50 protein-coding genes, 1 tRNA gene and 1 riboswitch (2 of these 52 cut by a window edge) are annotated in these 56,281 nt (G+C 70.9%); of the genes, 33 read left to right on the top strand and 18 right to left on the bottom strand.

Features of this window, described 5'->3' with window-relative positions:
* From ACPOLA_RS08250 to ACPOLA_RS08235, 4 genes are all read left to right on the top strand, one after another.
* Positions 1 to 1,272 carry the 3' portion of an HNH endonuclease gene (locus ACPOLA_RS08250; RefSeq protein ID WP_435769934.1) on the top strand. It extends 84 nt beyond the left edge of the window, so the window shows 1,272 of its 1,356 coding nt (coding positions 85-1,356); the start codon falls outside the window, past its left edge; the stop codon is at positions 1,270 to 1,272.
* Between the two features lie 9 nt (positions 1,273 to 1,281).
* On the top strand, positions 1,282 to 4,590 hold the full coding sequence (locus tag ACPOLA_RS08245; RefSeq protein WP_435769933.1) for an error-prone DNA polymerase: 3,309 nt from the start codon (positions 1,282 to 1,284) through the stop codon (positions 4,588 to 4,590).
* An 87-nt stretch (positions 4,591 to 4,677) separates the two neighbouring features.
* Positions 4,678 to 4,751 (top strand) — tRNA-Pro (locus ACPOLA_RS08240).
* An 86-nt stretch (positions 4,752 to 4,837) separates the two neighbouring features.
* Complete coding sequence (locus ACPOLA_RS08235; RefSeq protein WP_435769932.1) at positions 4,838 to 6,037, top strand: cation:proton antiporter; 1,200 nt, start codon at positions 4,838 to 4,840, stop codon at positions 6,035 to 6,037.
* Between the two features lie 17 nt (positions 6,038 to 6,054).
* Here ACPOLA_RS08235 and ACPOLA_RS08230 read toward each other — a convergent pair whose 3' ends face one another.
* Complete coding sequence (locus ACPOLA_RS08230; RefSeq protein ID WP_435769931.1) at positions 6,055 to 6,537, bottom strand: hypothetical protein; 483 nt, start codon at positions 6,535 to 6,537, stop codon at positions 6,055 to 6,057.
* Positions 6,538 to 6,695: 158 nt separating this feature from the next.
* Between ACPOLA_RS08230 and ACPOLA_RS08225 the strand changes: the two genes are divergently transcribed.
* Positions 6,696 to 7,961: an oxidoreductase gene (locus ACPOLA_RS08225; protein WP_435769930.1), complete on the top strand. Its 1,266-nt coding sequence runs from the start codon at positions 6,696 to 6,698 to the stop codon at positions 7,959 to 7,961.
* A 16-nt stretch (positions 7,962 to 7,977) separates the two neighbouring features.
* On the opposite strand, the gene ACPOLA_RS08220 is transcribed toward ACPOLA_RS08225, so the two are convergent.
* On the bottom strand, positions 7,978 to 8,118 hold the full coding sequence (locus ACPOLA_RS08220; protein ID WP_435769929.1) for a hypothetical protein: 141 nt from the start codon (positions 8,116 to 8,118) through the stop codon (positions 7,978 to 7,980).
* A 72-nt stretch (positions 8,119 to 8,190) separates the two neighbouring features.
* On the opposite strand from ACPOLA_RS08220, the gene ACPOLA_RS08215 reads away from it, so the two are divergent.
* Positions 8,191 to 9,162 carry a GlxA family transcriptional regulator gene (locus ACPOLA_RS08215; protein WP_435769928.1) on the top strand — a complete coding sequence of 324 codons (972 nt, stop codon included), beginning with the start codon at positions 8,191 to 8,193 and terminating at the stop codon, positions 9,160 to 9,162.
* Positions 9,159 to 9,821, top strand: coding sequence for a type 1 glutamine amidotransferase family protein (locus ACPOLA_RS08210; protein WP_435769927.1), 663 nt, complete (start codon positions 9,159 to 9,161; stop codon positions 9,819 to 9,821). Before ACPOLA_RS08215 ends, ACPOLA_RS08210 begins: the two co-directional genes overlap by 4 nt.
* A gap of 6 nt (positions 9,822 to 9,827) precedes the next feature.
* Here the strand turns inward: ACPOLA_RS08210 and ACPOLA_RS08205 are convergent, their stop codons facing one another.
* The gene (locus tag ACPOLA_RS08205; RefSeq protein WP_435769926.1) at positions 9,828 to 11,141 is read right to left on the bottom strand and encodes a TIGR04338 family metallohydrolase; all 1,314 of its coding nucleotides are present in this window, start codon (positions 11,139 to 11,141) and stop codon (positions 9,828 to 9,830) included.
* A gap of 12 nt (positions 11,142 to 11,153) precedes the next feature.
* On the bottom strand, positions 11,154 to 12,293 hold the full coding sequence (locus tag ACPOLA_RS08200; protein ID WP_435769925.1) for a CDP-glycerol glycerophosphotransferase family protein: 1,140 nt from the start codon (positions 12,291 to 12,293) through the stop codon (positions 11,154 to 11,156).
* Positions 12,294 to 12,373: 80 nt separating this feature from the next.
* On the opposite strand from ACPOLA_RS08200, the gene ACPOLA_RS08195 reads away from it, so the two are divergent.
* On the top strand, positions 12,374 to 13,003 hold the full coding sequence (locus tag ACPOLA_RS08195) for an acyltransferase (RefSeq protein ID WP_435769924.1): 630 nt from the start codon (positions 12,374 to 12,376) through the stop codon (positions 13,001 to 13,003).
* On the opposite strand, the gene ACPOLA_RS08190 is transcribed toward ACPOLA_RS08195, so the two are convergent.
* Positions 12,987 to 14,606: an AMP-binding protein gene (locus ACPOLA_RS08190; protein WP_435769923.1), complete on the bottom strand. Its 1,620-nt coding sequence runs from the start codon at positions 14,604 to 14,606 to the stop codon at positions 12,987 to 12,989. The genes ACPOLA_RS08195 and ACPOLA_RS08190 overlap by 17 nt on opposite strands.
* Before the next feature lie 44 nt (positions 14,607 to 14,650).
* Here ACPOLA_RS08190 and ACPOLA_RS08185 point away from each other — a divergent pair, with 44 nt between their 5' ends.
* The 18 genes from ACPOLA_RS08185 (at position 14,651) to ACPOLA_RS08100 (ending at position 32,767) form a co-directional block, all read left to right on the top strand.
* Entirely contained in the window at positions 14,651 to 16,600 is a 1,950-nt protein-coding gene (locus tag ACPOLA_RS08185; protein ID WP_435769922.1) for an acetoacetate--CoA ligase, read from the top strand.
* Between the two features lie 52 nt (positions 16,601 to 16,652).
* Entirely contained in the window at positions 16,653 to 18,002 is a 1,350-nt protein-coding gene (locus ACPOLA_RS08180) for a hemolysin family protein (RefSeq protein WP_435769921.1), read from the top strand.
* On the top strand, positions 17,995 to 19,050 hold the full coding sequence (locus ACPOLA_RS08175; RefSeq protein ID WP_435769920.1) for a hemolysin family protein: 1,056 nt from the start codon (positions 17,995 to 17,997) through the stop codon (positions 19,048 to 19,050). The genes ACPOLA_RS08180 and ACPOLA_RS08175 overlap by 8 nt, the downstream gene beginning before the upstream one ends.
* 36 nt (positions 19,051 to 19,086) lie before the next feature.
* Positions 19,087 to 19,710, top strand: a complete 624-nt coding sequence (gene clsA, locus ACPOLA_RS08170; protein WP_435769919.1) for a cardiolipin synthase ClsA — start codon at positions 19,087 to 19,089, stop codon at positions 19,708 to 19,710.
* Positions 19,703 to 20,584 carry a DUF881 domain-containing protein gene (locus ACPOLA_RS08165; RefSeq protein ID WP_435769918.1) on the top strand — a complete coding sequence of 294 codons (882 nt, stop codon included), beginning with the start codon at positions 19,703 to 19,705 and terminating at the stop codon, positions 20,582 to 20,584. Before clsA ends, ACPOLA_RS08165 begins: the two co-directional genes overlap by 8 nt.
* Positions 20,581 to 20,913: a small basic family protein gene (locus ACPOLA_RS08160; RefSeq protein ID WP_435769917.1), complete on the top strand. Its 333-nt coding sequence runs from the start codon at positions 20,581 to 20,583 to the stop codon at positions 20,911 to 20,913. Before ACPOLA_RS08165 ends, ACPOLA_RS08160 begins: the two co-directional genes overlap by 4 nt.
* Positions 20,906 to 21,649 carry a DUF881 domain-containing protein gene (locus ACPOLA_RS08155; protein WP_435769916.1) on the top strand — a complete coding sequence of 248 codons (744 nt, stop codon included), beginning with the start codon at positions 20,906 to 20,908 and terminating at the stop codon, positions 21,647 to 21,649. The genes ACPOLA_RS08160 and ACPOLA_RS08155 overlap by 8 nt, the downstream gene beginning before the upstream one ends.
* A gap of 64 nt (positions 21,650 to 21,713) precedes the next feature.
* Positions 21,714 to 22,103, top strand: coding sequence for a glycine cleavage system protein GcvH (gene gcvH / locus ACPOLA_RS08150; RefSeq protein ID WP_435769915.1), 390 nt, complete (start codon positions 21,714 to 21,716; stop codon positions 22,101 to 22,103).
* A gap of 47 nt (positions 22,104 to 22,150) precedes the next feature.
* The gene (locus tag ACPOLA_RS08145; RefSeq protein WP_435769914.1) at positions 22,151 to 22,660 is read left to right on the top strand and encodes a zinc-ribbon and FHA domain-containing protein; all 510 of its coding nucleotides are present in this window, start codon (positions 22,151 to 22,153) and stop codon (positions 22,658 to 22,660) included.
* 2 nt (positions 22,661 to 22,662) lie between these two features.
* A complete protein-coding gene (ftsR, locus tag ACPOLA_RS08140) occupies positions 22,663 to 23,409 on the top strand; it encodes a transcriptional regulator FtsR (protein WP_435769913.1) in 747 nt (248 codons plus the stop codon).
* Between the two features lie 29 nt (positions 23,410 to 23,438).
* Complete coding sequence (locus ACPOLA_RS08135) at positions 23,439 to 23,912, top strand: bifunctional nuclease family protein (protein WP_435769912.1); 474 nt, start codon at positions 23,439 to 23,441, stop codon at positions 23,910 to 23,912.
* A gap of 156 nt (positions 23,913 to 24,068) precedes the next feature.
* Positions 24,069 to 24,668 carry a MerR family transcriptional regulator gene (locus ACPOLA_RS08130; RefSeq protein WP_435769911.1) on the top strand — a complete coding sequence of 200 codons (600 nt, stop codon included), beginning with the start codon at positions 24,069 to 24,071 and terminating at the stop codon, positions 24,666 to 24,668.
* Between the two features lie 36 nt (positions 24,669 to 24,704).
* Positions 24,705 to 24,802: riboswitch (glycine riboswitch) on the top strand.
* Positions 24,803 to 24,881: 79 nt separating this feature from the next.
* On the top strand, positions 24,882 to 27,704 hold the full coding sequence (gene gcvP / locus ACPOLA_RS08125; RefSeq protein WP_435769910.1) for an aminomethyl-transferring glycine dehydrogenase: 2,823 nt from the start codon (positions 24,882 to 24,884) through the stop codon (positions 27,702 to 27,704).
* Complete coding sequence (locus ACPOLA_RS08120; protein ID WP_435769909.1) at positions 27,701 to 28,990, top strand: serine hydrolase domain-containing protein; 1,290 nt, start codon at positions 27,701 to 27,703, stop codon at positions 28,988 to 28,990. The genes gcvP and ACPOLA_RS08120 overlap by 4 nt, the downstream gene beginning before the upstream one ends.
* A gap of 17 nt (positions 28,991 to 29,007) precedes the next feature.
* On the top strand, positions 29,008 to 29,859 hold the full coding sequence (locus ACPOLA_RS08115) for an acyl-CoA thioesterase domain-containing protein (RefSeq protein ID WP_435769908.1): 852 nt from the start codon (positions 29,008 to 29,010) through the stop codon (positions 29,857 to 29,859).
* Between the two features lie 175 nt (positions 29,860 to 30,034).
* Positions 30,035 to 31,237, top strand: coding sequence for an SHOCT domain-containing protein (locus ACPOLA_RS08110; protein ID WP_435769907.1), 1,203 nt, complete (start codon positions 30,035 to 30,037; stop codon positions 31,235 to 31,237).
* A gap of 1 nt (position 31,238) precedes the next feature.
* On the top strand, positions 31,239 to 32,495 hold the full coding sequence (locus ACPOLA_RS08105) for a hypothetical protein (RefSeq protein WP_435769906.1): 1,257 nt from the start codon (positions 31,239 to 31,241) through the stop codon (positions 32,493 to 32,495).
* A complete protein-coding gene (locus ACPOLA_RS08100) occupies positions 32,492 to 32,767 on the top strand; it encodes a hypothetical protein (RefSeq protein WP_435769905.1) in 276 nt (91 codons plus the stop codon). Before ACPOLA_RS08105 ends, ACPOLA_RS08100 begins: the two co-directional genes overlap by 4 nt.
* 12 nt (positions 32,768 to 32,779) lie before the next feature.
* Here ACPOLA_RS08100 and ACPOLA_RS08095 read toward each other — a convergent pair whose 3' ends face one another.
* The 6 genes from ACPOLA_RS08095 to ACPOLA_RS08070 form a co-directional block, all read right to left on the bottom strand.
* Complete coding sequence (locus ACPOLA_RS08095) at positions 32,780 to 33,226, bottom strand: HNH endonuclease (RefSeq protein WP_435769904.1); 447 nt, start codon at positions 33,224 to 33,226, stop codon at positions 32,780 to 32,782.
* 299 nt (positions 33,227 to 33,525) lie between these two features.
* Entirely contained in the window at positions 33,526 to 34,188 is a 663-nt protein-coding gene (locus tag ACPOLA_RS08090) for an endonuclease/exonuclease/phosphatase family protein (RefSeq protein WP_435769903.1), read from the bottom strand.
* Positions 34,189 to 34,242: 54 nt separating this feature from the next.
* The gene (locus ACPOLA_RS08085) at positions 34,243 to 35,229 is read right to left on the bottom strand and encodes an NAD-dependent epimerase/dehydratase family protein (RefSeq protein WP_435769902.1); all 987 of its coding nucleotides are present in this window, start codon (positions 35,227 to 35,229) and stop codon (positions 34,243 to 34,245) included.
* A 185-nt stretch (positions 35,230 to 35,414) separates the two neighbouring features.
* Positions 35,415 to 36,902 (bottom strand): serine/threonine-protein kinase, encoded by a 1,488-nt coding sequence (locus ACPOLA_RS08080; RefSeq protein WP_435769901.1) that lies wholly within the window; start codon positions 36,900 to 36,902, stop codon positions 35,415 to 35,417.
* A 194-nt stretch (positions 36,903 to 37,096) separates the two neighbouring features.
* Positions 37,097 to 38,008 (bottom strand): tyrosine-type recombinase/integrase, encoded by a 912-nt coding sequence (locus ACPOLA_RS08075; RefSeq protein ID WP_435769900.1) that lies wholly within the window; start codon positions 38,006 to 38,008, stop codon positions 37,097 to 37,099.
* A 136-nt stretch (positions 38,009 to 38,144) separates the two neighbouring features.
* Complete coding sequence (locus tag ACPOLA_RS08070) at positions 38,145 to 39,437, bottom strand: PIN-like domain-containing protein (RefSeq protein ID WP_435769899.1); 1,293 nt, start codon at positions 39,435 to 39,437, stop codon at positions 38,145 to 38,147.
* Positions 39,438 to 40,267: 830 nt separating this feature from the next.
* Between ACPOLA_RS08070 and ACPOLA_RS08065 the strand changes: the two genes are divergently transcribed.
* The 4 genes from ACPOLA_RS08065 (at position 40,268) to ACPOLA_RS08050 (ending at position 45,794) form a co-directional block, all read left to right on the top strand.
* Entirely contained in the window at positions 40,268 to 41,059 is a 792-nt protein-coding gene (locus ACPOLA_RS08065) for a hypothetical protein (RefSeq protein WP_435769898.1), read from the top strand.
* Between the two features lie 600 nt (positions 41,060 to 41,659).
* Complete coding sequence (locus ACPOLA_RS08060; protein ID WP_435769897.1) at positions 41,660 to 43,507, top strand: AAA family ATPase; 1,848 nt, start codon at positions 41,660 to 41,662, stop codon at positions 43,505 to 43,507.
* A 2-nt stretch (positions 43,508 to 43,509) separates the two neighbouring features.
* Positions 43,510 to 44,403: a sensor histidine kinase gene (locus ACPOLA_RS08055; protein ID WP_435769896.1), complete on the top strand. Its 894-nt coding sequence runs from the start codon at positions 43,510 to 43,512 to the stop codon at positions 44,401 to 44,403.
* Positions 44,400 to 45,794: a response regulator gene (locus ACPOLA_RS08050; RefSeq protein ID WP_435769895.1), complete on the top strand. Its 1,395-nt coding sequence runs from the start codon at positions 44,400 to 44,402 to the stop codon at positions 45,792 to 45,794. Before ACPOLA_RS08055 ends, ACPOLA_RS08050 begins: the two co-directional genes overlap by 4 nt.
* 81 nt (positions 45,795 to 45,875) lie before the next feature.
* On the opposite strand, the gene ACPOLA_RS08045 is transcribed toward ACPOLA_RS08050, so the two are convergent.
* From ACPOLA_RS08045 to ACPOLA_RS08035, 3 genes are read right to left on the bottom strand one after another with little or no spacing between them, the layout of a single operon-like run.
* On the bottom strand, positions 45,876 to 47,264 hold the full coding sequence (locus ACPOLA_RS08045; protein WP_435769894.1) for a metallopeptidase TldD-related protein: 1,389 nt from the start codon (positions 47,262 to 47,264) through the stop codon (positions 45,876 to 45,878).
* A complete protein-coding gene (locus tag ACPOLA_RS08040; protein WP_435769893.1) occupies positions 47,261 to 48,790 on the bottom strand; it encodes a TldD/PmbA family protein in 1,530 nt (509 codons plus the stop codon). Before ACPOLA_RS08040 ends, ACPOLA_RS08045 begins: the two co-directional genes overlap by 4 nt.
* A 20-nt stretch (positions 48,791 to 48,810) precedes the next feature.
* On the bottom strand, positions 48,811 to 50,265 hold the full coding sequence (locus ACPOLA_RS08035) for a DNA recombination protein RmuC (protein ID WP_435769892.1): 1,455 nt from the start codon (positions 50,263 to 50,265) through the stop codon (positions 48,811 to 48,813).
* Between the two features lie 230 nt (positions 50,266 to 50,495).
* Here ACPOLA_RS08035 and ACPOLA_RS08030 point away from each other — a divergent pair, with 230 nt between their 5' ends.
* The 3 genes from ACPOLA_RS08030 to ACPOLA_RS08020 all read left to right on the top strand — a co-directional run bounded on the left by ACPOLA_RS08030 (position 50,496) and on the right by ACPOLA_RS08020 (position 52,496).
* Complete coding sequence (locus tag ACPOLA_RS08030; protein WP_435769891.1) at positions 50,496 to 51,431, top strand: hypothetical protein; 936 nt, start codon at positions 50,496 to 50,498, stop codon at positions 51,429 to 51,431.
* Positions 51,432 to 51,730: 299 nt separating this feature from the next.
* Positions 51,731 to 52,075, top strand: coding sequence for a hypothetical protein (locus ACPOLA_RS08025; protein ID WP_435769890.1), 345 nt, complete (start codon positions 51,731 to 51,733; stop codon positions 52,073 to 52,075).
* Between the two features lie 112 nt (positions 52,076 to 52,187).
* Positions 52,188 to 52,496 carry a hypothetical protein gene (locus tag ACPOLA_RS08020; RefSeq protein WP_435769889.1) on the top strand — a complete coding sequence of 103 codons (309 nt, stop codon included), beginning with the start codon at positions 52,188 to 52,190 and terminating at the stop codon, positions 52,494 to 52,496.
* A gap of 21 nt (positions 52,497 to 52,517) precedes the next feature.
* Here the strand turns inward: ACPOLA_RS08020 and ACPOLA_RS08015 are convergent, their stop codons facing one another.
* The 4 genes from ACPOLA_RS08015 to pepN all read right to left on the bottom strand — a co-directional run.
* The gene (locus ACPOLA_RS08015) at positions 52,518 to 52,688 is read right to left on the bottom strand and encodes a hypothetical protein (RefSeq protein ID WP_435769888.1); all 171 of its coding nucleotides are present in this window, start codon (positions 52,686 to 52,688) and stop codon (positions 52,518 to 52,520) included.
* Positions 52,689 to 52,751: 63 nt separating this feature from the next.
* Positions 52,752 to 54,656 (bottom strand): M48 family metalloprotease, encoded by a 1,905-nt coding sequence (locus ACPOLA_RS08010; protein WP_435769887.1) that lies wholly within the window; start codon positions 54,654 to 54,656, stop codon positions 52,752 to 52,754.
* Positions 54,657 to 54,884: 228 nt separating this feature from the next.
* Positions 54,885 to 55,700, bottom strand: a complete 816-nt coding sequence (locus ACPOLA_RS08005) for a formate dehydrogenase accessory sulfurtransferase FdhD (protein WP_435769886.1) — start codon at positions 55,698 to 55,700, stop codon at positions 54,885 to 54,887.
* Positions 55,697 to 56,281, bottom strand: the 3' portion of a protein-coding gene (pepN, locus tag ACPOLA_RS08000) for an aminopeptidase N (RefSeq protein WP_435769885.1). Its footprint extends 1,872 nt past the window's final position; the window shows 585 of its 2,457 coding nt (coding positions 1,873-2,457); its start codon lies beyond the right edge, outside the window; the stop codon is at positions 55,697 to 55,699. Before pepN ends, ACPOLA_RS08005 begins: the two co-directional genes overlap by 4 nt.

Below are 56,281 nucleotides of genomic sequence, written 5' to 3'. Positions count from 1 at the left end.
CTGGTCGATGTCATCGCCGCGCTCGAGGAGCTCAAGTCTGCCATCGGCGCGGTGCAGGCCGAGGCGACGGTGGCGTTCGACGCGGTCCGTCGGTCCGAGCAGGCCGCGGCCGGGGTTCCGGCCGCCCGGCAGGGCCGCGGCATCGCGGCGGAGGTCGCCCTGGCGCGGCGGGAGTCGCCCCACCGAGGTCAGGTCCACCTCGGCCTGGCCAAGGTGCTCCACGCCGAGATGCCGCACGCCCTGGCCCGGCTGAAGGACGGCGGCCTCGACGAGTTCCGGGCCCTGCTCGTCGCCCGGGAGACGGGATGCCTGAGCGCCGAGCAGCGGCTCTTCGTGGACGAGGAGCTCTTCGCTGACCCGGCCGTCCTGGCAGGCGAGGGTGCCCGGCGCCTCCTGACGCGGGTGAGGCGGATGGTGGCCGAGCTGGACCCGGCGGCGGTCGCGCGCCGCGCGCGCCGCGCCGAGGCTGACCGGCACGTCTCGATCCGGCCGGCGCCCGACACGATGACCTACGTGACGGGGCTCCTCCCGGTCGCGCAGGGTGTCGCGGTCATCGCCGCCCTCACCAAGGAGGCGGCGGCGATGCGCGCCGCGGGGGACCCGCGGTCGAAGGGTCAGCTCATGTCCGACCTCATGGTCGCCCGGATCACCGGCCTGCCGCTGTCGGGAGCCGGCAGCTCCGGCGGGGAGCAGGTCCCGCCGCCGCCCGTCCCGGTCTGCGTCAACATCACGGTCGCCGACACCGCGCTCGCCGGCGGTCACGCGCCGGCGGAGGTCTCGGCTGACGGTGTCCCGCCGGAGGTGGTTCCGGCGGAGGTGGCCCGGCTGCTCGTCAGCCGCGGCCTCGACGCAGGGGTCGGTGCCTGGTTCCGCAAGCTCTACGTCAACCCGCTGGGCCGGCTGGTCGCGATGACCAGCAGGCAGCGCTCCTTCCCCGAAGGTCTCGCCACCTTCCTGGCCCAGCGCGGCCTCGGCATCTGCAGCACCCCCTGGTGCGATGCGCCGGTCCGCCACTGTGACCACGTCGTCCCGGTCGACGAGGGCGGGAGGACGACCGAGGCGAACGGTCAAGGGCTGTGCGAGGCCTGCAACCACGCCAAGCAGGCCACCGGGTGGAGCCAGCAGGTCGCCACCCGACCAGGGGAGCGACATCGGGTCGAGACGATCACCCCGAGCGGACACCGCTACCTGTCCACCGTCCCGCCGCCGGTGGGATGGCGCGAGCCACGCTTCGTCCGCACCCGTCCCGGCGTGTTCACCCTCATCGCCTGAGGCTGCGCCATGGGCTGGAACAACCCACCCGTCCCGTGGAGCGAGCTGGAGCGCCGCCTGTCCGGGCGCGCCCCGGCCGCCCTCGAGGCCCCGGTCTCGCGGCGCAAGCGGCCGCGCGGCGAGCCGGTGGAGATCACCCGGCCCGAGCAGGCCACGCCGTACGCCGAGCTGCACTGCCACAGCCACTTCAGCTTCCTCGACGGGGCGAGCTCCCCGGCCGACCTCGTCAAGGAGGCCACCCGGCTCGGGCTGAGTGCCGTCGCGCTCACCGACCACGACGGCTTCGCCGGCGCGCCGCTGTTCGCCGAGGCCGGCACCGACTACCGGATGCCGACGGTCTACGGCGCAGAGCTCTCCCTCGGCCTCGACGGTGCGCAGAACGGCGTGCCCGACCCCGGCGGGAGCCACCTGCTGGTCCTCGCGCGCGGTGTCGAGGGCTACCACCGGCTCTCGGGGGCGATCACCGAGGCGGGGCTCCGCGCGTCCGAGAAGGGCAGCCCGGTCTACGACCTCGACGAGCTGGCCGACTGCGGCCGCGACCACTGGATGGTCCTCACCGGCTGCCGCAAGGGTGCCGTGCGGCAGACCCTCCATCGCGACGGCCCGCTCGCGGCCGCCGGCGAGCTCGACCGCCTCGTCGACCGGTTCGGGCGTGACAACGTCGTGGTCGAGCTGATCGCCGGCGACCACCCCGGGGCCGACGAGGTCAACGACCTGCTGGCGCGGATCGCCGACGACCGGCGGCTCCCCGTCGTCGCGACCGGCAACGTCCACCACGCCACGCCCGACGGCCGCAGGCTCGCCGCCGCGATGGCCGCCGTCCGGGCTCGCCGCAGCATCGCCGAGCTCGACGGCTGGCTCGACCTCTCCGGCGGCGCCCACCTGCGCAGCGGCGAGGAGATGCTGCGCAGGTTCGCCCACCGCCCGGACGCGGTGCACCGGTCCGTGGAGCTCGCCGGCGAGCTGGCGTTCGACCTCCGCAAGGCGTCCCCCAAGCTGCCCAAGCAGGGGATCCCGCGGGGCCACACCCCGAGCACCTGGCTGCGCGAGCTGACCGAGCGCGGCTTCGCCGAGCGCTACGCCGGGCGTGACCTCGAGCAGCGTGCCCGCGAGCGGGTGGAGAAGGAGCTCGAGGTCATCTGCCGCAAGGACTTCGCGGGCTACTTCGTCATCGTCCACGACATCGTCGCGTTCGCCCGCGGTCGCGGCATCCTCTGCCAGGGCCGCGGCTCGGCCGCCAGCTCGGCCGTCTGCTACGCGCTCGGGATCACTGCGGTCGACTCCGTCCTCTACGACCTGCCGTTCGAGCGGTTCATCTCCGAGCACCGTGAGGAGGAGCCCGACATCGACGTCGACTTCGACTCCGACCGCCGCGAGGAGGTCATCCAGTGGGTCTATGACACCTACGGCCGCCGCAACGCCGCCCAGGTCTGCAACGTGATCAGCTACCGGCCCCGGATGGCGGTGCGCGACGCGGCGAAGGCGCTCGGCTTCTCGCCGGGACAGCAGGACGCCTGGTCCAAGCAGATCGACGGCTGGGGCAAGGAGGTCGAACGCGGCCTCGGCATCCCCGAGCAGGTCGTCGACCTCGCCGAGGAGCTGATGGGCGCCCCGCGCCACCTCGGCATCCACTCCGGCGGGATGGTGCTGACCGAGCGCCCGATCGGGGAGGTGTGCCCGATCGAGAAGGCCCGGATGCCGGGACGCACGGTGCTGCAGTGGGACAAGGACGGCTGCGAGTCGATGGGGCTGGTCAAGTTCGACCTGCTCGGTCTCGGCATGCTCGGCGCGCTCGACCACATGATGCGCCTGATCGACGAGCACACCGGCCGCCGCTGGACCCTCGAGTCGATCCCCAAGGAGGAGCCCGAGGTCTACGACATGCTGTGCCGCGCCGACTCGATCGGCGTCTTCCAGGTCGAGTCGCGGGCCCAGATCGGCACCCTGCCGCGGCTCAAGCCGCGCTGCTTCTACGACCTGGCGATCGAGATCGCGCTGATCCGTCCGGGCCCCATCCAGGGCGGCGCCGTGCACCCCTACATCCGCCGGGCCACCGGCAAGGAGCCGGTCACCTACGACCATCCCTCGCTGCGGCCCGTGCTCGAGCGCACCCTCGGCGTCCCGCTCTTCCAGGAGCAGCTGATGGCGATGGCGGTGACCCTCGGCGACTGCACCAGCGACGACGCCGACCTGCTCCGCCGGGCGATGGGCTCCAAGCGCGGCATCGAGCGGATCGAGCGGATCAAGGAGAAGCTGTACGCCGGCATGGCCCGCAAGGGCATCACCGGCGACCACGCCGACGCGATCTACGTGAAGATCCTGTCGTTCGCCGGGTTCGGCTTCGCCGAGTCGCACTCGCTCAGCTTCGCGCTGCTCGTCTACGCCTCCTCGTGGTTCAAGCTCCACTACCCGGCGGCCTTCCTCGCCGGCCTGCTGCGCAACCAGCCGATGGGCTTCTACTCGCCGCAGTCGCTGGTCGCCGACGCCCGCCGCCACGGCGTCGAGGTACGCCGCCCCGACCTCGCCCTCTCCGGCGCCCAGGCCGGCCTCGAGCCCTGCGAGCCCCGCGCCACCGACCGGCATCGGTACGACGCCGGGCTGGCCGTGCGGCTCGGGCTCGACGAGGTGAAGGGGATCGGCAGCGAGCTCGCCCGGCGCATCGTCGCGATGCGCGCGGAGGCGCCGTACTCCGATCTCCGCGACCTGTCTCGGCGCGCCGGCCTCACCGCCGCCCAGATGGAGGCGCTGGCGACCGCGGGCGCGTTCGACGGGTTCGGCATGGACCGGCGGCAGGCGCTGTGGATGGCGGGCTACTCCGAGCGCGAGGGCCAGCTGCCGGGGAGCACGCCGGCGCCGCCGCCTCCGACGCTGCCGGGGATGAGTGCGATGGAGGTGACCATGGCCGACCTCTGGTCCACCCGGATCTCCACCGACGTCCACCCGATCCAGCACTTCCGCGAGCCGCTGGCCGCGGCGGGGGTGCGGGCGGTGGCCGACCTCGCCCAGGTCGAGTCCGGACGCCGGGTGCACGTCGCCGGCCTGGTCACCCACCGGCAGCGGCCAGGGACGGCCGGGGGAGTCACCTTCCTCAACCTGGAGGACGAGACGGGGATGCTCAACGTCGTCTGCTCCCAGGGCGTGATGCGGGCCCATCGGCAGGCGGCGCGCAACCGGGTCGCGGTCGTGATCCGCGGCAAGGTCGAGAGCGAGGACGGCGTCACCAACCTCGTCGCCGACCGGGTCGAGCCCCTCGACACGGTGCTCCCCGGAGCGGGGGCCGCCCTGCAGGCCCGGCAGTCCTCGCGCGACTTCCGCTGACACGCGGCCACCGGAGCCGATTCGGGCTCGGTCTGTCCGCTGCGGTAGTGTTCCGTCCGCCCCGAACGGTGATCCGGGACGGGGCTTCGGGCTGTGGCGCAGCTTGGTAGCGCACTTGACTGGGGGTCAAGGGGTCGCAGGTTCAAATCCTGTCAGCCCGACCGAAGGACCGGCTTCGACCTGCGCAGAGACGACAGGTCGAAGCCGGTTCGCGTGGCGGTGGCGACCGCGACAGACAGGGCATGTGATGGACATTCCGATCCTCGTGGTGTCCTTCTCCGCTCTGCTCGTGGCGGCCGTGCTGCTCTCCGAGCTCGCCAACCGGACGGTGCTGTCGACAGCGGTGCTGTTCCTGGTCGCGGGGTTCCTGCTCGGTCCCGGCGTGTTCGGCGTGCTCGACGTGCAGTCCGGCGACCCTGCCGTGTCGGTGCTCGCCGAGCTCGCGCTGTTCTCGGTGCTGTACAGCGACGGGATGCGGGCCGGGCTGAAGGATCTCCGGCGCGCCTGGCGGCTGCCCGGCCGCGCCCTGGTGCTCGGCCTGCCGCTCACGCTGATGATCACCGCGGCCCTGGCGCACTGGGTGGTCGGCCTGCCCTGGCTGGAGTCCCTCCTGCTCGGGGCGGTGCTCTCGCCCACGGACCCGGTGTTCGCTGCGGCCATCGTCGGGCGTCGTGAGGTGCCGCCACGGTTGCGCCGCCTGCTGAACGTCGAGTCCGGTGTGAACGACGGCCTGGCGTTGCCCGTCGTGCTGGTGGTCATCGCTGCCGCGAGCGGTGCGGAGGCGGGCGGCTGGACGCTGGTGACGGAGCTGGCCCTGGGCGTCGTGATCGGCGTCGCGGTGCCGTGGCTGGTGCTGCGGCTGGAGCGGCTGCGGTTCTTCTCCGCCGTCAAGCACCTCCAGCCCCTGCTGCCGGCGGCCGTCGGGCTCCTGGTCCTCGGCCTGTGCCTGACGACGCACGCCAACCTCTTCCTCGGCGCCTTCGCCGCCGGCACCACGGTCGCGACGATGTCCGAGGAGTTCCGGCACGAGTTCGAACAGCTCGGTGAGCTGATCGCCGAGCAGCTGAAGCTGCTCGCGATCCTGGTCTTCGCCGCCCTGATGACTCCCACGTTCCTGGTCGAGGAGATCGCCTGGACGGGCTGGGCCTTCGCCGTCCTCGCCCTGGTCGTCGCCCGTCCGGCCGCGCTCGGACTGTCGTTCCTCGGCTCGGGACTGGGGCTGCGGGAGCAGGCGGCCGCCATGTGGTTCGGTCCGAAGGGGTTCGCCTCGGTCGTCTACGGGCTGCTCGTGCTGGAGTCCGGCATCGACCTCGCCGACGAGCTGTTCCACCTGACCGCGCTCACCGTCAGCCTGTCCATCCTCGCCCACTCCTCCACCGACGTCGTGGTGGCTCGCCAGTTCGTGGAGAAGGACATCCGGCCGCAGAGCTCACCAGGGCCGACCTGACCGCTGGCGACGCGGTCTCACGAGTCCTGGTTCGTCGTGGCCTCGGCGTCCCCGTCGCCCGATGCGACCAGCACCCGCTCGGCCGCCGCCTCCTCGAGGCTCTCCAGCAGCAGGTAGGCGGTCCCGGCGACCAGCGGCGCGCCCGCCCAGGCCAGAAGACCGCTGGTGGCCTCCGCGAAGGCCCAGGCCAGGGCGAGGGCGCCGACCACCGAAACCACGTTGAGGCTGGTGCCGAGGGTGAGCGTCTGGGTGGCGTGCTGCGGCATCGGCAGCCGGAAGCCGTGGGACAGCAGTCCCTCGAGGATCGTGAACGACATCACCGCGCCCACGGCGTACCCGAAGACCCGCAGCGTGCTCGGTGGGCCGTGCGTGGACGTCAGCATCCCGAAGGTCACCGTGGCGAGGATGGAGAAGCCGAACGTCGTGCTCTCCCTGCCGACCGTGCTCCGCAGCGACCTCACCAACGGCTCGGCCGTCTCCTTGCTGGGCCCGTCCTCCATGCGTCCTCCTGCTGTCCCGGGATGCCATGGCGGTGCCCATCGCTGCTCCGGGCACACCCGTCGGCACCGCCGCGCGGCGCGGAGGCGGGGTACGCCATCATGGCCGGGGGCTCCGGACGTCCGGGGCCCGTCGTCTCCGTCCCGCGCCAGGAGGAACCGTGGCCCGCATCGAGGATCCGCTGACCCTGCCGAGCGGACTGGTGCTCCCGCACCGGATCGTGAAGGCGGCGATGACGGAGAACCTCGCCGACGCCGACAACCAGCCGACGGCCGCCCACGAGCGGCTCTACCGGCGCTGGGCCGCGGGCGCGGCCGGTGGTCTGCTCGTCACCGGCAACCTGATGGTGGATCGCCGGTACCTCGAGCGCACCCGCAACATCGTCGCCGACCGCCACCTCGACGTCGCCCGGTTGGCGCGGATCCGCCAGGCGGCCGCCGGCTCACCCGTGCTGGCGCAGCTCAACCATCCGGGCCGGCAGACGAACCGGTTCGTCGCCTCGCGGCCCGTGGCACCGAGCGCCGACGCCGGCGCGGTCCGGATGGCAGGCCTCTTCGCGCGGCCGCGCGCGCTGGACGACGCGGAGATCCGGGCCGTGATCGACGGCTTCGCAACCGCGGCCCGGATGTGCGCCGACGCGGGACTCGACGGCGTCCAGGTGCACGCGGCCCACGGCTACCTGCTCGCCCAGTTCCTCTCGCCGCGGGTCAACCGGCGCACCGACCGGTGGGGTGGTGACCTGGGTGGCCGGGCGACGGCGCTGCTGGAGGCGGTCCGCGCGGTGCGGGCGGCCGGCGGCGACCGCTTCACCGTCTCGGTGAAGCTGAACTCCTCCGACTTCCGGCACGGTGGCTTCACCGAGGACGACGCCGAGCAGGTGGTCCGCCGCCTGGTCGACGAGGGCGTCGACCTGCTGGAGATCTCGGGCGGCACCTACGAGAACCCCGCCCTGTTCGGGGAGGTGTCGGAGCTCGCCGGCGCCCGCGCCGGCAACGGGACGGTCAAGGAGGCGTACTTCGCCGGCTTCGCCCGGCGGGCGCGCTCCGCGGCCCGGGACGTGCCGGTGATGCTGACCGGCGGCATTCGGACGAGGGCGGCGATGGCGGCCCTGCTCGAGGACGGCGGGGTGGACCTGGTCGGCCTCGGTCGCCCGCTCGCGATCGACCCCGGGCTGACCGCCCGGCTCGTCGGCGGCGAGGACGGCGGTCCGCTGCCCCGCTACAAGCTGCCCACCGTCGCCGGCCTGGCCGGGGAGTCGGAGTGGTACGAGGCGCAGATCGGCCGGATGGGCGCCGGCCGGGACCCCGACCCGGCGCTTAGCGCCGTGGCCGCCGCCACCCGGTTCGTCGTCGGCGAGGCCGCCCGCGGTCTCGGTGGTCGGCGGCGGCGGCAGGCGCTGTCCCGCAACACCGGCCAGCCGGGCTAGGCCGGACCCCCGCCGCTCACACCGGTCCGGTGCACCGTCGCGCCGGGTGGTCGCGCGGCACCGAGCGCCCGTGCCGGATCGCCGAGCCGGCGTCGATCCCGGCGGCGAAGCGGCGCGCGATCGATGCCGCGGAGCTGAGCAGTCGTCGGAGGTCCATGGCTCCACCGTGGCACCGCCGACGCCCGTGAAGGAGTGGCAAGATCGCCATACTTCGCTATCATCTTGCCACATGGTCACCGCTCGACCGACGGTCGCGATCCCGCTCGTGGACGGCATGACGCTGTTCGAGATCGGCATGCCGCTGGAGACCCTCGGCTATCCCTGGGACCGCGCCGACGGTCCGCTCTACGACGTCACCCTCTGCGGTGACCGTCGGGGCGTCCGGACCAGCACCGGCGCCCGGCTCACGCCGGACCGCCCGCTCTCCGCCGTCGCCGAGAGCGACACCGTGCTGGTGCCGGCCGTGCCGCCGGCGGAGCCGGTCGGCGCGCCCCTCGTCGCCGCCCTGCAGGAGGCCTCGGCGCGGGGCGCCCGGATCGCGTCGCTGTGCACCGGCAGCTTCGCCCTCGCCGAGACCGGCCTCCTCGACGGCCGGCGTGCCACCACGCACTGGCGGCACGCCGACCTGCTGCAGCGGAGGTACCCGGCGGTCCGGGTCGACGCCCGCGCTCTCTACGTCGACGACGGCGTGCTGACGAGCGCCGGGTCGGCGGCCGGGCTCGACCTCTGCCTCCACCTCATCCGACAGGACCACGGCGAGCAGGCGGCCAACGCCATCGCCCGCTTCATGGTCATCGCCTCGCACCGCGACGGCGACCAGGCGCAGTACGTCGCCGCGGAGCCGATGGACGACGCGGCGGGCTGGCTCGACCAGCTCCGCGCGTGGCTGCGGGAGCGGATCGACCGCCCGGTGACGCTGGCCGAGCTGGGTGCGGCGGCGGGGATGTCCGCGCGCACGCTGGCTCGCCGCTTCGAGCACGACGTCCGCACCACCCCGATGCGCTGGGTGACGGGGGAGCGCGTCGCGGTGGCCAGGGAGCTGCTCGAGTCGACGGACCTCCCGATCGACCGGATCGGCTACCGGGTGGGCTACGGCTCGCCGGCGAGCTTCCGGACCGCCTTCGTGCAGGCGACCGGCGTCTCGCCGCGCCGCTACCGCGCTTCGTTCGCCGCGACCCGGGCGATACCTTCGCCCGCATGACGGTCACGGTGCTGGTGGGCGGAGGTCGCGACGAGGCGAGGGTGCGGCAGGCGCTCGGGCCGTTCCTCGAGGCGGTGGGCGGCGGCGAGGTGGCCTGTGTCGTCGCCGACGAGGGCGAGGGGGTGGACCTCGACCGGTGGCGGGGCGTGCTCGGCGACGCTGCCGCGGTGCGGCCGGTGGTCGTGGTGGACGGCCGCCCGCTGACCGCCGAGGACGTCAGCGGTGCGGCGGGCGTCTTCGTCGCCGGCGGCCTCACTCCGCTGTACGCCGAGCTCGTGGTGCCGGCCCGCGAGGCCCTCGCGGCCCTGCCCTATGCCGGGTTCTCCGCGGGTGCGGCGATCGCCGCCTCCCGGGCGATCACCGGCGGCTGGCTCCTCGGCGGCATGGAGGTGTGCTCGGAGGACGCCTCGGAGGACCTTCAGGAGGTGACCGTCGTCGACGGGCTCGGCCGGGTGCCGTTCGCCGTCGACGTGCACGCCGCCCAGTGGGGCACCGTGTCCCGTGCCGTGCACGCCGTCCGCTCCGCCCTCGTCGAGGAGGCGTGGGCCGTCGACGAGCACACCGCCCTCGTGGTCGACGGCGCCGGGGCCCCGCGCGTGGTCGGCGCCGGGACGGCGCTCCACCTCACGCGCACCCCCGACGGCGTGCTGGTGGGCTGAGCCGGGTCACCGACCGCGCAGCTCCCGCTCGGTGCCCAGCCGAGCGCGGGCCGCCGCGCGGACGCCGGCCTCGTGGGACCCCGGCGCGGCGTGCCCGGCCGTCGCGGCGCCCTTCCAGGTGCCGCGGATGCCGTGCTCGGCCTGCATGTGGGCGAAGTAGTCGACGACCTCGACCTCTCGGGCCCGGATCGCCAGCTCCGTGGACGTCGGCGCCGCCCCCGAGTCGTCCGGCCCCTCCGCCGAGGTGTCGGCGCGGATGGCGGCTCGTCGGGTCTCGTCGCGCGCCGACTGCAGCCGCTCGCCGACGTGGTCGGCCCACGCCTCGTAGAAGGCGGCCCGCGCGGTGGAGCCGTGCACGGGCTTCTGCAGCCAGGCCCGCCGCCGGTCGTCCCAGACGAGGCGGGTGTCGTGCTTGTGGGCGCCGGACCGCAGGTGGGCGTCCGCGTCGGCCACCATCTGCGTCACCAGCGAGGCGTAGAGCGCCTTCACCACCGCGATGTCGGAGGGGAACCCGTAGAGCGTCACCCGGGTGTTGCTGGTGTAGATCGCCACCCGGACGTCGTTGGCGCGAGCGATCTCGAGCACCAGCCGCACGTAGCGGGCGAGCGAGCGCTTGCCGCTCTCGCCGATCAGCACCGTCTCCCAGGTCGGGTCCTCGCGTCGCTCCTCGGCGCTCGCGGACGCCCGCGCGACGGCGAGCGCGATCTGGTGGCGGGTGGCGAGGGCCTGCGCCTTGGCGAAGAACGCGTCGCGCTCGGCCTGGTTGGTGGTGCGCTCGGCCTGCCGGAGCAGCCGGCCGATCCGGAGCAGGGTGCGGTCCTCGCCGTCGACGCCGGTGTCCAGGCCGCTGGTGCGGTAGGCGGTGTGGAGCAGGTCGGCCTGCACCGGCATGCCGAGGTCCTCCAGCAGGCGCAGGAACGTGGTGCGGAACTCCTGGCCGTGCCCGTCGTCGTCGGCCAGGTGGTGGGCGATCTCGTGGAGCACCACGGCGCCCCGCAGCGACCAGGCGCCGCCGATCTCGCGCGGCGGGATGGCGATCACCCCACGCTCCGGCAGCTCGTGGCGCTCGTAGTGGGCCACCGTGTGGCCGCGGCGGGCGCGGACGGCGACCGGGACCTCCTCGCCGAGGTGGGCCAGCACCTTGTCGACGTAGTCCTGGATGTGTGCGGGGTCGGTGAACCGCGGCTCGACCTCGGGCTCCAGCTCGCGCACCTGGTCGCCCATCCGCACCCGCACCGGCTCGCCGGGCGACCGGCGGGCCGCGTCGAGCCAGCTGCGGAAGAGCTCCTCGGCGGCGTAGACCGCCTGCGTGTCGGACACGACCCGAGCCTCTCAGGCGGCGCCGACAGCTCCGCCGTGCAGCCCCTGCAGCCGGTCGCGCAGCTCGACCAGCTCGCGGACCGCCGCGACGAACCGCACGGTGCTGTCGCCCACCCCGATGTCGTCGAAGTAGTGGTGCCGCATGGCGACCCGCGCCATCCCGTGCTCGTCGTGGTCCAGCCGCGCCGCCAGCAGGGCGGTCAGGTCGCCGAGGTTGTCGGCGTCGACCACGTCGGCGCAGCGGCTGACCGGCACCTCCTGGCGGAGCCGCTCGGCGTCGTGGTGGCGGTCGGTGATCACGATCGGCTTGTCGGTCTGCAGGTACAGCCAGTCCAGGCCGACGGAGGAGACGTCGGTGACCATCGCGTCGCAGCCCGGGAAGACGGCGAGGATGTCGCCCTGCCAGACCGCCGCGTGCCCGGCGTCGGGCTCCTGCTCGGCCGCCCGCTCCACCAGGTCCAGGATCGCCTGGTGCCCGTCGCGGATGGCCGGGGTCAGGCTGGTGAGGACCTTCGGGTGCGGCTTGTAGACCACCCGCACGTCAGGCACCGCCAGGATCGCCCGCACGATCTCGGGGCCGAGGACGTCGACCGAGGTGTAGTCGTTGTACTCCGCGTCGCCCTCCCACGTCGGCGCGTAGAGGACGGTACGACGCCCGGGGCTCGCCGGGAGCAGGGGCGCCGGGCGCAGGTCGAGCTGCGGGCGGCCGATCCGCACCAGCCTCCGCTCGTCGAGCTCCATGAGGGCCGCGCGGTGGCGCTGCACGGCCGCCTCGCCGGCGACGAAGACCCGGTCGTAGGCCTTGGCGTTGTTGCTGACCATGCTCTGCTTGTCGCTCTCGCCGTGGTTGATGTGCACGTGCAGCATCCGACCGTCGAGCAGCGAGTTGAAGTTCAGCATGGAGTTGTTGCAGTAGAGCACGACCTTGGCCGACAGCTCGTCGTACAGCTCAGCCAGCTCGGCGAACCCGGGCGCGCAGTGCACCGGCAGCGAGGTGCGCTCGGTGACCGCCGCCGCGGTGTCGGGGTCGCGGGTCACGACCGCGACGGGATGGCTGTCATCGAGCCGCTCGAGCACGGGGATCCACTGCAGGAGCTGGTAGACGCGGCTCGGGTCGTCCGCGAAGTAGGCGATGACGTCGGGGTTCTGCACGGGCGAATGCTAGGGCTGCGCGGAGGCGCCGGACGAACCCGCGGAGGCCCCGGAACGTTGCGTTTCGGTAACCTCGCCCGGTGCCGTCCCCACGCCGTCTGGTCAACCGCTCCGTCCACGCCGCGTGGCGCTGGCTGGAGCGGGTCGGCGACGTCTCGCCGGGCACCGCGCTGGCCGACGAGTTCGGCTCCTTCGGCCCCGGCAGCTGCCTGGCGTTCCCGCTCGGCACGCTGTTCGGCACCGGGTCGATCCACGTCGGCCAGGACACCCTGATCGGCAAGTACTCGACCCTCTCGGTCGGCTACGGCCCGACCCAGGTGGTCATGCCCGAGCGGGGCCTCGTGATCGGCGACCGGTGCGTGCTCGGCGCGCGGGTCTGCATCACCGCCCACGAGTCGATCTCGATCGGCGACGACGTGTGGTTCGGGCAGGACGTGTTCGTCTCCGACGCCAGCCACGGCTACCAGGACCCGTCGGTGCCGGTGGGCCTGCAGTTCGGGGAGCACCAGCCGGTGAGCATCGGCTCCGGGTCCTGGATCGGCCACGGCGCGATGATCCTCCCCGGCACGACCATCGGGCGCAACGTCGTGGTGGCCGCCGGGTCGGTGGTCCGCGGCACGGTCGAGGACCACGCCGTGGTCGGCGGCGTGCCGGCCCGGCTGCTGCGCCGCCTCGAGCACGGCGTCGGCTGGGTCAGGACACCGGTGTGACCTTGGCCCGGGCGACCTCCTTGGCCCACTTGTAGTCCGCCTTGCCCGCCGGGGTCCGCTTGACCTCCGGCACCAGCACCAGGTCGCGCGGCACCTTGTAGCCCGCGAGCGACCCGCGCGCGTGATCCTGGATGTCCTCGAGCGTCGGCTCGACGCCGTCGCGGGGCGCCACCACGGCCGCCACCCGCTCGCCGAGCCGCTGGTCGGGCACGGCCACGACCAGCACATCGGCGACGCCCGGGTGGCCGTGGAGGACGTTCTCGACCTCCTCGACGTACACCTTCTCGCCGCCGGTGTTGATGCACTGCGACCCGCGGCCCAGGAAGACGATCGACCCGTCGTGGTCGCGGTAGCCCATGTCGCCGAGCACCGAGCAGCGCCGACCGTCGGGCAGGGTGCGGAAGGTCCGCGCCGTCTTCTCCTCGTCCTTGTAGTAGCCCTGCGGGACCGGGCCGAGGCGCGCGATCAGGCCGACGTTGTCGGGACCGGCGGGCAGCTCGGTCAGCGTGTCGTCGACCACCAGCATCCGGTCGGTCGCCGGCACCCGCAGGTTGCCGTTGTCGTCGAGGCTGATCTCGCCGTCGTTGCCCGACTCCGAGGCGCCGAAGTTGTCGCGCAGGATCGCGTTGGGCACCAGCGCCCGGAACCGGTCGCGGCAGGCCTGCGACCAGATCGCACCGCCGGAGCTGACCATGAACACGGGGGAGTAGTCCACCTCGTCCTGCCGCCGCTCCATCTCCTCCACCAGCGGCATGCCCATCGCGTCGCCGACGATGAGCAGGCTCTGCAGCCCGTCGTGCGCGATGCCGTCGACGATCCGCTTCGGGTCGAAGTCGCGCAGCATCACCAGCCGCCCGCCGAAGATGAAGTAGAAGAACATCGCGTACGACGCCGCGCCGTGCATCAGCGGCGCGGCGATCAGGAACGACAGCGGCGGCATCGCCACGGCCGCGGCGGCGATCGCCTCGAGGTCGGGGTGCGGGTCGCCGTACGGATTGCCCCCGGAGAGCGGCTTGTGGAACAGGTCGTCGTGGGTCCACACGACGCCCTTGGGGTAGCCGGTCGTGCCGCCGGTGTAGAGGATGTAGTGCTCGTCGCCGGTGCGCGGCTCGAAGTCCCGCTCCGCCGACTGCTCGGACCACGAGGCGAAGTCGACGACGTCCACGCCGCGGTCGCCCGCCGCCGCCGCGAGCTCCTCGTCGACCGACCCGACCACGAAGACGGCGCGCACCTGGGGGAGCGACCCGAGGATGCGGGCGAGCGCCTGCTGGTGCGCGACCTCCTCCACGACGACCGCCACGGAGTCGGAGTTGGTGAACAGGTACTCCAGCTCCGCGTCGGTGTAGCGGTAGTTCACGTTGATCGGCACTGCCCGGACCTTCAGCAGCCCGACCATCGCGGTGACGTGCTCGACGCAGTTCTTGAGGTAGAGCGCGACGTGCTCGCCGGCGGCGACGCCCGCCCCCGAGAACAGGTGCCCGACCTGGGTCGCCTCCCGGTCGAACTCGGCGTAGGTGAGGTCGCGGCCCTGGTAGCTGAGCGCCACCCGGTCCGGGACGGCGTCGGCGACGGTCTCGAAGACGGTGGCGAGGTTGAACTTCATGGCGGGCTCCTTTGCCGGCACGCGGTCACGGGGGTGAGCCGAGGATGCCATCTTTCACGAGGGAACGAGAACAGGTTCCAGTGACGGCGCTCACTACGCTGCGTGCCATGAGCCGCATCGAGGAGTTCGCGCGCGCCGCGTCGGCGGCGACGGGCCGGTCGTTCTCCGCCGCCACCCCCGAGGAGTACGACGCCCTGTGGGCCTGGTCGGTCGACGACCTCGACACCTTCTGGCGGTGCCTGGCCGAGCACGTCGGCGACCCGCTGCCCGGCCCGGCACTCGCCGAGGAGCGGCTGCCGGGAGCGGTCTGGTTCCCGGAGGCGACGGTCAACTACGCCGCGGCGGTGTTCCGCGACCGGCCGGCCGACGAGGTCGCCGTCGTCGGCGTCACCGAGCACCCGTCGGCCACCCGCGAGCTCACCTGGGGCCAGCTGCGGGCACAGGTCGCCTCGCTGGCCGCCGCCTACCGTGCCCTCGGCGTGGGCGAGGGCGACCGGGTCGTCGGCTACCTGCCCAACACCCCCGACTCCGTCGTCGCCCTGCTCGCGGCGGCGAGCATCGGCGCGATCTGGTCGGTCTGCGGCATGGACTACGCCGCCTCGGCCGCTCGGGCCCGGTTCGAGCAGCTGGAGCCGGTGCTGCTGGTGCACGCCTCGTCGTACGTCCACGGCGGGAGGGAGCACGACCGCTCCGACGTGGTGGCCGAGCTCCAGGACGCCCTGCCGAGCCTGCGGGCGACGCTCGAGGTCGGCACACCGGCGTGGACCGACGCGGTCTCGGGCACCGCGGAGCTGGAGCCGGTCGCGCTGCCCTTCGGGCACCCGCTGTGGGTGCTGTTCTCCTCGGGCACGACGGGACGACCCAAGGGCATCGTGCACGGGCACGGCGGCGCGATGCTGGAGCAGGCGAAGGTGGCGGCGCTGCACTTCGACCTCGGCCCCGGCGAGCGGCTGTTCTGGTACACCACGCCGTCCTGGATGATGTGGAACTTCGTGGTCGGGGGCCTGCTCACCGGCGCCTCGGTGGTGACCTACGACGGCAGCCCGGCGGTGCCGGACACCGACGGGCTGTGGGCGCTGGCCGCCGCGCACGGGGTGACGGTGACGGGGATGAGCCCCGGCTACGTCGCGGCCTGCCAGAAGGCCGGCGTCGGCCCGGCCGGCCACGACCTGTCCCGGCTCAAGCGGGTCGGCATCTCCGGGTCGGCGTTCCCCGCCACCAGCCACGAGGCGCTGCAGCGCGAGCTCGGCCCCGACGTGCAGATCTGCTCGATCAGCGGCGGCACCGACGTGGTGAGCGCCTTCGTCGGGCCGGTCCCGGGGCTGCCGGTGTGGCCGGGCGAGCTCAGCCGTCCGTGCCTGGGCGTCGCGCTCGACGCCTTCGACCCCGAGGGCCGGCCGGTGCGCGGCGAGGTGGGCGAGCTCGTGGTCACCCGGCCGATGCCGTCGATGCCGCTGTTCTTCTGGGGCGACGAGGACGGGTCCCGCTACCGCGACGCCTACTTCGACACCTATCCCGGCGTCTGGCGGCACGGCGACTGGATCACCATCACCGACCACGGCTCGGTGGCGATCCACGGCCGCTCCGACGCGACGCTGAACCGCAACGGCATCCGGATGGGCAGCGCGGACATCTACGAGCCGGTCGAGGCGCTGCCCGAGGTCCGGGAGGCGCTGGTGATCGGGCTGGAGGAGGCCGACGGCGGCTACTGGATGCCGCTGTTCGTGGTGCTCGCCGACGGCGTCGTGCTCGACGACGCCCTGGAGACCCGGATCAAGGACGCCGTCCGCACCCATGCCTCGCCCCGCCACGTGCCCGACGCGGTCATCGCGGCGCCCGGCGTCCCGCACACCCGCACCGGCAAGAAGCTCGAGGTGCCGGTGAAGAAGGTGCTCGCCGGGAAGGACCTCGGTGGCGCCTTCGACCCGGGCAGCGTGGACGCCCCCGACCTCATCGACTGGTACGCCGAGGTCGGCCGGGCGCGGCACCGCTGACCGACGCCGGTAGAGTGGGGCCACCTCCCGTTCCGCTTCGTGAAGGACCTCGATGACCGCCTGGCTGTTGCTGGGACTCGCGATCCTCCTGGTCATCGCCTGCGGGCTCTTCGTGGCCGCGGAGTTCGCCTTCGTCACCGTCGACCGCGGCCAGGTGGACCGCGCCGCCGCGGAGGGCGACGCCGCCGCCGTGGGCCTGCAGAAGGCGCTGCGGTCGCTCTCGACCCAGCTGTCGGGGGCCCAGGTCGGCATCACGGTGACCAACCTCGGCATCGGCTTCCTCGCCGAGCCTGCTATCGCCGACCTCCTGCGCGGGCCGCTGACCGACGCCGGGATACCCGACGGGGCGCTGACCCCGGTCGCCGTCGCGACCGGGCTGGTGCTGAGCACGCTGGTGACGATGCTGATCGGCGAGCTGGTGCCCAAGAACGTCGCCATCGCGCTGCCGCTCGCCACCGCGCGGATCACGCAGGGGCCGATGCGGGGGTTCACCGCCGTGTCGCGCCCGCTGATCAAGGTCCTCAACGACAGCGCCAACGCGATCGTGCGGCGGCTCGGGGTCGAGCCGCAGGAGGAGCTGCGGTCGGCGCGCAGCTCGACCGAGCTGGCGTCACTGATCCAGCGCTCGGCCCACGAGGGGACCCTCGACGCCGACACGGCGGAGCTGATGGAGCGCTCCGTCGAGTTCGGCACCCGCACCGCGGGCGAGATCATGACGCCGCGCGTCCGCACCCGCACGCTCGAGGTCAACGACCGCGCCAGCGCGGTCCTCGCGCTCACCCGCGAGACGGGCATGTCCCGGTTCCCGGTGCTCGACGAGCACGACGCCGTCGTCGGCACGGTGCACGTCAAGAACGCCGTCGCGCTTCCGCTGCACGAGCGCGACACCGCCCGGGTCAAGCACCTGATGGCCAAGCCGATCGTGGTGCCCGACAGCCTCCGCCTCGACCCGCTGCTGGCGCTGCTGCGCGAGGACGGCTTCCAGATGGCCATCGTCCTCGACGAGTACGGCGACCACGCCGGGATCGTCACGCTGGAGGACGTCATCGAGGAGATCGTGGGCGACATCGCCGACGAGCACGACCGGCTCGGCAACCGCGGCCGGCTCCGGCGCGACGGAAGCTGGTCCCTCTCGGGGCTGCTGCGGCCCGACGAGGTCGAGGACCTCACCGGCTTCCCCCTGCCCGAGGGCGAGGACTACGACACCGTGGCCGGTCTCGTGCTCAAGGTGCTCGGCCGGGTGCCGGGCACCGGCGAGGAGGCCGTCGTACCGCTGCCGCCGGAGTCGGAGGACGACGAGGCTCCCGCGCGCCGGGCGGTGCTGAAGGTCGAGCACATGGACGGCCTGCGCATCGACCGGCTCTCGCTGCGGGTCGAGGAGGTCGAGCAGCCCGATGAGTGACCTCACCGGCGTGCTGCTCGCCGTCTTCCTGCTCCTCGCCAACGCCTTCTTCGTCGGCGCCGAGTTCGCGCTGATCTCGGCGCGCCGCAGCCAGATCGAGCCGCGCGCCCAGGCGGGGTCGCGGGTGGCCCGGACGACGCTGCACGCCATGGAGCACGTCTCGTTGATGATGGCGGGCGCCCAGCTCGGCATCACCATCTGCTCCCTGGGCCTCGGTGCCGTCGGCGAGCCCGCGCTCGCGCACCTGATCGAGCCGGCTTTCCACGCCCTGCACGTCCCGGACCAGTGGCTGCACCCGATCGCGTTCGTGATCGCGATGTCGATCGTGGTCTTCCTCCACGTCGTGCTGGGCGAGATGGTGCCCAAGAACATCGCCATCGCCGGTCCCGAGCGCGCCGCGCTCATCCTCGGCCCGCCGATGTACGGCGTGGTGACGGTGCTCCGACCCATCATCGTGGGCATCAACCTGCTGGCCAACGGCATCCTCCGGCTGGTCGGCATCGAGCCGCGCGACGAGGTGTCCAGCACCTTCACCCGCGAGGAGGTCGCGGCGCTGGTGGAGGAGTCCCACGGCGAGGGCCTGATCGCCGAGGACGAGTACGACCGCCTGGCGGGCGCGCTGGGGTTCACCGAGAAGACCGTCGGCGCGGTGATGATGCGACCGCAGACGCTGGCGACGGTCGTCCGCGGGTCCACCGGGGCCGACGTCGAGTCGCTGTGCGCGGCCACCGGCTTCAGCCGGTTCCCCGTCGTCTCGGAGACCGACGAGACCGACCTGGTGGGCTACCTCCACATCAAGGACGTGCTGGAGCCGGACGAGGAGCGACGGATGCGGCCGGTCGCCGACCGCTGGATCCGGCCCTTCGCGACGGTCACCGCCGACACCCTCCTCCACGACGCGCTCGAGGTGCTGCAGCGCCGCGGGGCCCACATGGCACGGGTGGTCGACGGTGAGGGGCGCACGCTCGGCGTGGCGGCCCTCGAGGACGTGATCGAGGAGCTGGTCGGGGAGATCCGCGACGCGGCGCACTCCGACGAGCAGGCATGAGCGGGAACGGCCGTGCCCCCAACTAGGGTGTCGTCCGTGGCAGGCTCCAGGACGCGTGACGACCGCCCGTCGGACACCCGCGTCCTGACCGTGCCCAACCTGCTCAGCGGCCTGCGCCTGCTCGGCGTGCCGCTCTTCCTGTGGCTGGTGCTGGGTCCCGAGGCCGACGTGTGGGCCCTCGTCGTGCTGATGCTCTCCGGCGTCACCGACTTCCTCGACGGCTGGCTCGCCCGCAAGCTCGACCAGCAGTCGGTGCTCGGCCAGCTGCTCGACCCGGTCGCCGACCGGCTCTACATCCTCGCCGTCGTCATCGGGCTGGCGATGCGCGACATCATCCCGTGGTGGGTCGCCCTCTGCCTCCCGCTGCGCGACCTCCTGCTGTGGGGCCTGGTGCCGCTGCTGCGCACCCGCGGCTACAGCGCGCTGCCGGTCCACTTCCTCGGCAAGGCGGCGACCTTCAACCTGCTCTACGCCTTCCCGCTGCTGCTCCTCGGTGACGGCGAGGGCGCCGTCGCCACGCTGGCACAGGTGTTCGGCTGGGCGTTCGCGCTCTGGGGCATCGGTCTCTACTGGTGGGCCGGGGTGCTCTACGCCTGGCAGGTCCGCAAGCTGCTCCTCACCACCGAGCGCCGACCCCGGTCGGTGGTCCGCGATGAGTGACCCCGTCGAGCCGCGACCGTCCGAGGCCACCGCCAGCGACCGGTCCCGCACGCCGCTGCTCACCCTGATCACCCAGGAGTCGCTCGACCGGGACTACCAGGTGGCGGCCTCCCGGCGTGACCCCGAGGACCGCGAGCCCACGGGCTCCCGGTTCGCCGTGGTGGCCGTCGTGGCGGTCTTCGCGCTGCTGGTGACGGTGGCGGCCGTGCAGACCTCGCGCAACGCCGACGTCGACAACGCCAGCCGGTCGAGCCTGGTCGAGCGGATCGAGTCGGTCCGCGGGCTGGTGGCCGACCTCCAGGAGGAGGTGGCGCGGCTGCGCGAGGAGAACGCGGCCGCCGAGGAGGAGCTCCGCTCGCTCGGCGAGCGCTACAGCACGGTCCAGGCCCGGCGCTCCGCACTCGGTGCGCTGACCGGCTTCGAGGCCGTCACCGGGGACGGCGTCCGGGTGACCGTGGACAACGCGCCCGGTGCCGGCTCCAGCGCCCAGGTGCGCGACTCCGACCTCGCGCTGCTCGTCGACGGGCTGTGGGCGGCCGGCGCCGAGGCCGTGGCCCTCAACGGCCAGCGGCTGACCGCGCGGAGCGCGATCCGCAACTCGGGCCGGGCGGTCGAGGTCAACAGCGTCGGCATCGCGCCGCCGTACACGGTGACGGCGCTGGGCGACCCGCGGACGCTCGCCGCGGACCTCCTGACCGGGTCGCCCAGCGGGCTCGCGTTCGTCGCCCTCGCCCAGCAGTACGGCTTCCGCTACGACGTCGACAGGGTCAGCGACGTTCGGCTTCCGGCGGCGCCGACGTCGCTGCGGCGGCTACGGTTCGCTGAGCAGCGCACGAGCAGCCCCAAGGGAGAGGCAGGAGGTCAGTCGCCGTGATCGCGGTTCTCGGTCTCGTCATCGGCGTGGTCCTGGGTTTCGTCTTCCAGCCCGACGTGCCGCTCGGCCTGGAGTACTACCTGCCGATCGCCGTCGTGGCAGCGCTCGACGCGGTCTTCGGCGCGTTGCGCGCCTACCTCGACGGCATCTTCGACGACAAGGTGTTCGTCGTCTCCTTCCTGAGCAACGTCGTGATCGCGGCCGGCATCGTCTACCTCGGCGACCGGCTGGGCGTCGGCGGCCAGCTCTCGACCGGCGTCATCGTCGTGCTCGGCATCCGCATCTTCACCAACGTCGCCGCGATCCGGCGCCACCTGTTCCATGCCTGAGGAGCAGGAGGCCCCGGCCACCGCGGTGCAGCGCCTCAAGACCGCGCTGCTGCGGCCGTCGCGCAAGCAGGTGGTGGCCGCGGTGCTGCTGGCGCTGCTCGGGTTCGCGGCCGTGACGCAGGTCCGCGTGGCCGGGACCGACGAGACGCTCGAGGGCCTTCGCGAGCAGGAGCTGATCGACCTGCTCGACGCCCTGTCCGGCACCCGTCAGCGCACCCAGGCCGAGATCGAGCGGCTCGAGGACGTCCGCGAGGAGCTGCGCGACGACACCACCAGCCGGCGGGCGGCGCTGGAGCAGGCCCAGACCGAGGCCGACAACCTCCGGGTCCTCGCCGGCCTGGTGCCGGTCACCGGGCCCGGCATCCGGATCACCATCACCGAGGAGGAGGGCCGGGTCCACCTCGCGTCCCTGCTCGACACGATCCAGGAGCTTCGCACCGTCGGCGCCGAGGCGATCGCGATCAACGGCAAGGTGCGGGTGATCGCGCAGACCGCGTTCGCCGAGACCGACGGCGGGTTCGTCGTGGACGGCGAGCGGCTGGAGGCGCCGTACGTCATCGACGTGATCGGCGAGCCGGGCGTGCTCAGCGCCGCCATCGAGTTCGCCCTCGGCCCGCGCCAGCAGCTGGAGGAGGACGGGGCGCGGGTCTCGGTGGAGGAGCTCCAGCGGCTCGACATCGAGGCGGTCGCGGAGACCGAGGAGCCTTCCTTCGCCGTTCCCGACCAGGGGCAGTAGCCTTCTCGCCACCCCCGGCCGACCGACAGCCCAGCACCGCCAGCCGACAACCCGAGGAGACCCGGTGACGAACCCCGCGGACCTGAAGTACACCGTCGAGCACGAGTGGGTGCGCGACCCGGGGGAGACCGACGGCGCCGTCCGCGTCGGCATCACCGACTACGCGCAGGACGCGCTCGGCGACATCGTCTACGTCTCGCTGCCCGAGGTCGGCGCGAGCGTCGAGGCCGGCGCCGCCTGCGGCGAGCTGGAGTCGACCAAGTCGGTCAGCGACGTCTACGCCCCGGTCGCCGGCGAGGTGGTCGCGGTCAACGACGCGCTCGACGCCACGCCCGAGCTGGTCAACAACGACCCGTACGGCGCCGGCTGGCTGTTCGAGGTCGTGCCCGCCGACCGCGGCGCCCTCGACGGACTGCTCGACGCGGCGGGATATGAGGCCCAGCTCGACGGGTGAGCATGTAGGTTCGTAACCGTCGCACCAGCACCCTGAGGAGCCGCCCGATGCCGTTCTGCACCGCCTGTGGCAAGCAGAACCCCGATGACGCCCGGTTCTGCTCGCAGTGCGGGACCCGCCTCGCCTCGGCGGAGGCCGGGTCCACGCCCAGCGACGCGACCGCCACGATCCAGTTCGGCGGCGGTGACCGGGTGGAGACCTCCGACCGTGCGCTGAGCGCCGTCGACGCCGCGGCGGTCGACGCGCTCCCGGTCGGGCACGCGCTGCTCGTCGTGCAGAAGGGTCCCGGTGCCGGGAGCCGCTTCCTGCTCGACCAGGACGAGGTCGCCGCCGGCCGCCACCCCGACAGCGGCATCTTCCTCGACGACGTGACGGTGTCCCGCCGCCACGCGGTGTTCCGCCGCGAGGGCGACACGTTCACCGTCGAGGACGCCGGGAGCCTCAACGGCACCTACGTCAACCGCGACCGCATCGAGAAGGTGCAGCTGAAGGACAGCGACGAGGTCCAGGTCGGCAAGTACCGCCTCGTGTTCTTCGCCGGGCACGAGAGCGCCTGAGGATGTCGGCTGCGCGGGTCGACGCGGCCGGCCGCGGCGACCGTGAGGCGCTGCTCAACATCGGGCAGGTCCTCGACCGGCTGCGCACCGACTTCGAGGACGTGTCGATCCCGAAGATCCGGTTCCTGGAGTCCGAGGGGCTGATCAAGCCCGACCGCACCCCGGCGGGCTACCGCAAGTTCTCGGAGGCCGACATCGAGCGGCTCCGCTACATCCTGCGGATGCAGCGCGACCACTACCTGCCGTTGAAGGTGATCGGCGAGCACCTCGACGCGATCGACCGGGGCCTGCAGCCGCCCGCGCCGGAGCCGGTGGTGCCGGAGGTGCCGACCGTCGCGCTGGGCGCGGACGGCCTGCCGTCGCCGGAGTCGTTCCGGCGCACCGACCGGTTGCGCCTGTCCCGCAAGGAGCTGATCAAGGTCGCCGAGATCGACGAGGACCTGCTGGGCCAGCTGGAGGGGTTCGCGCTGATCACGCCCTCGGCGACGGGTCACTACGACTCCGACGCGCTGGTGATCGCGCGGACCGCCAAGGAGCTCGCCGACTTCGGCATCGAGCCGCGCCACCTGCGTGCCTACCGCACCGCTGCCGACCGCGAGGTCGGGCTGATCGAGCAGGTCGTGGCGCCGGTGCGCCGGGGCCGCGACGCCGGTGCCAGCGCCCGTGCCGAGGAGGCCGTCAGCGAGATCGCCGCGCTCTCCGTGCGGCTGCACGCCACGCTCGTGAAAGCCGGTCTGCGTAGGATTTGACGGCTTCACCTCGCGAGTAGGCTGGGGCCATGCGCGAGGTGGATGTCATGGGAGTCCGGGTGGAGATGCCCTCCAACCAGCCGATCGTCCTGCTCCGCGAGGTCGCCGGCGATCGCTACCTGCCGATCTGGATCGGCGCCGTGGAGGCGACCGCGATCGCCTTCGCCCAGCAGGGCGTGGTGCCGCCGCGGCCGCTGACCCACGACCTGATGAAGGACATCCTCGCCGCCACCGGCAGCGAGCTGTCGCAGGTCAACATCACCGACGTCAGGGACGGCGTCTTCTTCGCGACCCTGATCTTCGAGTCCGGTGTCGAGGTGAGCGCCCGGCCGTCCGACTCGATCGCCCTGGCGCTGCGCACCGGCACCACCATCTACTGCTCCGAGGAGGTGCTCGACGAGGCCGGCCTGGCCGTCCCGGCCGAGCAGGAGGACGAGGTGGAGAAGTTCCGCGAGTTCCTCGACCACGTCTCCCCGGAGGACTTCGGCTCCACCTCGGGATAGGCGTGCCGATGAGGCCGAGACAGCCGCGGAGCGGTCAACCTCAAGTTGAGGCTGAGGGTTTTCGCGACACGCCCGGCGACGTCTTTGACCCGCCCGTCGCGACCGCCGTACCTTGATGTGTCGGATGCACCACCGAGATCGCCCCGTGGAGGACCAGTGAACGAGCACCAGCCGGAGACGGCGCAGGGCGACTCCGCGGCAGCCGCGGCGGCGGAGGAGCAGGGCCTCCTGTTCACCGACGACGTCTCCCCGCTGCCCAGCGACCTCGGCTACCGCGGTCCCACGGCCTGCAACGCCGCCGGCATCACCTACCGCCAGCTCGACTACTGGGCGCGCACCGGCCTGATCGAGCCCAGCGTCCGCGGCGCCTCCGGCTCCGGCTCGCAGCGGCTCTACAGCTTCCGCGACATCCTGATCCTCAAGATCATCAAGCGGCTCCTCGACGCCGGCATCTCGCTGCAGCAGATCCGCACCGCGGTCGGTCACCTCCGCGAGCGGGGCACCGACGACCTGACCCAGGTCACCCTGATGAGCGACGGCGCGTCGGTCTACGAGTGCACCAGCAACGACGAGGTCATCGACCTCCTCCAGGGCGGCCAGGGCGTCTTCGGCATCGCCATCGGCGGCGTCTGGCGCGAGATCGAGGGCACCCTCGCCCAGCTGCCGAGCGAGCACGCCGCGGTCGAGGGCGAGCGGGCCGGACCCGTCGAGGGCGACGAGCTGGCCGCCCGCCGCGCCGCCCGCTCGGTTGGCTGAGCCGGACGGCTGACCGTGTAGTCTGACCGCGCCGTTTGATGCTGCGCGGGAGAGTCCAGTCTTTCTCGTGAGGCTGGCGCCGAAGGGGCAATTCCTCCCCGGAACCTCTCAGGCGCCCGGACCGCGCAGAGCAGGCAACTCTGGAGGCGCAGCGGCGCGCTGACAGAGGGGGAGGCTTTCACTGGACGTCTGATCCCTGGAGCCACCCACCTCATGAGCGCCCCCTTCGTCAACCGCCACATCGGACCCGACGACTCCCAGGTCGCGGCGATGCTCGACCGCCTCGGCTACGCCTCGCTCGAGGAGCTGATGGACGCGGCGGTGCCGAAGTCCATCCGCACCAGCGACGACCTCGCACTGCCGGCGGCGGTCGACGAGGAGACCGCCGCCGCGGAGCTCCGGGCGATCGCCGCCGCCAACTTCCCGGGCGAGGCGATGATCGGGCTGGGCTACCACGCCACGGTCACGCCGGCGGTGATCCGCCGCAACGTGCTCGAGGACCCCAGCTGGTACACCGCCTACACCCCCTACCAGCCGGAGATCTCCCAGGGCCGGCTCGAGGCGCTGATCAACTTCCAGACCATGGTCGCCGACCTCACCGGCCTCACCACGGCGGGCTCCTCGCTGCTCGACGAGGGCACCGCGGCCGCCGAGGCCGTCGCCCTGGCGTTCCGCGCCAACCGCAAGGCGTCCGGCCCGTTCGTCGTCGACGCCGACGCGCTGCCGCAGACGATCGACGTCGTGCGCACCCGCGCCGAGGGGATCGGCGTCGAGGTCGTCGTCGCCGACCTGCGCGAGGGCCTGCCCGAGGGTGACGTCTCCGGCGTGCTGGTGCAGTACCCCGGCGCGTCCGGCCGGGTCGCCGACATCCGGGCCGTGATCGACGCGGTGCACGAGCGCGGCGGCCTGGCCGTCGTCGCGGCCGACCTGCTCGCGCTCACGCTGCTGGAGGCGCCCGGCACGATGGGCGCCGACGTCGTCGTCGGTTCGGCGCAGCGCTTCGGCGTCCCGCTGTTCTACGGCGGCCCGCACGCCGGCTTCATCGCGGTCCGTGAGGGCCTGGAGCGGCAGCTGCCGGGTCGCCTCGTCGGCGTCTCGGTCGACGCCGAGGGCCGGCCCGCCTACCGGCTCGCGCTGCAGACCCGCGAGCAGCACATCCGCCGCGACAAGGCCACCTCCAACATCTGCACCGCCCAGGTGCTGCTCGCCGTCACCGCCGGGATGTACGCCGTCTACCACGGGCCCGGCGGACTCACCGCGATCGCCGAGCGGGTCCACGGCCTGGCGGCCCGGGCCGCGGCGTCGCTGCGCCGGGCGGGGCTCGAGCTGGTCAGCGAGACCTTCTTCGACACCGTCCAGGTGCGGGTGCCCGGCCGCGCCTCTGACCTGGTCGCCGCCGCGCGTGAGGAGGGGCTGCAGCTGCGCCTCGTCGACGCCGACACGGTCGGCATCTCCTTCGGCGAGACCGCCGGCCCGGCGACCCTGCGGGCGCTGCACACCGCCTTCGGGATCACCCCGGCCGAGGTGGAGCCGCTCGTCGCGGTGCCGGACGCGGTGCGTCGTACGACGGGCTTCATGGCCCACCCGGTGTTCAACACCCACCACAACGAGACGTCGATGCTGCGCTACCTGCACAAGCTCAGCAGCCGCGACTACGCGCTCGACCGCGGGATGATCCCGCTCGGCTCGTGCACGATGAAGCTCAACGCGACCACGGAGATGGAGCCGATCTCGCTGGCCGGGTTCGCCGGGCTGCACCCGTTCGTGCCGGCCACCGACGCCGAGGGCTACCGCCGGATGATCGAGGAGCTCGAGGGCTGGCTGGCGGAGGTCACCGGCTACGACAAGGTCTCGGTGCAGCCCAACGCGGGCGCCCAGGGCGAGTTCGCCGGGATGCTCGCGATTCGCAACTACCACCGGGCCAGCGGCCAGGGGCAGCGCGACGTCTGCCTGATCCCGTCGTCGGCCCACGGCACCAACCCCGCCTCGGCCGTGATGGTCGGCATGAAGGTCGTCGTGGTGAAGGCCAACGACGACGGCACCGTCGACCTCGACGACCTGCGGGCCAAGTGCGCGCAGCACGCGGACACGCTGGCGGCGATCATGGTCACCTACCCCTCGACGCACGGCGTCTACGAGGAGACCATCACCGAGCTGTGCGACATCGTGCACGAGCACGGCGGGCAGGTGTACGTCGACGGCGCCAACTTCAACGCGCTGCTCGGCTACGCCAAGCCGGGGCGGTTCGGTGGCGACGTGTCCCACCTCAACCTGCACAAGACCTTCTGCATCCCGCACGGCGGCGGCGGGCCGGGCGTCGGTCCGGTCGCGGTGCGCGAGCACCTGGCGCCGTACCTCCCGACGCACCCGCTGCACCCGGTGGCGGACCGGCGGGAGGGCACCGGCGCGATCAGCGCGGCGCCGTACGGCTCGGCGGGGATCCTGCCCATCTCGTGGGCCTACGTGCGGATGATGGGCGCCGAGGGGCTCACCCGAGCCACGGCCGTGGCGGTGCTCTCGGCCAACTACGTCGCCGCCCGGCTCGGCGAGCACTTCCCGGTGCTCTACCGCGGCGAGTCCGGCCTGGTCGCCCACGAGTGCATCCTCGACCTGCGCGAGATCACCCGGCAGACCGGCGTGAGCGTCGACGACGTGGCCAAGCGGCTGATCGACTACGGCTTCCACGCGCCGACCATGTCGTTCCCGGTCGCCGGCACCCTGATGGTCGAGCCGACGGAGTCCGAGGACCTCGCCGAGCTCGACCGGTTCTGCGACGCGATGATCGCCATCAAGGGCGAGATCGACCGGGTCGCGGCCGGGGAGTGGGCGGTCGACGCCTCGCCGCTGCACCACGCGCCGCACACCGCGCGGGCGCTGGTGGGCGAGTGGGACCGTGCCTACTCCCGCGAGGTGGGCGTCTTCCCGATGGGCATCGACCCGGACAAGTACTGGCCGCCGGTGGCCCGGATCGACCAGGCGTACGGCGACCGCAACCTGGTCTGCGCCTGCCCGCCGATGGACGCCTACGCCGAGTGACCCACGACGACGCGCTCCGGTCGCTCCAGGCGAGCGGCCGGCTGCCGTCGGTCTGTGCCGCGGTGGCGCGCGGCGGGACCGAGGAGTGGCGTGGCTGCGTGTCCGTGGTCGACGGCATCGGCACGCAGACGTCGTACCGGATCGGGTCGATCACCAAGACCATGACCGCGGTCCTGGTGCTGCAGCTGCGCGACGAGGGCGGGCTGGACCTCGACGACCCGGTGGGCCGGTTCCTGCCGGAGGCCGGGTACGCCGACGCCACGCTGCGCGGGCTGCTCTCGCACACCGCCGGCCTGCAGAGCGAGCCGGTCGGGCCGTGGTGGGAGCGCTCGCCCGGCGTGCCGATGGCCGACCTGCTCGCCGCGAACGACGGAGGCGGCCGGGTCGCCGGGCGGGGGGAGCACTACCACTACTCCAACCTCGGCTACGCGCTGCTCGGCGAGGTCGCCGCCCGGCTGCACGGTCGGACGTGGTGGGAGCTGGTGGCCGAGCGGCTGCTCGAGCCGCTGGGGCTCACCGCGACGACGTACGGGCCGCCGGCCGACCATGCGCCGGGCCGCAGCGTCGACCACTTCGCCAACACGCTGACCGCCGAGCCACACACCGACACCGTCGCGATGGCGCCGGCCGGGCAGCTGTGGAGCACGGTCGGCGACCTGCTCCGGTGGGCCGACTTCCTGGCGACCGGGCACCCCGACGTGCTCGCGGCGGAGACCCTGGCGGAGATGGCGCGACCGGTGACGCCCGACGAGGACTACGGGCTGGGGCTGCGGCGGCTCGTGGTGGACGGGCGGGTGCTGGTCGGGCACACCGGGTCGATGCCGGGCTTCCAGGCGTCGCTGTTCGTCGACCGGGCGACCCGCGACGCCGTGGCGGTGCTGACCAACGCGACCACCGGGCTGCCCGCGGCGCGGGTGGCGGAGCGGTTCCTCGCCGCCGACCCCGCGGCCGACGCGGGCGACGCCGGGGGCGACGTGGCGCCGTGGCGGCCGGTGGCCGAGCTGCCTGCGGAGGTCGCGCCGCTGCTGGGCGTCTGGTTCTGGGGCAACACCGCGCTCGGCTTCGAGTGGACCGGCCAGGAGCTGCTCGTCCGCGACCTGCGGACCACCGAGGAGGAGTACCGGTTCGCGGTGGCGGGGAGTGGGCTGGTCTGCACCGCCGGCTACCACCGCGGCGAGCGGCTGCACGTGCACCGCCGCGCCGACGGCTCGGTGAGCCACCTGGAGTGCGCCACGTTCGTCTACACGCGCTCGCCGTACGACCCGAGTGTCTACAGCGTTGACTGATGCCCCATGATGGGGCCGTGGACGAGAACACGTTCCAGCTCGGCTGGTTCCGTCGCGAGGGCGACCTGTTCTGGCCGATGCCGCTGGCCCAGAGCCTGTGGCGCGAGGACCAGATGCACGGGGTGGCGGTCAGCGGGCTGCTGGCCCGCGCCCTCGAGGAGGCGGTGGCGGCGGCCGGCCGCGACGACCTCGTCCCGGCGCGCTACCACGTCGACCTCTTCCGCCCGGCGCGGATGACCGGCACCTCCGCGGCCGCGAGCGTCGTCAGGGAGGGCCCGCGGCTGATGCTCCTCGACGCCGTCGTCGAGCAGGACGGCGAGGTGGTGGCCCGCGCCGGCGCCACGTTCCTGAAGCCGTCGGCCGAGCCGCCGGGGGAGCTGTGGACGGCCGAGGAGCGGCCGAGCCCGCCGCCGGCGGACGTCGCTCCGGTCGGCGGCGAGCACCACGTGCCCATCTTCGCCAGCGAGAAGCCGTGGAGCGACAACTTCACCGAGCACCAGAACGCCGGGCGCCACGCCACCTGGCAGACGGCGATGCCGATCGTCGTCGACGAGGAGTGCACGCCGTTCCAGGTGGCCGCGTCGATCGCCGACGCGACGAGCATGGTGACCAACTGGGGGAGCGCCGGGGTCGCCTACATCAACACCGACATCAGCCTCGCGCTGGCGCGGCTGCCGGAGGGTACGTCGCTGGGCCTGCGCACCACCGACCACGTCGCGGCGGACGGGGTGGCGGTGGGCACCGCGGAGGTGTTCGACCGGCGCGGACCGATCGGGACGGCGACCGTCACGTCGCTGGCCAACAGCCGCCGTACCGTCGACTTCTCGGGCTCGGACTGGGACGGCTCGACGGGCACGCCCGGCGTCTGACCGGACCGCCGCCGGACGGTCTGGACCGCGGGCTGGGAGTTGCCCGATTCCGCTGAACCGGCGGGCGACCCGGCGGTAGGTTTGCGGCGATCCGGCGCCGGGCACGGTGCCGATCACGTGCGCCGCAGGACCCCCGCGGCCGCCCGCATCTGCGTACCCGTTGGAGGGATCGGACATGGGACTCATTCAGGCTGCGATCGGCGCCGTCGGCGGCACCCTCGGCGACCAGTGGCTCGACTTCTTCGGCGTCCCGGACGGCCTGCCGCCGACCGCGGCGCTGTTCCCCGCCGTCCGCAAGGGCGAGAACGCCGGCCGGGGCGGCAACGACCGCGCGTCCGACGGCGTGATCACCAACGGCTCGAAGATCATCGTGCCGGAGGGCTACGGCCTGGTGCTGCTCGAGGACGGTGCGTTCACCGGCTTCGCCGCCGAGCCCGGCGCCTACATCTGGAACTCCGACGAGCCGGCCTCGCAGTCCGTGTTCTCCGGCGGCGGCCTGGTCGACTCGGTGATCAAGCAGAGCTGGGAGCGGTTCAAGTACGGCGGCCGCCCGTCGACCCAGCAGACCGCGGTGTTCGTGACGCTCAAGGAGCTGCCCAACAACAAGTTCGGCACCCAGTCGGAGATCTACTGGGACGACGCGTTCCTCAACACCCAGGTCGGCGCGATCACCCGCGGCACCTACACGCTGAAGATCACCGACCCGCTCACGTTCATCCGCAACTTCGTGCCGGCCAACGTGATCGGCGGCCGCGGGATCTTCGACTTCACCGACATCGACAACCCGGCCGGTGAGCAGCTGTTCAACGAGGTCGTCGGCTCGCTGGCGCCGGCGTTTTCGATGTACACCAACGACCCCGCCAAGGGGAACCGGATCGCTCGCCTCCAGCAGGACTCGATCGGGTTCGCCCAGTCGCTGTCGGCGGCGGTGGAGCAGAACTACCAGTGGCGCACCGACCGGGGCCTGGAGATCGTCAAGACCGCGATCATCTCCATCGAGTACGACGCCGACACCCGCGAGCTGCTCAAGAACGTCAAGCGCGCCGACGCCCTCTCCGGCGCCCGCGGCAACTCCAACCTGCAGGCCTCCGTCGCTGCCGGCATCGAGGCGGCCGGCGAGAACGCCGGGCCGGGTGGCCTGATCGGGATGGGCATGGCGACCGGTGGCATGGGCATCGGCGGGCTCCAGCAGCCGGTCACCCCGCCGCCCGCCGCTCCGGCTCCGGCGCCTGCCGCTCCGGCGGCACCGGCCGCGCCCGCTGCTCCGGCCGCCGAGGACCCGATGGCGGTGCTGAAGCGGGCGAAGGAGATGCTCGACGCCGGGCTGATCACGCAGGAGGACTACGACGCCGCCAAGGCCAAGGCGCTCGGGCTCTGAGATGACGCAGGAATCCGCAGAGCCGCAGCAGCCGACCTTCGACGGCCCACCGCTGTCGCTGGAGGAGGAGCTGGCCGCCGCCCGGGCCGAGCCGGAGCCGGGGCCGAGCATCGACACCGTCAACGAGTCGCTGAAGGACGGGCTCAACCGCTGCCCGAAGTGCGGCTCGACCGACGTCCGGCTGCGTGGCTCGACCGGCATGCTCGTCTGCCTGTTCTGCCGCAACGAGTGGCACGAGGCGCGGGTCGAGGAGGAGTTCGGTCTCGGCGAGGGGATCGACCAGCTCGAGGGCGTGGTCATCGCCAGCGGGGCCGAGGACATCCAGGCCGACGCCGCCGACGTACTCACCTTCAAGTGCGAGGCGTGCGGCGCGGAGGTCGTGGTCGACACCGCGAACTCGCTCAACGCCCGGTGCCACTGGTGCCGCCACACGCTCAACGTCAACCAGCAGATCCCCAACGGCGCCGTGCCCGACGCGGTGCTGCCGTTCAAGCTGACGAAGGAGGAGGCGGTCGAGAAGATCCGCGAGTTCGCCGGCAAGCGCCGCCTCTTCGCCCACAAGCGGTTCAAGGCGGAGTTCGTGCCGGAGAACGTGCTCGGCGTCTACCTGCCCTACCTGGTGGTCGACGCCCGCGCGGAGTCGCAGTACTGGGGCAAGGGCGAGGTGCAGACCCGGCGCTGGACGGAGAAGCAGGGCGACAACACCGTCACCTACTACGCCGCCGACGTCTACCAGGTGATGCGGCAGGTCTCCTTCACCGTCGACGACCTCACGCTGGAGGGGTCCGCGGAGCGGGCGCAGTTCAGCCGCGCCAACACCAACAACATCGTCAACACGATCCTGCCGTTCGACACGAAGAACGCCGTGAAGTGGAACGCCAGCTATCTCGTCGGGTTCAGCAGCGAGAAGCGCGACCGCGACGTCTCCGGCGTGCAGCCGGTGCTGGAGGAGCAGCTGCTGTCGATCGGCCGGTCGCAGGTCGAGGGCTCGCTCGGGCGGTTCGACCGCGGCGTGCGCTGGGAGCAGGAGAAGATCGACGTCGCCGGCTCCCGGTGGGTGTCGATGTACCTCCCGGTCTGGCTCTACTCCTACTTCCAGGAGAACACCGGCCTGCTCCACTACATCGCGGTCAACGGACGGACGGGGGAGACGATGGGCAGCGTCCCGGTCTCACAGCCCAAGCTGCTGCTCGCGGCCTTCACTGTCGGCACCTTCCTCGAAGGCATCGCCGGCGCGATCCTGGTGGCAGGTGCATGATGCTCGACATCATCGTGATGGCCAGCGGCGACGACTCCCCGCTGTGGCTGCTCGCGGCAGGGCCCGCGGGCGCGGTCGCGACGTACTGGGCGCTCTACCGGTACTACCGCAACACCGACAAGTCGCACCAGTACGAGCGGGACACGATCATCGAGGCGCAGCCGGTGCAGGGCGGCGAGGAGAAGGTCGACCACATCTCCCGCACCCGCGACAAGAAGATCGACAACGCCAACCACGCCAAGCACCGGCAGCGGGTGCAGCGCGTCCGCTGACACCCTCCGCCGTCACCGGCCGAGCGCGAGCTCGGCCCGGATGGGCACGTAGGGCCGGATGAGCAGGCGCATGCCCGCCTCCTCCGGCGTCCGGTCGCCCTTCCGGTGGTTGCACGCCTCGCAGGCCGCGACGCAGTTGAGCCACGACCACTGGCCACCGCGCGAGCGGGGGAGCACGTGGTCGATGGTGGTCGCCTTGCCGCGGCAGTAGGCGCACCGGTGCCCGTCGCGGATGAACACGCCGCCGCGGTGCCACCCGGCGGGCTGGTAGAGCCACTTCGGGACGACGTAGCGGAGCAGGCGGATGACCCGCGGCCACGGCCAGGGCCCCGCCGTACGACCCTCGACCGCCTCCTCGACGGCGGCGACCTTGCGGGCGAGCATGCGGACGGCCTGCTTGAAGGACACTCTCCCGAGGGGCTCATAGGAGGCGTTCAGCAGTGCGACATGAGTGGTCACCGCGAGCACCTCCTTTCCTGTCCATGGTTCTACGGTGGGATGACCTCCCTCTGGCGTGCGTACGACGATCCGGTGTCGAATGGGTCCAACCGGTGCCCCCCGCGGCCTCGACGCCGCTCTTCCGGAGGGCTTGCGGCCTCGACTGCGGGCCGCCGACCTGTTCCGACAGGAGAGTCCGGGACGCACTCGTGCCGCGGTGCGGCGTCGAATGCACGGTCGTCCCTTCGGGCGTGAGGCGCGGCCGGCGGGCGGCCGCTGTGCCCTCAACGCTAGGCGTCGACGGTCGAACTGCCCACCGATTATCGGCGGTCAGACGGTCGGACCGGGACGACCACGACGACATAGGCGTCATGGTCAGAGATCCGGGCGTCGTCGACGAAGGCACGATGCCGCTCGACGGAGCTGACGGGCCACGACGCCGGCACGGCGACGTGGTCGATGCTCAGAAGTCCGTCAATCTGGTGCGGCGCGTTCGCGGTGGGAACCTGCAGCCTGAGTCGCTCGACCGTGGCGAGGATCGAATGACGGCCGGCGATCGACCCCGACCACTCGCGCCCCGAAACGGCGTGGTTCCAGTCGCCGCCCCAGATGGTCGGTGTCGCCGCCTCGATGGCAGAGGTGGCAGCCGTCGTCTTCTGCGCGGTCGTGGACCCGGTCCAGGGTTCTCGGGTGCCGCACGACCGCCAGGGGAGGATCGAGGCGCATACCCGGAGCCCGTCGACCTCAGCCATCGCACTGGCTCCGTGGGGATCGGGTAGAGCCGTCAGGGGCAGGTGTGTGGCGATCCCCGCCCACCGACGCTTCGGAGTCATCTCGAGTTCCGTCACGTGCAGATGCCTCCCGGACAACCGGACGCGGTCGGACACCTCCGTGAGCAGCCAGATGTCGCACTCCATCTGGTCGACGAGGCGTCGGTGGCGGTCGTCCCAGCGGCCCTGGAGGTTCCACGTCCCGATGCGCATGGCCGGATGCTAGGGACGTCGACCGACGCGCGGCAGGATCCTCGCGCGGAGTTTTCAGCCGAGCGTGGCGCGCAACGACTCGAGAGCGGAGTGCTGCGGCGTCCAGCCCAGCTCGGTCTTCGCCTTGGTGGTGTCCATGATCGCGGGGTGGCTCAGCGCCTCCACCCACTGTGCGGTCGACGGCAACGGCAGCTTCGACAGCGTCCGAGCCGCGGCCGCGACAGGCCGTCCGGGCACAGGGATGGCGCGGAAGCCGACCTCGCGAGCGACGTCGACGAGGCTCAGCACGTCGTCGGCGGCGATGTTGTAGGCCCCCTGCGGGCCCGCCCCGACGATGCAGAGGCGAAGTGCCTCCGCGACGTCGTCCTGGTGGATGAACTGGACCGGCAGGTCCGGGACCAGCGCCGGGACCCCGGGGAGGCGTCGTACTCCCTTCTGGACGGCGCCGGCCACCGCGCTCACGAACCGGGGGAGCTGCACCTTGGCGCCGACAGCGTCCGGGCCGAGGACGATCGGCGGACGGAGGAGGTAGAGCTCGGTGTCGGGGTGGTCGCCGGCCACTTCGTGGAGCCGGTGCTCCAGCTCGGCCTTCTCCTGGGCATAGAAGAGCCGCTCCGCGGGGCGGGTCGCCCAGTCCTCCGGGATGCCGATCGGGTTGTCGCGATGGAAGCCGTACGCCGCGATGGAGGACGCGTAGACGAACCGGCGCGCACCCGCCTGAGCCGCCGCTCGGAAGGCGTTGAGCGTCCCCTCGACGTTAATCGCCTGCGTCGTCGCCCGGTTGCCGCCGACGATGAGGAACGCCAGGTGCACCACCACGTCAGCACCCTCGAACGCCTGCCGGAGCGCGTTCTCGTCGCGGACGTCTCCGCGTTGGTACTCCATCTTGGTCCACCCGCGCTGCTGCGGGTCGAACGGTCGTCGGGCGATGCCGACGATGTCTGCGACGCGGTCGTCCCGCTCGAGGACCGGCATTAGCGCGAGCCCGAACGTGCCCGTAGGTCCTGTTACCGCTACGCGGAGGTCGTGATCAGCCGCCATCTGTTTACGGTAGATGACGGGCGAAGGCGAGCGCCGCGGCGCCGATGGCTTCCTCGAAGCCGCCTGCGCGGTCGCTGGTTAACGGGCCGCCGCATGAGACGTTCGCGGCGGATAGACGCACCCGAGCGTCCGTCTCGCCAAGCGAGCGCTTGGCGAGACGGATTACTTGGACGCGAGACGCACCACTAACTGGTTCTATAAGAGCCTTGCGGGGACTTCTCTGGCATGGACGAAGGATGCCTCAGGGTGCCAAAGGCGGCGTCGGCGAACCACCCGATCCATCTATCGACGAACTCTGTCGGATCGGCGCGGTCCAACTCTTCGACGGGCCAGGCCAACTGGATCGTGCCCGTCACGTTGGAGAAGGCGACCTGTGCGGACCTCGGATCCTTGGCGAACGGATCGACCGTAGGCATGATGCCGGCGCCAAATGCCAAGTTCATGAACGCGGTTTCGTACCACGCGAACCGGCCCTTCTCGTGGGCGTCGCAGAACCAAAGGCTGTGCGTGCGGCCTTGATATCCGCTCACGGCCGACTCTTGGCTTACCGAGATAACGGCGTCCGCAATCACCCGGAATGGGCCGTCCCAACTCGCGACGGCCCGTGGCTTGCTCACGCTCAGCCTGCCGCTCCGTAACTCTGCGTTGAAGAGTAGCGCTGCGCTAAGACCGCTGCGCGAGTCATACGTGACGTTGGCAAGCGGTGCGTCCGCCTCGACAGTTTCCACGAGTGGTCGCCACAGGGAATCAAGCGCCTGTCCAGCCACTTCGAACAACGCAGCATCAGTGGCGTCGGCCTCGGCTTTGCGCACGGCATCGGCGTAGTCGAGGGCAAGCCTTTCGCTTTCTGCGCTGTTGACCTGCGCCAATCTGGAGGCGCCGGGGGACTGCGGAGTTTCAGCCGCCAACTCAAGGCGAGCCAGAATGTTGGCCGCGGTCGGACGCGCGGAAGGTGCCTTGTAAAGACACTCCTCGACTAGGGTCCGTAAGCGGGGTGTTCCTGCCGAGAGCGAAGGAGCAGGTTCAGTCAGGTGCTGTTGGCGAAAGTCCGGGCCGAGGAACGGGCGGGCGCCTGCCAACAGCTCGTAGGCCATCACTCCGAACGCATACACGTCCGTCGCGGGCGTCGCGCGCTCCATTCGCCATTGCTCAGGGGCAGCGTATGGGCGGGTGAGATTCCACTTGCGGGTGTCGGCCGCCGTCGTCTGCTCGGCGTAACGCGCGATCCCGAAGTCCGCGAGGCACCACGCCCCGTTCAGAAGAAGCACGTTCGCTGGTTTGAGATCGCGGTGCACGATGGCCGGCGGGGCCTGCGCAAGATCGGACAGCGCGGTCGCCACATCCCGCAGGATGCTTACCGCCTCGCTGGCCGGGATCGGCCCGACAGCCATGTGGGCGCGGAGGGACTTCTCCGCCTTCGGCATCACAATCACCCACTGACCACCGTGGTCGCCGGTGTCCCAGACCGGGATGACGTTGCGTGCGCTCGCCGCAGCAACAGAATCGCCCATGAGTAGCTCGCGCTCGGCTCCCGGGTCTTGACCGACGAACTTCGCCACACCGGCGGCGCCAGTCTCAGAAGTCACGTCGAATACGCGGCCGAATCCGCCCTCACCATCGGGCAACTGCTTCCCGAGTGTCCACGTTTGGGCGTCGAGATGAAGTGTCGTCACGGGTAAAAACTATCTGTCCGTGCGCCATCGCATCGGCTGAACCCGACCAACTTTCCCGGCGCCTGACGGTCTACGCGCCCGATCACTAACGGGCGGGAGAACAGCTGACGGGATCGCGGCCTGGACGTGACGTGCCGCTCGCTGGGGCACTGCTATCTGGGCGGAGCTGACGCACCTCGACGAGCGTGAAGCGGTCAGGCGCCGGCGACGTAGGCGGTGAGGAAGTGGACGCCGTGCCTGTCGAGGTTGCCACGTGCTCGGTCGTAGTGCTCGGTGGTGCGAGGGTCGGCATGGCGGGCAAGGATCTGCGCGTCGCGCAGTGGGACTCCGGCGTCGAGCGCATTGGTGATCGCCGCATGCCGGAGCGAATGGGGACTGATATGCCTCGGGATGCCGGCGGCCTTGGCGATGCGGGTCACCATCCGGTAGCAGTCGCGTCGGTCGATCGGTTTGCCCGAGACCGGTCGCAGGACGAGTGGTTCCTCCGTACGTTCCCCGCGGCAAGCCTCGAGGACCCGCAAGACCGGAACGGTCACCGGCATGGTGGCGGGCTTGTTTCCCTTGCCGACCAGGCGCAGAACCCGATGGCCACGCAGCATCTCGTGGTAGTCCTCGATCCGCACCGCCGCGGCTTCGGAGGCGCGCAGTGCGTTGATGCCGAGCAGGTACGCGAGTGCGCCGTGGTGGACGGTGAGCGACTGGGCGACCTGGAGGAATCGGACTAGCTCGAGCCGGTCGAGCCCCTGGGTGCGGGACTCGTCGCGGTGGACCTTGGGCAGGCGTGCATACACGGCGGGGTCGGCGGCGATGACCCCATCGATGTGGGCGTAGCGGAAAAATCCGCGGACTCCATGCATCGTCGTGACCACCGAGGAGTCCATCAGCCCGGAGTCGCCGAGGTGCCGGATGTATAGCTCGACGTGCGCTCGCTGGATCCCCACCAGCGGATCCAGGCTGTTGGCCTCGCACCATGAGAACCACCGACGCAGCTGGAACGCGTAGAGGTTGTGCGTGCGGCCCGAGTAGCGGGCCAGGTAGGACACCGCCGCCAGTTGCGCCGGCGACATCGCCAGCGGCTGGAACGGCAAGAGAGTGGAACTGGACATCGGGGTCACCTCAAGCGGCGACGCCAGGCCGACCCCAACCCCGCCCGCCGCCCGACGCGGCGAGGTACTCGGTCAGACCGACGGTACGCCGCCGAGATGGCCTGCAGGCGTCCCCCGGCGGCGGATTGACGCATCCTCAATCGCGAAGGTGATGGACGATCTCAGCGGGGACGCGGAAGCCATCCACCCACCCGAAGCCATGCGTGCCCTCGTCGTACACAGGCACCAATACGTCAACCGCCTCGTCAGGGATCGCGCCCGAATCCCTCAACTCCTGGGCCAACCGGTTTACTGGGCGAGTGAAACCCTTGAGTTGTCTGGACGGGTCGTACTCGCCAATCCTGTAGACATCGTCGCGACTCACGAAGCCTCCGTTCTGGGAGGCAAATCGGATGGTTGCCTCTTGGACTGGAGCCTCATAGTTGAGCCGACGAAGCAGTGTCTCGACGGCTTCGGCGGTCCAACCTGTGTGTGGCCGTTCGCCCGTGTCGGGGTCTTCGACACGCGTTGTCCGCTCAACATCCTCGACTGAACCCGGGCGCACGCTAACCGCGACCGCGTCCGCCAATCCCAGCAGTGTGTCTGGTCGGAGCATGAACAGATCCTGACCGCAACGCGTCTTCAGTTCACGGGCGAGCTCCACCCTTGGGCCGCGAGCGCTATTCCCCTCGAACCGCCACCAGTCTCGTTTCACGTCGCCCGTCACAAAGAGCACGGGCACTCCCCGCGCCGACGCCTCGACTAGCACCTGCTCCCACACCAAGTAGTCACCGGCCGCGCCTTCGCCGCCCCGGTTGACCTTCTTCACGTCGGCGAAGCCAGGAGGTTCACTTGCCTCAGCGCGACGGTTACCTTCCTTCACAGCGGCGACGTACTTCTCCGCCGACATAGGCGATCCCACTCGGCCCCTAAGCACTGGCTCGAGAAGGGAAAGGACTGAGTCGTGCTGCGTGTTCCTGGCGCGCTGTACCGCGGCCTCATCGACGAGCCCATCTAGAAGCGTTTCAGCACTCGCAAAGGCCTCGTTCAGCGAGGACTCAACCGCTTCCTCGTCAGCCTTGTTGAGCGCCGCCCGATTGACCCACATACGTAGTTGTTCGACTGCTGCGGCTCGCAGCTTCTCAAGTTCGTCGGCCGTCTGTTGGACCTGCCCAAGCGGATCCGCGAGCGCCCGTTCTCGGTTCCGCCAGAACTCCTCCAGGACCTGATGCGGGATCCAGAGCCGCTCAGAGAGCGCAGTCATGACGTCGACGATCGATGCCCGCGTCTCAGCGTTGTACCGATACAGGTTTAGTAGAACGTTCGTGTCAAACACGACCATGCACGTTCGGAGCGCCTCGCGCAGCTCCTCATCGGTATGAGTCCGGTATGCCTCGAAGCCTCTGTATAGGTCGCCGCGATCCGTTGGATCTTCGTTCATCGGAACCATGCCGTTGAGGCTACGCGTCCTTCGATGCCCGCGCCCCATGACCAGGCTTGAGAGCCCGTGGGGCGTGCGCAGGCACGCAGGCGGCGGTATGACGCAGCGGCGGATCGTGGATGACCTCGGTGTCAGAGGAAGCCCGTCCCAATGGAGCGGGCACCTCCAGCGCTGCGCAACGGTTCCCGAGGGAACCAAGCGAATCTGCAACACTCTTGCACCATGTGGTTTCAATGGTTCCGCAAAGGCATCAGTGGTCTGACGGACGACGAAGCAAGGACCATCACGTGCGAGTCAGGGCTGCAGTGCGAGTGGTGGCGCAGTGTCCGAACCATCACCCCGTCGGAAGTAGCCGACAAGCTCACCGAGGACGGGCTTCGCAATCACATTGACCACTACGACGTCGTCAAAGGCGATACGCCCTTTATCTCGTTGACCGCTGGCGTCCGGATGCGTAGCGCTCGGGCTCGCGGGTACGGCAGTAACTACGTGGTGGCCGCGCAGCGAACCGCACTCCAGTACGCGACCAAAGGGTTCGTTACGAGCGGTCACATCTTTGCCGGATGGGTGCCCGTCCTACCTCACTCGACCGTGGCACTTGAGGGCTTCGCCGAAGACGTCCGCGACCTTAACACTTACGCGCACTTTCGGCGGTTCCACCGTCAAGGCGAGGTCACGGCAAAGGTGCATGTTCCAATGGCCCAACTCGCCTGGGTGGAGAGATGGGACCTAACACCCGGGAAGTTGTCAACGAGCGGGAAACGAGCAGTGCGCGCTGCCCGCTGGACCAACCCTCGGTTCGTTGCCCCCGAGGGCCACGCGGCGATCAGGGACGTCCTATGACCGCTGCTCCCGCGACATGGTTCGATGCGCTCCAGGTTGACCCGGACGACGTCGCCCGAGTGGGCTACAGCCTGCTTGAGTACGCGGATGATCATGAGACTCCACGGTTGGCTCAGGACGAGAGCACCGTCGAGGGACAGCTGATGCTGGCGACGACTATCACCGAGGCGGCGTCCATGCTCGTCCTGCTTGATCCGGCTGTTGCCGTCGATGGCTTGGTGCGCGCGGCAAATCTGTACGCGGTAGTCGGAGCGCCAGAGGCATGGGTGGTCGGAATGGCGTGCGGGGGAGCGTGGCGCCCGCCGCTCGGAGGGCGTGACGCGGCGCGAATCGACCGGCCGAGCGACGCCATGTCAGCGCTCGCCGCCTTGAACGCACATCTGGAGGAGGTGGATCGGGGCCGTCCGGGCGTTTGGGAGAGCGCCTACGCATTCGGCGACAACCCCGCCCTCGGCTGGACCGCTACGGGTGTGCCCGCAGGAATGTTCGCTGAATTCGCCCGCCGAGTGCGGCAAGCTGATCTAGAGCGCGCCGCTGGTGCGATGGACGCGATCATCGAGCGCGCCGACGAAATCCTCCGGACCGTGCAGGAAACAGACCAGCGGCGATGGCAGCGCCTGAGCGCGGATGTCTCGCTGATTGACCCAGAACTTCTCGCTCTCGGCTGTGTCGCTTCCAGGGTCGACTCTGACTTCGTCGGGCAGGTCGAAGCTCGGGATCTTTCGCCCGCGCGCGTTGCGGTCCTCGCCGGGACACGTTTGGGCGGTGATCTGACAGAGGAGCGGTAGGCGCCGGAACTGGGAGCCGCACGATCGACAGCGCTCTAGAGACGATCGCAGCATAGTTCGAGTGCGCGACGGCGGTGTGCGTTCGCGGCGGATCGAGGCTGAACGAAGAGGCGCCGCGGGAGATACTGACGCTACGTTGCTCAGGCTTCTTCAAGGTCGGACGCGAGCAGCACGCAGCCTCGTGAACACTCCTTGCGAACCACCGCTCGCCTATGGGTATTCGGAATGACATTCTCGTGGACCCGGATGGGACTTTGACACTTCGGGCAGGTCTCGTCATGAAGGATGCGCGTCTCGGACATGGTGACCACGGTAGGGACACCGAACCCTCAGCGTCGCGTCGAGTCGAGATGCGCCGGGAGTGAACGCGGCGGAGTGTCGCACTAGGTGGAGACTCGGTGCTTCCTGTGGGCGTGAGGCCGCTCAAGCGTTGGGGCGAACAGCCCGGGCAGTCCCCAGATCCAGCAATCACCCGGCACTGACGAGCCTGGGCGAGAAGACCATCCGTCTGCACCCACGCGACGCCGAGTTGCCCTGCGGTGGGGGTACAGCGCACTAGTCTGCATCTTGTCCGAACCGTATCGATCCTTCTGAGGTGCGATGGCCTACATTGAACGGCTACAAGTTGAGGCGGAGGGATTTCTTGCCAACTTGGACGTCACTTTTCAACCGGGCCTCAACGCCATCATCGGGGCGAGGGGCACCGGCAAGACGTCGATTGTCGAGCTGATCCGCTATGCCTTGGGAGCGGGCTCATTCAGCGACGAAGTCCTTCGGCGTGGGACCCAACAGGCCGTTGCGATCTTGGACGGCGGAGCTGTGACCGTCACCATCGTCGATGGCGATCAGCGCTTAGCGATCACGCGATCTGCTTCTGGCCAAGTCACGCGGTCTTCTCCGGACGGCGTTTCCTGTACCGTGCTCGCTCAAAACGAGATCGAGTCTGTCGGCGCGAAGGCTTCCGGCCGACTGCACCTCATCGACCGTTTCCGACCCGGTCGGAATGCAGACGAGCGTGAACTCAACGCCCTGAGGCTATCCGTCCAAAGCATCACGACCGAGATAGCCAGCGTGATCGCGGAGGGCCGTTCCCTCAACGAACAGATAGATGCTCTACAAGGCGTAGCGGAACAGCTGCAGCAGGCAACAGCAGTGCAAAAAAGTTTGCTCAATGATTCGGCGACTTCCAAAGAGCAACAAGCGGAGCTGGAGCGACTGCAGAAGGCGAGCCAGATCATTGCGATGCGGGAATCCACATTGGCTAGCGACCGCGCCAGCGTTGAACGCTTCCGGTCGAGCGTCCAGCGTCTCACAGCCGAGGTGCCGCAACTCCTGGCCGACTGGCCCAACCAGGCTGGTCCTGATCCACTGGAGGAACAACGAGCCCGACTCAGTGGCCTTCGAGCACTCTTGGTCGATGTCGAGATGGATCTTGCCGAGATTGACGAACGCGTGACGTCGTCCCAAGTGGAGACAGAAGAGCTCAGGGCAACCGTCGACGCGCACAGCCGTCAACTCCGACAGAGCCTCGAGAACACCACAGCAGGAATCAGTCGCGCAGCGCGGGCCGTAGCGGAGCTCGAGGAACGCCACGGTCAATTGCAGGCCCTGCGCTCGACTCGAGACGCGAGACGCGAGCATTACGTTCGACGTGCCGCCGAACGAGACGAACTCTTTGGGAAGCTTGACAGCCAGCTAGAACGCATCTTTAGCGAGCGCCAGGAGATAGTCGACGAACTGAACCGGGAACTGGGCCCAAGTATCCGCATCCGCCTCACGAAGTCCGCTGAAGTGAGCGGATATCAAGCGGCGATCGTGGCCGGTTTGAGGGGAAGTGGGTTGCACTACAACCAGCTAGCACCAGTCATCGCAAGCAGTGTGAGCCCGCTGGAGTTAGTCACTTGGGCTGAGACCGGGAATGCGGCCAAATTGGCCACGGCGCTAGGAATCTCAGAGGATCGAGCCCGTTCGGTCGTGGAAGCACTCCAGGCCGATGGAACCCCTTCGATCGTCGGGGCGGTAACGGATGATGGTGTCGAGATCGATTTGCTTGACGGTGTGGAGTACAAGCCGACAGGACGCTTGTCGATCGGACAGCGCTGCACAGTCGTGCTGCCGATCCTGCTCAGGCATCGCGGCGACCCCCTGGTCATGGACCAGCCTGAGGACCATCTGGACAATGCCTTTATCGCGTCCACCTTGGTGCCCGCTCTTAGGCAACGCGGCCCGTTCGATCAGTACATCGTCACGACTCACAACGCCAACATCCCGGTGCTTGGAGAGGCTCAGCAAGTGGTCGTGATGGACTCGGATGGCGAGCGAGGGTTCGCGCGGCACCAAGGGAAACTTGATGATCCCGAGACAGTCGCTGCTGTTAGCAGCATTCTCGAGGGCGGATCGGAAGCGTTTGCGCGGCGCGCGAAGTTCTATGGTTCTAAGGGCAAGTAGCCATGGAGCAGGGTGACGATCCATACTCACTCCTTCGGTCCGAGCATGCTGTGGACCGGCTTCGCGGCGCCCGCGCCTTGCTCGAGGACCCGAAGGATGTCGATATAGGTCTGCTGCGCGACCTTCGGGCGCGTGAGGTCGACTCCTGGGTCCAGGGTGCCCTCGATCGAGTCATCCGCACCGCTACGCAGCCACGAATGAACGCCAGCGACACCGACGGCTGGACTCCTCCTGACCTGCAACTCAACGACGACATCCGCGCGGAAGCGATCCAGAGCGTGTCGAGGGTCCTGCTGCACGAATTGAGGCCGCTGGTGAGTGGCGTTTTTCGCGCTACTCGCGAACTCGCGGGCGACAGGTTTGTGGGCTCGCGTTCAGAAGCGGCCATATCTCGGCTTCAAGATTTCTTGACGACGATGCACCGGCTTCACGACGCGGCTGCGCCCCCGAACGTCGTCCAGTTCGACCTCGTAGAACTTCTCAACCACGAAGTATCGGCCGGCGCCGTTTCCGCCAGTAAGGTCGTGGTGGCGCGGTCTGACACGCTGGTAGTTCTTGGCGACCCTGAGCTGCTTCGGTTCGCCGTTCAGAACTGTTTACGCAACGCGGTCGAGGCATCTCTTGAGGACTCAGATCCGGTTGTGCTGACTTGCGGTTCAAACCAATTTGAGACTTGGGTGGCGATCCTGGACGACGGTATCGGCTTGCCGCAGGACAAGGAGAGGCTCTTTGAGCCAGGGATCTCACTCAAGTCTAAGGAGGAAAACTTCGGGATGGGCCTAGCGATTGCATTACGTGCAATGAAGTCATTCGGTGGCTACATCGAACTCACTCCACGGGAGTTCGGCGGGACTGCCTGCGAATTGCGTTGGCCGAGGGAAAGTGCTGCGGTATGAAGATCCTCCTCGTCGAGGACGAAGAGCGAAGCGTTCGCGACGCGATGGAGTCGATCGAGCGCGAGGTGCCCGATGCTGAAGTCACGGTTGCCGGTTCACGCGACGATGCGCTCGCAGCCCTGGACCGTGGCGACTTCGACCTGATCTTGTGCGACATCCGATTGCCGCCCCATGGCGACAGCGCCGACATTCAAGAGGTCCACGGGCTTTCGGTCCAAGCCGCGATCAGGCGTTCGTGCCCCGGCACACCCGTCATTTTCCTAACGGGCTTCGCGACAAGCCGCGACACTCGCAGTCAGTTGTCATTGGGTGGAGTGGACAGGGTCTTTGGTGTCGAGCGTTACCCGCTCGTTGACCTCGTGGACAAGGACGACCCTGTTGCGCTCGAATCGAAACTCGCCGAGCTGGCTGCCGGACTCAAGCGGGTGCTTTCCGTTGGTATCAGCGGAGGTGAAGCGGCCCCCGCCGCCTTCAGACGCGCTGTAGGCCTGTACGCGCTGAGCACCGGCCACGACAGCGCTGAGGTCACTCTCCTAGCAGGGGCATCGGGCGCGGCAGTCGGCCGCGTGAGATTGGCGGGCGTCCGCCAGACGCCCGCCGCCATCTTCCTGAAGACCACGGACCACCGGAAGGCGGAAGACGAATACACGCGATACCGGCAGCACGTTTCCAACCGACTAGCACCTGGGTTCTTTGCTCCAACACACGAACCGGTGTCTGGCAGTCTCGGGCGGTTCTCGGCGATAGTGTCCACCCTCGCCGACGGCGACAAGTCGCTGTTTGATCTCGTCGCCGCCGTACCAGAGACGGGGCCAGACCTGGTGCATCGACTACAGGCGGGCATTCGTCCATGGACTTCGCCGTCACGGGGGCGAATGACGACCACACTCGGTGACCTGCGCCGTAGGGGTCTCACGGATGAACGCCTTCGACATTCGAGAGCAGCGGTGGATCTAGCTTCAAAGGTGGAACGAATCGAGGTGGAGGTCGGTGAGGTGATCTGCCACGGTGACCTCCACGGGGAGAACGTGCTTGTGGATTTGGACGGGCGCCCTGTCCTCATAGACTTTGCCGATACGGGCCCCGGACCGGCGCCGCTCGACCCGATCACCCTGGAGTTGAGTCTGCTGTTTCACCCTCATGGCCCAGCCCGCCAATCCGAACGGCCACTCAACTGGGCGGATTGGCCCGATGTCGACGCGTTCGCTGCAGGGAGCGCCTTCGAGCCGTTCATACGGGCGACGCGCGCCTGGGCATACGAACTCGGGACCGAAGCGGAGGTTATGGCGTGCGCGTACGCGCATGCGCTCCGACAGGTCAAGTATGACGACGTTGACTCGGGTATGGCTGTTGCGATCGCGAGTGCAGCTGCTCGCCGCCTCGAGAACTAGAAGCCCGGACCCTCACAACGCGTCTATCTGGGCGGAAGGACGATGGTGGAGTGCGACGCAACCGTAAAGGCTCGTGAGGCCTTACATCGCCTGGGAGACCGAGCTCATGTTGAAGTCCGGGACCTTGAGCGCCGGCGTCGCCGTACGGCTGAAGTAGTCGTCGCCCCACTCGCGGCTGAAGCTCGGGACCGTCGCGGAGGCGGCGGTGAACCGGTTGAGCAGGTCGATCGGGCTCTCGTTCCAGCGGAAGTTGTTGACCGAGCCGGTGATTTCGCCGCCCTCGACGAGGTAGACGCCGTCGCGGGTGAGGCCGGTGAGGAGCAGGGACTGGGGGTCGACGACGCGGATGTACCACAGGCAGGTCAGCAGCAGGCCACGCTCGGTGGAGGCGACCAGGTCGTCGATGCTGCCGGCGGCGCCGTCGACGGTCAGCGCCAGGTTGTCGACGTACGGCGTCACGGGCTGGCCCGTCAGGCCGGCGCTGTGACGGGTCTGCACCAGCGAGGTCAGGACGCCGTCGCGGATCCAGTCGGTCGTGCCGCGGTCGAGGCCGTTGTCGAACACCGAGGTGGTCGGGCCCGAGGAGGTGGCGACCGTGAACGGGGCGCACTCCAGGCCGGGCAGTGCGGGGTCGGAGTGGAGCCGCACGCCGGGGGAGACGATCCGCTCGCCGATCCGGGTGCCGGCGGGCCGCTTGCTGTAGACGGACTGGCCGTCGTGGGCGTCGCGGGCGCCGGCGTACCAGTAGGCGTCGATCATCAGGTCGGCCACCGAGCTGGGCGGCAGGATGGTCTCGTAGCGGCCGGCCGGCAGCTCGACCCGGCGCCTGCCCCAACCGAGCCTTCGCTCGAGCTCGGCCTCCAGTGCCAGCGGGTCGACGTCGGCGAAGTCGCGGGTGGCGCCGCCGACCCAGGCGCTCTGGGTGAGCGCGGCGTCCTTGCCGGTGCAGGCGTAGTGGCCGGTGGGCTGCACGTGGCGCAGCCGGAGGCCGGTCGAGGAGCCGAGGTAGGTGGTGGCGAGGTCGTGGCTGACGAAGCCGTAGAGGATCCGGTCGCCCGACTCCGCGCGGCGGAACGCCTCACCGAGGCCCGGGGCGACGTCCTTGAAGACGCCGATGTCGGTGGGCACCGAGGGCTCGTCCCAGTCGGCGCTCACCCGGTCGCGCAGCAGCTCGGCGGCGTCCTCGGCCGGCTCGGCGCTCCGCGCTGCGTCGTCGGCGGCGGCGACCAGCTCGGTCACCTGCTCGCGCGTCGTGGCGCTGCCCGTCACCGAGGCGGCGGCGACCCCGCCGGCGGTCCGGGAGAACGAGATCACGGTGACCGAGCGGTCGACCATCACGCCGTTGGTGGTCAGCGTGTTGTTGGCCCAGCGCAGGTTGGCGGCGGTGCTGTCGCTGACCACGACGATGCAGTCGTCGGCCGACGAGGCGGCGAGGGCGTGCTCGACGAGCTCCTGGGGGGTCGCGCTCATGCGTGCGCTCCTTCCTCGGTCGTGTTGAGCACTCGCACGTCGCGGAACAGCGACGTCGGGGCGCCGTGGCTGACCGCGGCGACCTGGCCGGGCTGGGCCTTGCCGCAGTTGAACGCGCCGTGCAGCAGCCAGGTCTCCGGGCCGCCGACGGCTTCCAGCGAGCGCCAGAAGTCGGTGGTGGTCGCCTGGTAGGCCACGTCGCGGACCTGGCCGGCGAGCCTCCCGCCCTCGATCCGGTAGAACCGCTGCCCGGTGAACTGGAAGTTGTAGCGCTGCATGTCGATCGACCACGAGTTGTCGCCGACGATGTAGAGCCCGCGGTCGACCTGGCCGATCAGCTCCTCGGTGGACGGCCCGTCCGGCGCGGCCTGCAGCGACACGTTGGCCATCCGCTGGATCGGGATGTGGCCGGGGGAGTCGGCGTAGGCGCAGCCGTTGGAGCGGCCGTCATTGAGCTGCGGGAAGAGCGCCGCCATCGGCCGGTCGAGCTGGTAGCCGACGAAGAGGCCGTCCTTGACGATGTCCCACTGCTGGGTGGCGACGCCCTCGTCGTCGTACCCGACGGTGGCGAGGCCGTGCCGGATGGTGCGGTCGCCGGTGACGTGCATGACCGGCGAGCCGTACTGCATCGAGCCGAGCTTGTCGGGCGTCGCGAACGACGTGCCGGCGTAGTTGGCCTCGTAGCCGAGCGCGCGGTCGAGCTCGGTGGCGTGACCGATCGACTCGTGGATGGTGAGCCACAGGTTGGAGGGGTGGATCACCAGGTCGTAGCGGCCGGCCTCCACGCTGGGCGCGGCCAGCTTCTCCGCGAGCAGCTCGGGCACCTCGGCCAGCTCGGCGTCCCAGTCGTGGGCGCCGTCCTCGGGCCGCCCGGTGACGTACTCCCAACCGCGGCCGACGGGCGCCGCGATGCTCGCCATCGAGTCGAAGAGCTCGTCGGTGGCGCCCATCGCCTCGAAGCCCGGCTGCATCCGGACCCGCTGCTGGGTGGTGCGGGTGCCGGCGAGGTCGGCGTAGTACTTGTTCTCCTGGATCGCGAGCAGGTACGACGTCGCGTGCTGCACCGCGTCGTGGCTGCGCAGTCGCTCGCTCCAGTCGACGAGCACGGCGGTCTTGTCAGCGGTGGGCACGTCGAACGGGTTGACCTCGTAGGCGGAGACCCAGGTGACGTCGTCGTACACCGGCTCGGGGGCGAGCTCGACCGGCCGGGACGTCATCGCGGCCGCGACCTCGGCGACCGCGATCGCCGTCTCGGCCACCCGCCGGGCCTCGTCGTCGGTGAGCACCACGCCGGCCGCGAAGCCCCAGGCGCCGCGGTGCACCACCCGGACCGAGAAGCCGACGGTGTCGCCCTCGGACGAGCCCTGGAGGGCGCCGTCGCGGACCGAGATCTGCTGGGCGCGGATCCGTTCGAAGCGGAAGTCGGCATGGGTGGCGCCGAGCTCGGCGGCGCGGGCGAGGGCGATCTCGCCGAGACGTCGGTGGGGGAGTGCGAGGAAGGTCGGGTCCAGCTGACCGGCTGCCATGCGGGCGACCCTATCCAGACTCACCCGGCCTGTGCGTCCCCCTCGACCACCTCGGCGTCGACCGCGTCGAAGTCGAACGCCAGCTCGTCGCGCTCCAGGTCGGCGATCGCCTCGAACTCCGCCGAGGCCAGCGCGCGGGGGGCCTCCTCGATCGCCTTGGGCGCCGGGATGGTGGCGATCGGGTCGGCCGCGTTGAGCTTGCGCGCTGCCGGCAGCACCGAGCGCTCCAGGGAGCCGGTGAAGGCGTTGTAGTCCTTGACGCTGCGGTGGAGGGAGCGGCCGAGCTTCTCCACGTGCTCGCCGAGCTTGAGGATCCGCCGGTAGAGCACCTGGCCCAGCTCGAACAGCGCCTGCGCGTCCTCGGTCAGCGCCTCCTGCTTCCAGGTGAACGCCACCGTCTTGAGCAGGCCCCACAGGTTGGTCGGCGTGGCCAGCACGATGCCCTGCTTGAAGGCGTGCTCCATCAGCGAGGGGTCGACCTCGAGCGCGGCGTTGAGCAGCTGCTCGTTGGGGATGAACGCGACGGTGAACTCGGGGCTGACGGGAAGGCCCGTCCAGTAGCCCTTGCGCGCCAGGGTGTCGACGTGGCTGCGCACCTTGCGGGCGTGGTCGTCGAGGAGCCGCTGCCGGGTCTCCGGCTCGATGCCCTCGCGGTGGGCATCCATGAACGAGTTGTAGGGCACCTTGGCGTCGATCGCCATCTGCTTGCCGCCGGGCAGGTTGATCACCATGTCGGGTCGGCGGTCGCCCGAGTCGGCCTCGACGGAGTGCTGCAGCTCGAAGTCGACCCGGTTGAGCAGCCCGGCGGTCTCGATCAGCGTGCGCAGCTGGGTCTCGCCCCACGCCCCGCGGACGGCGTTGTTCTTCAGCACCGAGGCGAGGGTGTCGGCGGCCTTGCGGGAGTCCTCCACCGAGCGCTGGGTGTGCCGGATCTGGCTGGCGAGCTCGGTGTGCTGCTCGACGCGGGCCCGCTCGAGCTCGTCGACCTTCTGTTGCATGGCCCGGAGGTGCTCGAGCACGGGGCTGAGGGTCTTGAGCACCTGTGTGTGCCCGCCCTCGGCCTGCTCGCGCTCACGCTGCACCTGCCGCTGCTGGTCGAGGAGCGCCTTGTGCTGCTCACGCGCGGCGGCGAGGGCGTCGCGGAGCTGGTCGGCCGTGGCGAGCGCCGCGGTCAGGTCGGCGCGCACCTCCGCCCGGGCCTCGGCCTCCCGGGCGCGGACCTCACCGACGGCCGTCTCGTGCTGCAGGCGGGTGCGGTCGAGCTCGTGGCGCAGCTCGGTCACCTCGGCCTGGTGGACCTGCGCCAGCCGCTCGACCTCCACGTGGTGCTCGTGGGCGAGCCGCTCTGCCTCGGCCTGGTGGTCGCGGAGCACCTGCTCGAGGTCGGGACCGGCGGCGCGCTGGGTCGACCGGCACGCGAACCACCCGGCCCCGGTGCCGAGGACGAGGCCGAGAAGCAGCGCGACGATCTCCATGGACGGAAGTCAAACAGCACCGCGCGACACAACCCCGCCGCCCACGCCGGGTGCGGGTGGAGATTGGTCACAAACCCGGGGGCGACCGCCGGATTCTCCGCCTGTCTCCGGCCACCGTCAATAGCCAATCGAGGGCATTGCCTCCGTGGCGACGTGGGAGTAGAGAGGTCACACCAACCTCCTCTCGGGCTGGCGCATCACCTTCTCTCACCCCCCAAGAAGGATGAACCATGAAGTCAGCACGCCGGCTCGTCGTTGCCATCGGCACCGCAACTGCCGTATGCCTCCTCGTCGCACCCGCCGTCTCTGGTCCTGCATCGGCAGGGCCGGGGCTCCAGGCGAAGCCGGACCCGACGCCCGCGCCCGCGGCGGAGGGGGCCGGCAAGCAGAACGTCACCGTCACCGACGACGGCTGGATCCACTACCGCACCGACCTGTCCGCGCTCGGCCCGAAGGCGCAGCGCAAGCTGGTCAAGGGGACGCCTGGCCGAGGCGGCACCTGCACCCTGTCCGGAGTGGAACGCGGCAACGCCGGCTCGAAGGTCGTCGTGCGCGAGGAGGTCGCCTTCAACCCGGCCACCTGCGAGACGGAGTACCTGGTCGCCGAGCTCACCCCCGCAGAGGCCGCGGCGTACGCCGACACCGCCGACGTGACGGAGGAGCCCGTCGTGCGGGCGCAGACCGACGTCACGGCCGCCGCTGCGACGACGTACAACCGTTGGGTTAGGACGGCGTGGGTCGACCCGATCGAGATCGACATCAGCTCCACGAAGGTGGCGCTGCAGTGGAACCGCAACCAGTGGCTCAAGCGCGGAGTCGCGCGGAACTCGTTCAAGGGCTGCATCAGCGGCCAATGCCTGGACGAGACCTACATCGTGTCGAAGGCGAACTACTACGGGAACTACAGCAACCGGTTCGAGTTCTCCGGCGTCACGCACTTCCGCAACACCGCCTTCGCCAAGTGGGTCGTGTTCTTCTTCGGGGCCGGCGGCTGGGCCGCATGCGGCTTCCCGACGAGCTCGACCGCGAACTTCCACCACGACGAGCAGGTGATCGGGTTCAAGTCCGGGGCCTGGGAAGTGCGGTGGGACGACCGGAAGAATGGCGCGTGCACCAACCTCGTGCACCACGAGAGCTCGAACGGCGGATCCTGGCCGTTCGGATGATCACTCCGACTCGACGTGGGGCCTCGGCCCGGTGGTTGGCTCCGCGGGCAGGAGGGATCGCGCTGGCCGTGGTCGCCGTCGTCGGCTGTGGATCAGCCGACAATGCCACGGACGGTGCCGGCGTGGCCCCATCGGCAGGCCGCTCCGGGAGCTCATCGCCGTCCGCTGAGGGGGAAACCGTCGCAGGGTCGGCCTCGGGAGGTCCTGGCGAGACGGCGTCCGCCTCCGACGACGACGCCGGCACCAGCCCCGGACCTCACCGGGGGTCGCCCGACCCGGCGAAGGCGGCCCAGGAGTACATGGACGCCATCGTGGCGGGCGACTTCGAGGAGGCCGCCCGATGGGTCGTTGCCGATCAGCAGGGAGCCCTCCAAGCCCTCGGCCTCGGCCGCGGTCCCGGCACGACGCCGCAGATGTCAGGGACCATGAAGGTCGCAGCCGTGAACCCCACGGGGGAGGACACGTCCTACGCGACCTTCGTCGGCACGATGTGCCGGACGGCGCCCGCCGAGGGCGGCACCACGCCCAGCCCTGAGTGCCTGTCGAACGACGACCCGGACACCGACTTGCCGTACTTCATCGTCCAGCTGATTGACACGCCCGAGCAGGGCTGGCAGGTTCATTTTCAACCCCCAACTGAATGAGTTCGTCATGACTCAGACCTCGCAATCGCAGTCAGTGCCGGTCGGCAACCGACCGCCGGTTTGGGCATACGCCTGGTGGGCCGTGGTGGGGACGCTCGCCGGAGTCGGCGTCGTGAGCGTGTTGACCGTCGGCGTCTTCCTGCTCCCCGTGGCTCTGGTCCTCGCCGGCGTCGGAGCGTTCTGGCAACGGCTGCGCACCACCTCGGTGGTCGCCGCCATCGGCGGCCTCGCGGTTGCACCCCTCTACCTGGCCTGGCTCAATCGCGACGGGCCGGGCCAGGTGTGCACGACGGCCGGCGACGTCACCGAGTGCTCCGAGCGGTGGAGCCCGTGGCCGTTCCTGGTCGTCGGCGTGGTCCTGCTCGGGATAGCCGTCGTCGCAGTCGCCCGGACCCGCGGAGGTCAGTCCGCGCGATCGTGACGTCGTCGGCGTGCCGGGTCGCTAGTCGTCGCGCAGCGCGCTGTGCTGGTCGACGTTCCGCCCCGCGTGAGGGTCCGGGACGTCGTCGGGCTCGACGCTCGCGACCGTGTCCTCCAGGCGCACCTGCGGCGGCAGGGCGCCGTACGGCGTGCTGCGGTCCGGCTGCCGGGGGGATGCACCTTCCGTGGCCATGACTCGATCGTAGGCGCAGGTGCCGGTGCTGCCCATGCCTCACGGCAGGAGCGGCCTCTCCGGTCAGGTCCGGACCAGGTCGCGTCCCTCGACGACGTACCGCTCCTCGAGGAAGTGCTGAGCCGCCTCCCACGGCAGGCCGGCCTCCTGCGAGTGCTTGTGCACGGCGACCACCAGGTCGGCGTCCCCGCCCGACACGGTGATCCGCGCGCGACGACGGGACCGCGGCTGCAGGTGCAGCGTGCTGACCGACTGCCAGTCGACCGATCGCCCCTTGCGGCTCTGCGCCAGCTCGTCGGCGCTGAGCGGCGAGTACCGCTCGAGCAGCGGCTGCGCCTCGCGTCCGTTCATCCGGGCGGCGACGGCGAGGCGGTCGCGCAGGGTGGGCGTCAGCAGCATCACCTCCCGGTCGGTGACGACGAGGGTCTTCGTCAGGTTGACCGGGGAGATGATCCCGAGAACCCGGCCCGCGCCGGTCGCCGGCCGGGTCGCCTCGGGTGCCGGCTGGTCGGGTCGCCAGCCGTCCTCGACGCCGTGGAGCCGGAGCAGCTCGCGCAGGTCCTCGGCGCGGTGCGGGTCGGCGAGCACCTCGCCGACGAGGTCGGGCAGCTCCAGCGGCTCGCCGGCCGGGTCGACCAGCTCCCAGCCCGAGCGCCAGTCCAGCCGGGCGCGGGCGTGGCCGGTGGACACGAGAGCGGCACCGAGGTAGTCGCCCAGCAGGCTCGCGGTCGCAGCACCCAGGTCGGCGTCGGCGGCCAGGTGGCGCTGGAACAGCAGGGTCGCCGTACCGCTCCGAAGGCTCTGGTGCAGCGTGGCCAGTCCGGGCGCCCTGCCTTGCTCCCGCAGCAGCGCGTCGATCGCTCGCGCGCGCCGCATCAGCTCGTCGCCGCCGGCACCGGACGCGAGCTCGGGAAGGGGGACGGGTTCGAGCTCCAGCCTCTGGTACAGGTCCTCCTCGAGCTCGGCGAGGACCGGCTCCAGGTCGTCGAGTACGTCGGACGCCGGTGCTCGGTCGGTCAGCGTGCCGTCGAAGCCGGGCCTCCCCGCAGCGCGGAGTCGCGAGACCCGCAGCCCGATCGGTGGGTGGGTGTCGTAGATCGTCGGCTTCGGCTCGTCCAGCGCCTCGAGCACCTCGTCGCTCCAGCGGCGTACGCGGTCGTCGGCCGCGTAGTCGGCGAACCCCATCAGCAACCGGGTGGGGCGCTGGTTGGTGTGCTGCCCCAGCGAGCCGAACAGCGCGCCGTACCTCTCCCAGAGCAGCACCAGGCGGCGTACCTCGAGCAAGGCGGTGGCTGCCGTGTCGGAGCCCACGACCCGAGCGCTCAGCTCGTCGGCCTCGAACTCCTGTCGTCGGTTCACCGTGTGGGAGACCGCGAAGTACAGCACGGCGTAGGCCCGGAAGAGCCTGCCGACGAGGTGACGTGGTCCGAGCCGGTGGTGGATGCGGCGCAGGGCCTCCGCGCCGCGGTAGGTGACGGAGGAGAGCGCGGTGTGCCGACCGCTGTAGTGGCCGAACTCGTGGGCCAGGACCGACCGCAGCTGAGCCTCGTCGAGCCCGAGCAGCAGCGGCACCCCGAGGTAGAGCCGGCGGGTTCCCGGGCGCAGTCCGAGCCAGGTGGCGGAGTCGGAGACGGCGGCGTTGGCGTCGGCCACCAGCCGGATCTCGTCGACACAGCGGGTCGAGGCCAGGTCCGCGAGCTCGCGCGCCAGGGCCCACAGCCGCGGCTGGTCGCGCTCCTGGAGCAGCAGCCCGGGGTCGCTGCCGCGAGGCGGTCGGCCGAAGACGGCGTACCCGACGGCCGCGACGACGGGAAGGACCAGGATCAGCAGCTTGCCCGCGGCCAGGTCGGGGCCATGCCGCTCCACCGCCACCACGGCCCATCCCAGTCCCACGACCAGCGCAGCCGCCATCGCGTAGAAGCCGACGAGCAGCCCCACCGCCACGATGGCACGAATCGCGTACCTCATCGCCACTCCCTCCCGAGCGCCATCGATCGTAGGTGCCGTCGAGGGAGGGGTCTCGGTTTTCGCCGAACCATGGCGGGCGGGCCGGGTGGCCGGGGTGGTGGCTCCACGCGGGAGCCGGCGGAGGCGTGTCGTACCTGAGGAACGCGTTGGTTCTGGGCCGGAAAACCAACGCACAGATCAGGTACGACGACGCCCCCCGAGCCCGACCCGGCACCGACCCCCCGAGAATCAGCTGTAGCGGACCGTCCGGTCCCCACTCGTCCAGCCGTAGAGCCCGAGACCGGCCGCCTCGGCGAGCCGCACGGAGAGCCCGGTCGGTGCGCCGACCGCGACCAGTGCGCCGATCCCGCTGGACACCGCCTTCTGTACCAGCTCGAACCCGGCGCGGCCGCTCACCACGAGCACCGCGGAGGCGGGGGAGGAGCCGGCGAGCAGGCGGGAGCCGACCACCTTGTCCACGGCGTTGTGGCGTCCGACGTCCTCGCGGCAGGCGAGCAGGTCGCCGTCGGCGGTGAACAGGCCGGCGGCGTGCGCGCTGCCGGTGCGGGCGAACAGGGCCTGGTGGGGTCGCAGGACGTCGGGCAGCGAGCGGACCACGTCCGCCGACGGGAGCGGTCCGTCCCAGGCCGGCGCCGAGCGGCGGGCGAGCACCTCGTCGAGGCTGTCGGTGCCGCACACGCCGCACGCCGACGAGCCCGCCGAGAGGGCGTCGAGCTGGGCGGGCAGCCGCGGGGGCACCCCGTCCAGCGTCACCGTGACGACGTTGAACTCCTGCTCGGGCGCGAGCGTCTGGTCGGTGCAGTACGCCACGCCCGACGGGACGCCGAGCCCCTCGTGGTGCACCCAGCCGGCGGCCAGCTCGAAGTCGTGCCCCGGCGTACGGAGCGTGGTCCACACCCGCCGCGCCGGCGCCCCCGGCCAGGCGAGCCGGATCTCCAGCGGCTCCTCGGTGATCACCCGGTCCTCGTGCCGGCGCGGCGCCTTCCCGGCGGCCTGCTCCTCGACGCGGAGGCGGCCGGTCGGCCCGGGCCGGCGGGGCTTCACGGCAGCACCGCGCGCCGTCGTTCGAGCTCGTCGACCCGGTCGGCCAGCCGGCGCCGTACGGCGGGAGGGAGGTCTTGCTCCAGCGCCGCGTGCGCTGCGGCGGCGGTGGCGTCGTCGAGGTGGGTGATCGGGAAGAACGCCTCGACCACCACGCCCTGCACCCAGCCCTGGTGCGCGGCGAGCAGGTCGCCCAGCTCCGAGAAGTACGCCGCCGCGAACGGCGCCGTCAGCTCGCGCTGGTCGGGGCGCCACATGCCGGCGCCCGCCGCCTCGATCTCGTAGTTGGCCACCGACACCGCGCCCGTGGCCCGCGCCCAGGCGAACTCCTTGGCCTCGGTCGTCGGCAGCGACGCGACCGAGCGGGCGTGGGCGACCGTGGCGGCACCGGTCGGCTCGGCGGCGAGCGCCGCGTCGAGAGCCGCCCGGTCGGTGGCGCCCAGCTCGGCGAGCCGGCGGCGTGCCTTCCAGCGCAGGTCGAGGTCGGCCGCGATGCCGTCGGGCAGTCCCTCGCCGGCCGCCCACCGCTCCAGCCGCGTCGCGTCGGACGCCGACAGCACGGTCGCGCGGAACGCCGAGAGCTG

The sequence above is a fragment of the Nocardioides proteolyticus genome (genome assembly GCF_051280635.3).
Lineage (GTDB): Bacteria > Actinomycetota > Actinomycetes > Propionibacteriales > Nocardioidaceae > Nocardioides.
Note: the sequence above shows the minus strand (reverse complement) of the source record. Positions and strands in the feature narration are given on the sequence as shown.

What these genes read in the sequence shown, in the direction of transcription:
- ACPOLA_RS08105 (WP_435769906.1), top strand. Translation starts at nt 31,239, where the DNA reads ATGACGCAGGAATCCGCAGAGCCGCAGCAGCCGACCTTCGACGGCCCA.
- ACPOLA_RS08085 (WP_435769902.1), bottom strand. Translation starts at nt 35,229, where the DNA reads ATGGCGGCTGATCACGACCTCCGCGTAGCGGTAACAGGACCTACGGGC.
- ACPOLA_RS08245 (WP_435769933.1), top strand. Translation starts at nt 1,282, where the DNA reads ATGGGCTGGAACAACCCACCCGTCCCGTGGAGCGAGCTGGAGCGCCGC.
- ACPOLA_RS08050 (WP_435769895.1), top strand. Translation starts at nt 44,400, where the DNA reads ATGAAGATCCTCCTCGTCGAGGACGAAGAGCGAAGCGTTCGCGACGCG.
- ACPOLA_RS08210 (WP_435769927.1), top strand. Translation starts at nt 9,159, where the DNA reads ATGACGGTCACGGTGCTGGTGGGCGGAGGTCGCGACGAGGCGAGGGTG.
- ACPOLA_RS08010 (WP_435769887.1), bottom strand. Translation starts at nt 54,656, where the DNA reads ATGAGGTACGCGATTCGTGCCATCGTGGCGGTGGGGCTGCTCGTCGGC.
- ACPOLA_RS08015 (WP_435769888.1), bottom strand. Translation starts at nt 52,688, where the DNA reads ATGGCCACGGAAGGTGCATCCCCCCGGCAGCCGGACCGCAGCACGCCG.
- ACPOLA_RS08220 (WP_435769929.1), bottom strand. Translation starts at nt 8,118, where the DNA reads ATGGACCTCCGACGACTGCTCAGCTCCGCGGCATCGATCGCGCGCCGC.
- ACPOLA_RS08025 (WP_435769890.1), top strand. Translation starts at nt 51,731, where the DNA reads ATGGACGCCATCGTGGCGGGCGACTTCGAGGAGGCCGCCCGATGGGTC.
- ACPOLA_RS08035 (WP_435769892.1), bottom strand. Translation starts at nt 50,265, where the DNA reads ATGGAGATCGTCGCGCTGCTTCTCGGCCTCGTCCTCGGCACCGGGGCC.
- ACPOLA_RS08215 (WP_435769928.1), top strand. Translation starts at nt 8,191, where the DNA reads ATGGTCACCGCTCGACCGACGGTCGCGATCCCGCTCGTGGACGGCATG.
- ACPOLA_RS08090 (WP_435769903.1), bottom strand. Translation starts at nt 34,188, where the DNA reads ATGCGCATCGGGACGTGGAACCTCCAGGGCCGCTGGGACGACCGCCAC.
- ACPOLA_RS08175 (WP_435769920.1), top strand. Translation starts at nt 17,995, where the DNA reads ATGAGTGACCTCACCGGCGTGCTGCTCGCCGTCTTCCTGCTCCTCGCC.
- ACPOLA_RS08135 (WP_435769912.1), top strand. Translation starts at nt 23,439, where the DNA reads ATGCGCGAGGTGGATGTCATGGGAGTCCGGGTGGAGATGCCCTCCAAC.
- ACPOLA_RS08110 (WP_435769907.1), top strand. Translation starts at nt 30,035, where the DNA reads ATGGGACTCATTCAGGCTGCGATCGGCGCCGTCGGCGGCACCCTCGGC.
- ACPOLA_RS08055 (WP_435769896.1), top strand. Translation starts at nt 43,510, where the DNA reads ATGGAGCAGGGTGACGATCCATACTCACTCCTTCGGTCCGAGCATGCT.
- ACPOLA_RS08235 (WP_435769932.1), top strand. Translation starts at nt 4,838, where the DNA reads ATGGACATTCCGATCCTCGTGGTGTCCTTCTCCGCTCTGCTCGTGGCG.
- ACPOLA_RS08165 (WP_435769918.1), top strand. Translation starts at nt 19,703, where the DNA reads ATGAGTGACCCCGTCGAGCCGCGACCGTCCGAGGCCACCGCCAGCGAC.
- ACPOLA_RS08100 (WP_435769905.1), top strand. Translation starts at nt 32,492, where the DNA reads ATGATGCTCGACATCATCGTGATGGCCAGCGGCGACGACTCCCCGCTG.
- ACPOLA_RS08075 (WP_435769900.1), bottom strand. Translation starts at nt 38,008, where the DNA reads ATGTCCAGTTCCACTCTCTTGCCGTTCCAGCCGCTGGCGATGTCGCCG.
- ACPOLA_RS08230 (WP_435769931.1), bottom strand. Translation starts at nt 6,537, where the DNA reads ATGGAGGACGGGCCCAGCAAGGAGACGGCCGAGCCGTTGGTGAGGTCG.
- ACPOLA_RS08030 (WP_435769891.1), top strand. Translation starts at nt 50,496, where the DNA reads ATGAAGTCAGCACGCCGGCTCGTCGTTGCCATCGGCACCGCAACTGCC.
- ACPOLA_RS08040 (WP_435769893.1), bottom strand. Translation starts at nt 48,790, where the DNA reads ATGGCAGCCGGTCAGCTGGACCCGACCTTCCTCGCACTCCCCCACCGA.
- ACPOLA_RS08180 (WP_435769921.1), top strand. Translation starts at nt 16,653, where the DNA reads ATGACCGCCTGGCTGTTGCTGGGACTCGCGATCCTCCTGGTCATCGCC.
- ACPOLA_RS08145 (WP_435769914.1), top strand. Translation starts at nt 22,151, where the DNA reads ATGCCGTTCTGCACCGCCTGTGGCAAGCAGAACCCCGATGACGCCCGG.
- ACPOLA_RS08155 (WP_435769916.1), top strand. Translation starts at nt 20,906, where the DNA reads ATGCCTGAGGAGCAGGAGGCCCCGGCCACCGCGGTGCAGCGCCTCAAG.
- ACPOLA_RS08065 (WP_435769898.1), top strand. Translation starts at nt 40,268, where the DNA reads ATGACCGCTGCTCCCGCGACATGGTTCGATGCGCTCCAGGTTGACCCG.
- ACPOLA_RS08060 (WP_435769897.1), top strand. Translation starts at nt 41,660, where the DNA reads ATGGCCTACATTGAACGGCTACAAGTTGAGGCGGAGGGATTTCTTGCC.
- ACPOLA_RS08045 (WP_435769894.1), bottom strand. Translation starts at nt 47,264, where the DNA reads ATGAGCGCGACCCCCCAGGAGCTCGTCGAGCACGCCCTCGCCGCCTCG.
- ftsR (WP_435769913.1), top strand. Translation starts at nt 22,663, where the DNA reads ATGTCGGCTGCGCGGGTCGACGCGGCCGGCCGCGGCGACCGTGAGGCG.
- ACPOLA_RS08070 (WP_435769899.1), bottom strand. Translation starts at nt 39,437, where the DNA reads ATGGTTCCGATGAACGAAGATCCAACGGATCGCGGCGACCTATACAGA.
- gcvP (WP_435769910.1), top strand. Translation starts at nt 24,882, where the DNA reads ATGAGCGCCCCCTTCGTCAACCGCCACATCGGACCCGACGACTCCCAG.
- ACPOLA_RS08190 (WP_435769923.1), bottom strand. Translation starts at nt 14,606, where the DNA reads ATGAAGTTCAACCTCGCCACCGTCTTCGAGACCGTCGCCGACGCCGTC.
- ACPOLA_RS08185 (WP_435769922.1), top strand. Translation starts at nt 14,651, where the DNA reads ATGCCATCTTTCACGAGGGAACGAGAACAGGTTCCAGTGACGGCGCTC.